The sequence below is a fragment of the Pseudomonas neustonica genome (genome assembly GCF_003797945.1).
Lineage (GTDB): Bacteria > Pseudomonadota > Gammaproteobacteria > Pseudomonadales > Pseudomonadaceae > Halopseudomonas > Halopseudomonas neustonica.
This window is the reverse complement of record NZ_RKKU01000009.1, coordinates 55981-113651: the sequence shown is the minus strand read 5'-3', so window position 1 is coordinate 113651 and position 57671 is coordinate 55981. Positions and strand designations below refer to the sequence as shown.

Below are 57671 nucleotides of genomic sequence, written 5' to 3'. Positions count from 1 at the left end.
TACCACTGGGTGATCTCTTGCAGCCCATTCATTGTCATGATGGCGCTGGATATTCTTTCCGTGCAGCGTTACAAGAGTGCAGCATTTCATACCCGCAGGACAATGGAGAAAAACAATATGATCAAGCTTCATGGCTTTGCCGTCAGTAACTATTTCAACATGGTTAAGCTGGCGCTACTGGAGAAGGGTGCTGATTTCGAGATGGTTCACGTGCACGGCAGCCAGGACGAAGCCTTCCTGGCCATCAGTCCACGTGGCAAGGTGCCGGTGCTGGAGACCGACAAGGGCTTTCTTAACGAAACCAATGTGATCCTGGAATACATTGAAGAAACCCAGGGCGGCAAGGCGCTGTTGCCAAGCGATCCCTACGAGCGTGGCTATGTACGGGCGCTGACGAAAGAGATCGAGCTGTATATCGAGCTGCCCGCGCGCAGTTGCTATATGGAAGTCTTCTTTGGTGGCAAGGTCGACCAGGCCGTCAAGGATAAAGCCAAAGCCGACTTGCTCGGTGGTATTGCCGCGCTCAAGCGTCACGCCAAGTTTGCGCCTTATATTGCCGGCAGTGAGATGACCATTGCCGACATTATGTTCCTGTTCAGCATTGATCTGGCCTCAGCGGTGGCGGGCAAGTTGTTTGGTGTTGACCTGTTGGCTGATCTGCCTGAGGCCAAAGCCTTGCTGGCCGAGCTGGCCAAGAACCCTAACGTGCAGAAGATCGAAGAGGCCAAGAACGCTGAAATGGCGGCGTTTATTGCTGCCGCCAAGGCGCGCAAGTAAAGCGTCAGGCCTTAACTCAGGGCGGCGCACTCTGCGGGTGTGCCGTCTAAGGTTATTTTGCGGATGGACTCATGGCGCGCTGTATCCTATCGTCTGCGCTATACAGACTAGATCAGGAATCAGCCGATGAGCTTTGCCGATAACGACTTTCTACGCCAACTACCCAAGGCCGAGTTGCACTTGCATCTTGAGGGTAGCCTGGAGCCCGAGCTGCTGTTTCAGCTGGCCGAGCGTAATGGTGTGCAACTGCCCTACGCCAACGTCGAGGCACTGCGCGCGGCTTACCAGTTCAGCAACCTGCAGGACTTTCTGGATATCTACTATCAGGGTGCGGGGGTACTACAGACCGAGCAGGATTTCTACGACCTGACCTGGGCCTATCTTGAGCGTTGCGCAGCCGATGGCGTGGTGCATGTCGAGCCCTTCTTTGATCCACAGACGCACACCGAGCGGGGTATTGCCATCGCGACCCAGCTCAAGGGGATTAGCCGGGCACTGGCTGACGGGCAGGCCCAGCTGGGCATCAGCTCGCGGCTTATTCTCAGTTTCTTGCGCCACCTGAGCGAGGATGAAGCCATCGCGACTCTGCAGGAAGCCTTGCCCCTGCGCGAACACTTTGTTGCCGTAGGGCTCGACAGTGCAGAGCACGGCAATCCGCCCGAGGGCTTTGTACGGGTATTCGATATGGCGCGCGAACAGGGTTTGCAGGCGGTGGCTCACGCTGGCGAGGAAGGCCCCGCAGATTACATCTGGCAGGCGCTGGATTTGCTGCGCGTCATCCGTATCGACCACGGCGTACGTTGCGTAGAAGATCCGGTACTGGTCGAGCGCTTGATTGCCGAACAGACGCCACTCACCGTCTGCCCGCTCTCCAACACCAAGCTGAAAGTCTTTGCGCAGATGCAGGACCACAACATTCTGCAACTGTTGGATCAGGGCGTGAAAGTCACCATCAACTCCGATGACCCGGCCTATTTTGGCGGTTACATGCTGGCCAACTTTGTCGCCGTGCGGGATGCGCTGGATATGACGCGCGAGCAGGCGATTGCGCTGGCGCGCAACAGCATTACCGCGAGTATGTTGCCGGAGGTTGAGCAGGCGGTCTGGTTGGCGAAGTTGGATGAGGCGGCTTGAGAGGGTGCTTGAGCACGCTGGCTTGATTGGCTCATCAGCAGAGTAAGTTGATGAGCCAGTTGGTCTTTTGCTTCTCGCGATCCGAGGTCAAAGCCTGTTTTGGAGAGGGTGGTTAGATATTTCTGTCGTTTTCACGCATGTTTTTCGCCAGCAAGGGCGTCCCCAGCCAAGCTGGCCTGCTGCTTCTGTGCGTTACTCGGTGTTTAGCGCGCCTGCGGAACTCGTCGCTATGCTCCTCAGGCTAGGCGCCCCCAAATTTCTCGGCTTAATCGCTCAACCGCTGCGTTACTCGAAAGCTTGGAAGGGGGTCGAAACGCCTGAGCTCGCAGTCCTGTCGGGAAAAAGGTCCTCGCGGTGTGTGAGGCGCGCAGCGCCGAGTTTGCGTGCGGCCGGCTAGGTGGCCCCCGGCAGCTTAAGCAACGCAGCGAACCCGCAGGGCCGCGCAGCTGGGTGCCCTAGGGGGTTGTTAGGGGGAGATGGGCAAGCATCTCCCCCTGACTCGCCTAAAGGCGAAAAGCTGAGTGAGTCCAAATCAAGATGTTCAATAAATGCGTGCCGCTCTATCAAGACAAGGTTGAGCTCATTGTGTGAGGCTGTGACCGATGTTGATAGGCGATACAAAAAAGCCCCAGCCAAAATGGCCAGGGCTCTGATAGCGCAAATACCAAGCCTCAGTCCAGCATATCCTTAAACCGCTCATCCTTACGAAAGCTCAATTTCTTACTGAATCCCGGAATACTGATATCCGTATCGCTGATCACAATCTCGTGCTCGTCGATCATGCCCTGACCAAAGTTATAGATGATATCGAGCTGGCCCTTGAGCGCACGCTGTTCGTAGGCAGCGGCATTGGCGCGGGTCTGTTCCCGACGGGCGCGGTAATCGGCAAACACAGCTTCACCATAGCGCTTGGCAAGCATGCGCTCTACCACGCTGGGCGCGAGTACCAGTGCGCTGGCGTTGTTGCCACCAAAACCTTTGGAGTTGATGAAGGCAACTTCCAGTGGCTTGCTCTGGCGATCGACATCCTGGGTGCTGATTTGCAGATGGGTTTGATGCACGTCGTCGGCAACCGCATCGATGGTCTTGATGCCGGGAATAATCTGATAGCGGAAGCTGCCCAGCGTGGCCATCAACTGGTCGGCACTGGCACTGGCCAGCGAGTGGCCGACATAGGCCTTGGCTGCGGCAACCGGCCAGTTATTGATGCCAAAGGCATCGGCGACGCGGTCGAGAATTTCTGACTCGGTGGTGCGGTTGGCCGGGGTGCTGGAGCCGTGTGCGTGCACAAAGCTGCGTTCCTTGACGGCGTCCGGACCGACGATCTGCATGGCGCTGTGCACGGCCTTGGCCATGGTCAGGTAGTTGCCCGGACCGGGGGCCGAGATGGACTTCTTGAAGCCGTCGGCATTGATGAAGACATCGGGCACGGCGCCGTGAATATCGGCGCCGAGTTCGATGGCCAACGCATCGTCCATCAGTACAAAGAATTGGCCGGACTCGGCCAGAGTGAACCCGCAGTTGGCACTAAACGGGCGGCTGGCGCGACGGAAGTCGACCTCTTCCTGACCGCCTACCTGGCGCAGACCGTCTTCGGTGGCTAATGCGCCCATGGCGCCGTAGCCCTCGATGCACTCCTGAGTAATAGGCGCCTCGCCATTGCCGACCAGCACCACGCGGGCGCGGCCGCTGGTGATCATGTCACTGCCTTTCTGCAGGTTATACAGGAAGCTGGCACAGGCGCCGGTAATCGCGCCCGTGGTACCGACGCTACCAAGGATATAAGCGTTGATGAAGTCGGCAGGCATGCTGTTGAGTCCCAGAGCCAGCTGCTTGGCACTGACGCGGTTGCCTTTGAGGCGCGACTGCATCAAGCCGCCAAAACTGTTTTCATCCAACTGGCTCATGGCGCTGCTGGCAAATACGGCGACTTGATCGGGCTCGACTGCATCAGCGATGGTTTGCCACTCAATGCCCACCGAGCGCAGGGCATCGGTAGCAGCGACTATGGTCAGCTGCAAACCGCGTGGATGGAAGCGCGAGGCATAGAGTTCACCCGGCTCCATGCCGCTGGGCAGTTGGCCGGCGGATTTGACCGGTAGTGAGCGATAGCTATCGACCTTGATGTCACAGCCGTCATAAACGGTGACCATGACGTCGGTATCGTTCAGTGCTTCTACCGCCCAGTCGCTTGGCAACGGCTCGGGGAGCTGCTTGCTCAAGGTGATAAAGGAGAAGGGCTTGCCTGCTTCGCCGGTAATGGTCAGGTTCTTTTGCCAGTGGGCGGCGTCTACATCCAGGTGGCGTTTTTCAATCCGGCGCACCAGGGTGCCATCGAGTATCTGCTGACCGAAGCGTTGTTCGATGTCGGCCTCGCTCAGAGGCTGATCGTCGGCATCCAGATACTGCTCGTTTTCAACCCGGACCAGCTTCATCAGAACGGCCAGGCCGACCAGTGTCTGCTGGCGCTCGGCGGCGGGCAGTGATTCGATCACCATCCGGCGGAAGCCGTGGTGGGATGAGCTTCGGCCGGCGGCGTTGTATCCGCCAAAGCCGACAATGACCGGTAAACGCGACATCACGCAAGACTCCTCACTGTGTCCCTGTGCCTCGGGTGGGCTGAACGGAATCGGAGCGGTCGCATCGGGCGGTGAGCACAGATGAACAGGCAGTCTCCGGCGTTCGGAACGGTATATTTGATTTTCTGATGTCAAATGATGACGAAAACTGTAACTGCTTGGTCACGTTCAGACCACAGTGTTTTTGTAATTGCCGATCCCGTGCGGGCTAGTTGGCGTATTGGGCGGCATCCAGTATGCGCCGCAGCTCGCCGCTCTCTCTGAGCCTCAGTAGGGCGTCGTCTAGTTGATCGCGCAGTGCTTCTGCCTGTGCTGTGGCCTTGGATACGAAGAGATAGACTTCGATCCGGGACAAGGGTTCTACCACGATTTGCCCTTGCGGGACGGTCCGCATCGGCAGGGTCATGGGGTCCGAATAGTTGATCAGGTATTCAGCCCGGCGGTGCAGCAGCATTTGCAGTGCGGACTGATGGGTTGCTGCTCGCGTCAGGGTTACCCCTAGCTGTGGGTCTTGCAGCGCTTGGCTGAGTGCGCCATAGGTATAGGCGCCGATCAGTATCACGCTATGGCCAGCCAGGTCGCGCAGGTTGCGGATCGGCGGAGCTTCCACGTGCCGATAGACGTTGAGTTTGAGGCTAAGCAAGGGGAGCTTGCCCTGCAAGGCGAATGCGCTGAACTCAGGGTGGTCTTTGGCAGCCATGGTGATCTGCGTATCGCCACTCTTGAGGCGGTTATACAGCCTAGCTGGTGGATAATCGCGCAGGTGGTAGCTTAGCCCTGCTTCGGCGAACAAAGCGTCGGCGAGGGTGCGAACCGCGCCTGCGGGCTCGCCTTGTTCATCGACATAGAAATAGGGCGGAAAGTCGGCCAAACCGAATTCCACTGGGGGTTCTACTGCCATCAGCTGCTGACTTTGTAGCGTCAGCAGCGCGGTCAGGCAAAGGCATAATAATGGGCGCATCAAGGATCCATCCCGCAGCGAGTCGCACCTTTCAAGCTAGAAGCTTGTAGCCTTCGCGTCAATTGCGGCCTATGGCCAGCGGCTATAGGCCGTTGCTGGTGGCTGGTTCAAAAATGACGTACACCTTGCGGGTCGGCGACACTGCCTCCCAGGTACCGGAAAAGCCGGCGGGTATCACGAAGCGATCACCGGTACGCACGGTGCGGCTACCGCCTTGATCGTCATGCAGGATGGATTCGCCGGCAAGGATTTCACAGTACTCGTGCTCGCTGTAACTGACCTGCCATTGCCCTGGTTCACATTCCCATACGCCCGCAGAAAACTGCTGGTCCGGGCTGCTGTAATGATTGCGCACATTCTGCGCGGGGTCGCCTTTGAGCACTTTGGCTGCATCTGGGCGGTAGTGTTCTGCCGGGGTGTCGGCGGTGGCGAAATCGATGATGCTGTTGATCGTCATTTATCGGGTTCCGGTCTGGCAATGAAAAGCCCCGGCGCTATGGCCGGGGCGTTTGACTTACTTCATGGTGGGCATGGCGAATTCGGCGTCTGCGCGAATGCCGGTTGGCCAGCGTGAGGTAATGGCTTTGCGCTTGGTGTAGAAGCGCACGCCATCTGGGCCGTGCATGTGCAGAGGACCAAACAGTGAGCGCTTCCAGCCGCCGAAGCTGTGGAAGGCCATAGGAACCGGGATCGGCACATTGACGCCGACCATGCCTACCTGAATTTCATTGCAGAACTGGCGAGCGCAGTCACCGTCACGGGTGAAGATGGCGGTGCCGTTGCCAAACTCGTGGTCGTTGATCAGTTTTACTGCACTGGCGTAATCGGGTACGCGGACAACGCACAGAACCGGGCCAAAAATCTCTTCCTGGTAGATCACCATGTCGGCGGTGACATTGTCGAACAGGCAGCCACCGATGAAGTAGCCCTGCTCGTGACCTGCGACCACTGCATCGCGACCATCAACCACCAATTTTGCGCCTTCGGCGACACCTTGGTCGACATAGCCCTTGACCTTGTCGCGGTGCGCGGCAGATACCAGCGGGCCCATTTCCATACCGGCATCCATACCGTTGCCGATTTTCAGCTCTCTGATCTTGGGCTCCAGCGCGGCAATCAGTTTGTCGCCGACATCACCGACCGCGACCGCGACGGAGATGGCCATGCACCGCTCGCCGGCGCTACCGTAGGCGGCACCCATGAGTGCGTTTACTGTCTGGTTGATGTCCGCATCGGGCATGACCACCATATGGTTCTTGGCGCCGCCCAGTGCTTGTACGCGCTTGCCATGGGCACAGCCAGTGGCATAAATGTATTCAGCGATTGGCGTGGAGCCAACGAAGCTGACGGCTTGTACGTCGGGGTGCGTCAGCAGTACGTCGACCGCTTCCTTGTCACCGTTGACCACGTTGAATACGCCGTTCGGCAGTCCCGCTTCGGTCAGTAGCTCGGCCAGACGCATAGGGACGCTCGGGTCTTTCTCGGACGGCTTCATGATGAAGGTGTTGCCGCAGGCGATGGCGATGGGGAACATCCACATGGGGACCATAGCCGGAAAGTTGAACGGCGCAATACCGGCAACCACACCGAGCGCCTGGTTCAGTGACCATGCATCGACGCCGCCGCCAACCTGTTCGCTGTGTTCACCTTTGAGCAGGTGCGGGATGCCACAGGCAAACTCGACCACTTCGATGCCGCGCGTGAGCTCGCCCTTGGCGTCATCGAATACCTTGCCGTGCTCGCGGGTGATCAGTTCGGCCAGCTCGTCGGCGTGGGCTTCGAGCAGAGCCTTGTATTTGAACAGTACGCGCGCGCGGTTCAGCGGGGTGGTGGCAGCCCAGGCGGGGAAGGCCGCCTTGGCATTGGCAATGGCGTGCTCTACTTCGCTGGCGCTGGCAAGCGAGACTTCGCCGCGTTGTTGCCCGGTAGCGGGGTCAAAGGTGGCCTGGGTGCGCGCGCTGGCAGCGCTGCGCTGGCCGTTGATGTAATGGGTCAATTGCAGTGTCATTGAAAGTCACCAGAAGTTGTAAGTGAATGCCCGGCCGTTAGCCGGGCGATTAAATAAGGGGAATAAGGGGTCAGGCGGTCTGCTTGATGACCTTGCTGACAATCTCGATCAGACGGTCCAGATCCTGCTTTTCTGCGATCAGCGGCGGTGACATGGCCAGAATGTCACCGGTGCAGCGAATCATTGCGCCGTGCCAGAAGCAGCTATCGAATACTTCATAACCACGCGCACCCGGCGCACCCTCGCGGCTTGACAAGTGGATGGCGCCGACCAGACCGGTATTACGAATATCGATCACGTTGGGCAGGTCTTTGAGGCCATGGAGCAATTCGGCCCAGTAGCTCTCCAGTTCGGCAGCGCGGGTCAACAGACCGTCACGGGCGTAGATGTCCAGCGTTGCCATTGCCGCCGCAGCGGCGACTGGGTGACCGGAGTAGGTGTAGCCGTGGAAAAACTCAATGGCACCCGGCGGGCCCTGCATGAAGGCGTCGTGAATGGCATTGCTGACAAAGACCGCACCCATGGGGATGGCGCCGTTGGTCAGACCCTTGGCAGTAGTCATGATGTCGGGCGTGACATCCCAGCGCTGCGCAGCAAAGGGTGCGCCGACACGGCCATAGCCGGTGATCACTTCGTCAAAAATCAGCAGGATGCCATGTTTGGTAGTGATCTCACGCAGCCGCTTCAGGTAGCCCTTGGGTGGCAATATCACCCCGGCAGAGCCTGACATCGGCTCGACGATTACCGCGGCGATATTTTCTGCGCCGTGCAAGGTAACCAGCGCTTCGAGTGCATCCGCGCGCTCCATGCCAAACTGCGGTAGCCCTTGGGTGAAGGCGTTGCGTTCCAGGTCCAGGGTGTGCGGCAGGTGATCGACACCGGGTATCAATGCGCCGAAAGCCTTGCGGTTATTGACCATGCCGCCGACTGAAATGCCGCCGAAGCCAACGCCGTGGTAGCCCAGCTCACGGCCGATCAGGCGGGTACGGGTGCCTTGGCCAATAGCGCGTTGGTAGGCGAGGGCAATTTTTAGCGCGGTATCGACCGACTCTGATCCGGAGTTGGTGTAGAACACCCGATCCAGGCCAGCAGGTGCCAGCTCGACCAGTCGTTCGGCCAGTTGGAATGGCAGCGGATGGCCCATCTGGAAAGTGGGAGCATAGTCCATGGTATGGATTTGTTTGCTCACCGCCTCAGCGATCTCGCGACGGCCATGGCCAGCGTTGCAGCACCAGAGGCCGGAGGTGCCATCGATGACCTGGCGACCTTCCACATCGGTATAGAACATGCCCTCGGCACTGGCCAGTAAGCGTGGACGCGCCTTGAACTGTCTATTGGCGGTAAAAGGCATCCAGAACGGATCGAGACTGAGATCCTGCTGGGCAGACGGGGGTTGTTGCATGCTGTTCATGTGACCTTCCTGGCGGGTGCCGTTGGACATGGTGGGTGCGGGCAGCCTTTGGTGGCGATGTAAGTCGTAACTTGGGCAAAGTCTATGTCAAAAATAACAAACGAAAAAGGGGGTATTAAAAGAAATTGGCCGGTATCTGATGGGTTTCGTGTCAAATATATTGAATTTTAAATCGTGCCTTATTACTGTGGCCGACATTGCCCGTCCATTTTTTCGGACACCCAGGTGTGGTGTTCTTCACAGAGGTCACTGTCATGTCAGCATCTTTAAGCCGTCAGGATTGGGAGCAGCGCGCTGCCGCCCTGCAGATTCAGGGGCAGGCGTTTGTTGCCGGCCAGTATCAAGGCGCCGCCAGCGGCGAGACGTTTGAGTGTGTATCGCCGATCGATGGCCGCGTGTTGGCGCAGGTTGCCAGTTGTGATCAGGTCGACGCCGATCAGGCTGTCGCCAACGCCCGTGCCGTGTTTGACAGCGGTGTCTGGTCGCGTCAGGCGCCAGCCAAGCGCAAGAGGGTGATGCAGCGTTTTGCCAATCTGCTCGACCAGCACTGTGAAGAGCTGGCGCTGCTGGAAACCCTCGATATGGGCAAGCCGATTGGTGACTCGACGACCGTGGACATTCCCGGCGCGGCTAACTCGATTCGTTGGTCCGCTGAGGCGATCGATAAGGTGTATGACGAAGTTGCACCCACTGCGCACGATGAGCTGGGCTTGATTACCCGCGAGCCGATCGGCGTGGTGGCGGCTATTGTGCCTTGGAATTTCCCGCTGCTGATGGCGAGCTGGAAACTCGGCCCGGCCTTGGCCACTGGCAACTCGGTGATACTCAAGCCCTCCGAGAAATCCCCGCTGACGGCCATCCGTATCGCCGCGCTGGCGCTCGAAGCCGGTATTCCGGCTGGGGTTCTTAACGTCTTGCCTGGATATGGCCATACCGTGGGTAAGGCGCTGGCGCTGCATATGGATGTTGATACCATCGTCTTTACCGGCTCAACACGCGTCGCCAAGCAGCTGATGATTTACGCCGGTGAATCCAACATGAAACGCGTTTGGCTGGAGGCCGGTGGCAAGAGCCCGAATGTGGTCTTCGCTGACGCGCCTGACCTGGATGCCGCAGCAGAGGCCGCTGCCAGCGCAATTGCCTTTAATCAGGGCGAAGTCTGTACCGCCGGTTCGCGTTTGCTGGTTGAGGCGTCGATCAAGGATGCCTTTGTCGAGAAGGTCGCTGCTGCGTTGAAAGCCAGCTGGGCACCGGGCCACCCGCTGGACCCCAATACCGCTGTTGGCGCCTTGGTGGACACGACCCAAATCGAGACCGTGCTGCGCTATATCGAAGCCGGTCGCGAGGACGGCGCCAAACTGGTTATGGGCGGCAACCGGGTGATGGAAGAAACCGGCGGTCTGTTTGTTGAGCCGACTATTTTTGCCGATGTAAAAAACAGTATGCGCATCGCCCGCGAAGAAATCTTTGGGCCGGTACTGTCGGTGATTAGCTTCAATGACTTTGATGAGGCGATGAGTATTGCCAACGACACCATCTATGGTCTGGCGGCGGCGGTCTGGACGGCTGATCTCTCCAAGGCGCATCGCGCTGCCCTGGCATTGCGCGCCGGCAGCGTATGGGTCAATCAGTATGATGGCGGCGACATGACCGCGCCCTTCGGTGGTTTCAAGCAGTCGGGTAACGGTCGCGACAAGTCGCTGCACGCCTTTGATAAGTACACCGAGCTGAAGTCGACCTGGATCAAGCTTTAAGTAGCGGCAAGCGGCAAGTCTCGAGCTACAAGCGACAAGTCGCAAGCTAGAAGCTAGAAGCTATGGCGGCGGTCAGTTTTTGCACTTGGGTGTGCGGCTGGCCGTCGTTTTTTTGTTTTTTTCGGACTCATTTATGAATTGGAAGGCCTACGGCATCGTAACGGCGGCAGTGGTAATTGTCGGGCTGGCGCTTGGCGTTACCTTGCCGCTGGTTTCCTTGCGTCTGCACGAATGGGGTTACAGCACCTTTGCCATTGGTGTTATGGCGGGTATGCCGGCAGTCGGTATTGTGTTGGGCGCGAAACTCACCGGACGGCTGGCGGGGCAACTCGGCTCGGAGAATGCCCTGCGCCTGGTTATGGCCTGCAGTGCGGTCTCTGTCGTGCTGCTGGCGGTTTGGCCGAGCTATGCGGTCTGGCTGTTGTTGCGTCTGGTGCTGGGTATCTCATTGACCGTCACCTTCGTGATCGGCGAAAGCTGGATCAATCAATTGGTAGTCGATCGTCTGCGTGGACGGCTGGTTGCGGTATACGGCAGCGCGTTCGCGCTTAGTCAATTTTGCGGTCCGCTGCTGCTTGGTTTTATCGGTACTGAAGGTGATGGCGGTTTCTGGCTGGCGACAGCGTTGCTGGTTGGCGGCGTCGGCCTGCTGTTCTGCGTATCTGGTGCCCCGGTGGTTGATGCCGCCGCTGGCGCCGGACGTGGCCTTCGTCAGTTTGTGCGCAGCATGCCAGCGATTGCCTGGGCCATGGTGTTGTTCGCTGGCTTTGAAACCATGACGCTAACGCTGCTGCCGGTCTATTTGATTCGCGAGGGATTCGCCCAGCAGCTGGCGCTGATAATGGTCAGTACTGTGGTCGTGGGTGATGCCATATTGCAGGTGCCGATTGGCTGGTTGGCTGATAAGTTCTCGCGCACGGCGCTGTTTAAATTCTGTGGTGTGATCTTGCTGCTGAGTAGCCTGGCAATGCCTTTTGTGCTGCATACGGTGTTGATCTGGCCGGTGCTGGTGCTCTTTGGGTCGAGCGCTGGTGGTCTGTATACCTTATCGATAATTCTGGTGGGTCAGCGCTTTCGTGACGATGCTCTGGTGCGCGCCAACGCCCATATCGCCATGCTCTGGGGGCTAGGCTGCCTGCTCGGGCCAGTCGCTACTGGCGCGGCCAGTCAGTGGCTCAATACCCATGCTTTGCCCATGATGATGGCGATTGCCGCCTTGGTGTTTGTGTTGCTCGCCTGGCGGCGCGGCGCATTTGCTGCGGTGGCGGTGGATCAGGCTGAGTGTGAGCAGGATAAGCTGCCCCGTCGGGCGGATTAGTCCCTTTTTTGTTGGCCGCTGACGCAAAGCAAATACACCCGGCCAACCAAGTCTGCAGCCAGGCGCCGCTCGATGTTGCGCGGTACCTGGCCGATTGCGGAGCCTTGATTGAAACAAGGGTCGGTATCGCGGGACGATCAGTCCCAGCGATACTGCAAACCAACGCCCACCAACCAGTTCCGCTCCGGTGCTGGCTCGTAGTAACGAGACCCTGCCCCGTTGACGATCAGTGAGCCTATGTACTGCTTGTCGGCCAGGTTGTCGATGCGCGCAAAAGGCTCCAGGGCCCAACTGCCCAGTTCCTGCCGGTAGCCGGCGCGCCAGTTGAAAACGGCATAGCCAGGCGCTTTGGACTGGTTGTCATCGGTGGCGTAACGCTGGCTTAGGCTTTGCGCTTCCAATGCGGTGCTAAAGCCGTTTGATGGTGCCCACTCCAGCTCGGCGTAAAGGCTGTGGCGCGGTACGCCGGGCAGGTAATTACCGGAATAATCTTGACCATCGCTATGGATATACTCGTCGAACTTAGCTTCCAGGTAGGTGTACGCTAAATAAGCATTAAAACCGTAGGCAAGGCGTTGTTCTAAGGCGAATTCCAAGCCTTGTCGGTTTGACTGTCCCGCGTTTGCATAAGTAGAGCGGCCTACGTTGTCTTGGAGCGCGCCAGTGACGATTTCATCTTCGACACGTGTATAAAATACCGCGGCATCTAATCGGGTATTGCCGTGGCGAAATTTTAAACCGGCCTCGGCATTGCGCGACTCGCTGGGCTGCAGGTCGAAATTCAAACCGCTTCCGCTAGGGCGGTAGGCGAGTTCCTGGAAGGTCGGCGTTTCAAAGCCTTGTCCGGCCGCAGCATATAAAGTGAGAGCTGGGCTCCATTGATAGCTGATGCCCAGCGCTGGTGTGGTTTGTTGGTAATCAACGCTACCGCTGTCATCACTCCCATCGCTGAGGAAATCGTCTTCAGACTCAAACTCTACCCGGCTGTGTCTAAAGCCAGCGGTTAGGCTCCATTGGTTGGTCAACGCCCAAGTGCTGATCAGATAGGCTTCTTTGCTGTCGACCCGGTTGAACTCGTCACGTTTAAGATCGCCCTTGTCGTCGCCGTTGTTGGCGAAGCCCTTGCGACCCTCTCCTTGGTAGCCGTAAGTCAGACCTGCGGCCAGCTCTACTGGCAGGTTGAACAATTCGGTCTGACGTTGCCACCCCAGCTCACCACCGCCGAACTTTCGGTCTAGTTCGATTACGCCACCTCCCTGCGACGACCCTCCGCCGGCGAACCCAAGGTACTGTTGTACATCCCTTTGGCCGCCGTAAATCATCACTGTAAGTTGGTCGTCATTGGTTAGGCGCCGCTGATAATTGAGGCCAATCTGCTCGTGCTGGACGGATTTTCGTGTATCGAACGCTACTGCGGCTCCTCCAGGCTGACGTCGATCTTCTTTCAAAGATTCTTCTGTAAGCCCTAACGGGTCCTGTGTCTCAGGCTGATCAAGACTATTGAGCAGCAGCGTCAGACTGGAGGCATCGTCGATGTCCCAGCCCAGACGCAAATTGGCCATGTCGCGCTGCGCTTTACTGTGATCGCGATAGCCATCGGTTTCCAGTCGGGACACGTTGGCGTTGATGCTGAGGTCGCCATGCTGGCCGCCGTACTTCAAGCGTGAACGCCAGAGGTTGTCGCTACCAATGGCGCTGCGGCTGTCGAGTGTTGGATGTAGCGGAGCTGCCTCGGTGAAGCCCTGAATGATTCCGCCTGACGCATTGCCATAAAGGGCGCTCAGCGGACCACGCAGCACATCGAAGTATTGCATGCCGTCGAGGTCAAAGAGCGCTGGCTGGCCTTGGCCGTCCGGCATGGTCAGCGGAATGCCATCCTGAATCAAGCGCACGCCACGCACGCCGAACTGGGCGCGCGCGCCGAAGCCGCGAGAGGATATCTGCACGTCTTGCGCGTAGTTCTGACGATTCAGCGCGAGTATGCCAGGCGAGCGTTGCAGCGACTCGGAGAGATTGGCACCCAGGCTGTAAGGGCTAATCTGATCGCTGTCGATATGACTGCTGGCGGACGGCAATCTGTCGTTGGCTGCCGCTGGATCTGTGCCAAGTATGGTCTGGGTGGGTAGCTTCAGGCTGCTCTCAGCAGCGCTGACGTGGCCGGCGAGCGTGGCCAGAATAGCGGCGACGGTGGCGGTGCGATGGGTCATGTGATTTCGCTTTTGGTTAAGGCGATTGTAGGAGCGAAGCGATGTTCTGTGGCTGCAGTCTAGCAGTGTGTTGCTTGTGTCAGTAGCGGGAAAGACCGCTCATACCGCATGGTTAATTCTTTAGAAAAATGCGCAACAACCAGTAAAGAATTTTCACTGGCAAGATAATTACTTTGAAGTAAAAATAAAATACGTGTAATAATCTACGATATTGCGATGCTTTTTTGTCTTTAATTGCGGCTAAAGCGGCGTGCAGCGGCTTTGCAGAAAATGCATCTAGTTACTACTGTAATATTTAGGCTTTGTGTCAAAATGCTGCCTGTTTTTACGGCGCTGGCCGGGAGTTTTTTATGCACATGATGCACGATTTATATCTGGCGCTGCGCCGTTTACAGCGAGCCAGTGAGATTCACGCCAAACGACTTGGTCGCCACAGCGGGCTAACACCTATTCAGCTGTTGATCCTGCACAGTATCAAGGCGATGGGTGAAAGTACTCTGGGTGACTTGGCTAAACAGGTCAGCGTGTCGCAAGCGACCTTGAGCACCATCATCGACCGGCTGGAAAATCGCGAGTTGCTGCAGCGTATTCGCAGTAAAAGTGACAAGCGCAAAGTCCACTTGGCACTCAGTGAAAAAGGCGTGGCTGTGATTCAGGCAGAGCCTGCACTGCTGCCGTCGCCTTTCCTTGATCGTTTTGGCAAGCTCGCTGATTGGGAGCAACTTATGTTGTTGGCCAGTTTGCAGCGTGTGGCAGGTCTGTTGGAGGACGGTCAAAGTACGCCTACCGAGCTCTTCGAGGGCGAAACGGCGGCCTGATCCTGGTGCTCCCGGCCTGCTTTCTTGCAGGCCGTTCACCTGATCGTATCCTTCAGTATTGCTTTATTCCCTTCTCGCTGTTTTTTCTCATCCGGGGTATTGCCTGATCGCAGCGCTGCGCATAGCATGTTTGAAATTTCAAACATCGATGTTTTAAATGCGTTACGCATGCTCGATTTTCGCTCTAGATGAGGACTTATTAAATGGAACTACACTGCCCCGAGCTTTTTCGCCAACAAGCCTTTGTTAATGGTAGCTGGTGCGAGGCCGACAGCGGTGCTCGAACCGAGATATTCAATCCGGCCAATGGCGAGCGTTTGGGCAGTGTGCCGAATATGGGGGCGGCGGAGACGCGACGCGCTATTGAAGCCGCGCAGCAGGCGCAACAGGCTTGGCGTGAGCGCACGGCCAAAGAACGCGCGCAGGTGCTGCGCAAATGGTTCGAGCTGATGCTGCAGCATCAAGAGGATCTGGCGCGCATCATGACCGCTGAGCAGGGCAAGCCGCTGACCGAAGCCCGAGGTGAAGTCGCCTATGCTGCCTCTTTTCTGGAGTGGTTTGGTGAAGAAGCCAAGCGCATCTATGGCGATGTCATCCCAGGCCATCAGGCGGACAAGCGCATTCTCGTGCAAAAAGAGCCGGTTGGTGTCACGGCTGCGATTACGCCCTGGAACTTCCCTGCTGCAATGATTACCCGTAAGGCTGGCCCGGCGCTGGCAGCCGGCTGCGCTATGGTACTGAAACCGGCACCGCAGACGCCTTTCTCTGCGCTGGTATTGGCTTTGCTGGCTGAACAGGCTGGCCTGCCTGCCGGCCTGTTCAGTGTCATTACCGCCGATGTAGACGCCTCACGCGACGTGGGCGGTGAGCTGTGCAGCAACCCTATTGTGCGCAAACTGTCGTTTACCGGCTCGACCGGCGTGGGCATCAAGCTGATGGAGCAGTGTGCACCAAGCCTGAAAAAACTCTCGCTGGAGTTGGGTGGTAACGCGCCCTTTATCGTCTTTGATGATGCTGACCTGGACGCCGCCGTTGAAGGCGCGATGATTTCAAAGTACCGCAATGCCGGTCAGACCTGCGTCTGTGCCAATCGCATCTATGTGCAGGATTCTGTCTACGATGCTTTTGCTGAGAAGCTGGCGGCTGCAGTTGCTCAGCTCAAAGTGGGTAATGGCAGCGAGGCTGGTGTGACCACCGGGCCCCTGATTGATAGCAATGCGGTAGACAAGGTGCAGCGGCATCTGGCCGACGCTATTGGCAAGGGCGCCGAGATCCTGGCCGGTGGTAAGCCGCATGCGCTGGGCGGCAACTTTTTTGAACCGACCATTATCACCAACGTCGACAGCAGCATGCTGGTTGCCCGTGAGGAAACCTTCGGCCCGCTGGCGCCGTTGTTCCGCTTCAGCGATGAAGCGGACGTGGTACGTCAGGCCAACGATACCGAGTTTGGCCTCGCTGCTTACTTCTATGCGCGCGATCTGAGCCGGGTATTCCGTGTGGCGGAGCGACTGGAGTACGGCATGGTGGGCATCAATACCGGGCTGATCTCTACCGAGGTAGCGCCCTTTGGCGGCATGAAGTCATCCGGTCTCGGCCGTGAGGGCTCCAAGTACGGCATCGAGGAATACGTTGAGATCAAGTATTTGTGTCTGGGCGGCATCTGAGCCGCTCTAGTTTCGACTTCACGGGAGCCTGACTCCCATTTATGAGTGCGAGGCAGTTATGAGCAAGACGAATGAGTCCTTGATGCAGAGACGCAATGCTGCAGTTGCCCGCGGAGTGAGCCAGATTCATCCGTTGGTTGTTCAACGGGCCGAAAACGCCACTGTGTGGGATGTGGAAGGCCGGCAGTATATCGATTTTGCCGGTGGCATAGCCGTGTTGAATACCGGGCACCGTCACCCCAAGATCATGGATGCGGTGAAGCGACAGATGGAGCAATTCACGCACACCTGCTTTCAGGTGCTGGCGTATGAGCCCTACATCGAACTGTGCGAGAAGCTTAACGAGCTGGTGCCCGGCGACTTCGTGAAGAAGACGCTATTGGTGACCACGGGATCGGAAGCGCTGGAAAATGCGGTGAAGATTGCCCGCGCGGCGACCGGTCGGGCGGGCGTGATTGCCTTCACCGGCGCCTACCACGGCCGCACCATGATGACGCTCTCGATGACCGGCAAGGTGGCGCCTTACTCGGCGGGGATGGGGTTGATGCCGGGCGGCGTTTATCGCGCGCTGTTTCCCTGCCCGCTGCATGGCGTTAGCGATGACGACGCGATTGCGAGCATTGAGCGTATTTTCAAGAACGATGCCCAGCCGCAGGATATCGCCGCGATCGTGATCGAGCCGGTCCAGGGCGAAGGTGGTTTCTATGTTGCCAGTCAGGCCTTCATGGCCAAGCTGCGTGCGCTATGCGATCTGCACGGTATCCTTTTGGTCGCCGATGAGGTGCAAACTGGCGCCGGACGTACCGGCAGCTTTTTTGCGATGGAGCAAATGGGTGTGGCGGCAGATCTGACTACCTTCGCCAAATCCATTGCTGGTGGCTTCCCGGTAGCGGGTGTCTGTGGTCGTGCCGAGGCAATGGATGCCATCGCACCGGGTGGCCTGGGCGGCACCTATGCGGGTAATCCGTTGGCCTGTGCCGCCGCACTGGCGGTACTCGAGGTCTTTGAAGAAGAGAATCTGCTGGCCCGCAGCCGTACCCTGGGCGAACTGATCAGTGGGCGTTTGCGAGATATCGCCGCGACCGACAAGCGCATTGGTGACGTACGCGGGCTGGGCGCCATGGTGGCCTGCGAACTCTTTACCAGTGATGGTGGCCCGCACGCCGAGCTAACCGCTCAGTTGGTGGTCAAGGCTCGCGAGAAGGGATTGATTCTTTTGTCCTGCGGACAGTACGGCAACGTTATCCGTATCCTGGTGCCACTGACCGCCACCGATGTGGAAGTGCAGGCGGGTATGGATATCATCGCTGACTGCTTTGCTGAGCTGAGCTAGCGTACGACTGATCAGCGGTCTGTCAGAAGGTAGACAGGCCGCTGGCTTCCATAAAGCGATAGAGCCCGTAACGCCAATAGCTATTATCAGCAAAGGCGCTGTAGGGCAGGCTGTGAATGCCGCCATCGCTGTTGCTCCAGGCCTTTTCAAAGCCCGCGCGCATGGCAACTATCTCCGGGTTATCAGCTTGGGTAGTAAGTCGTACGCTGGTTTCCAGATTCAGATCATGCAGGTTACGGCGAGTAAAGTTGGCCGACCCACTGATCACCTCGGTTATCCCCTGGCTGCGCTCCAGCCGAATCCATTTACGATGGCACTGCTCGCCAGTGGTTGCGCACCAGCGCACGGCGACGCCTTGCTCATGCAGATCCCAGGCAGCCTGCCGGTTTGGGATACCATTTTTCTCACGACCAAAGGCATCTCTGTTGGCATCGAGAATGGCACGCACCTGCACGCCGCGCGCTTGCGCGTCGATCAGCGCCTCAATGACCGGGCGTGAGGACAGATAGAACATCTCCATGTCCAGCTGGTCGCCTGATTGCGCTGACGCTACCAGCTCCAGCAGTGAGCGCTCAATGGCGCCTTCGGTCAGTATCTGAATGTGTGGCAGATCGGGGTTACCGGATGCATCGGGGGCGGTTGGCCAGTCTTGGGCTGCGGTGTACCCCGAGACCAGTGCGGCGGCGCGCTCTGTTTGCAACAAATCCAGCGCCGCCGCGCCGCTGAAGACAATGGCACTGTTGTGGTGGCGGCTACTCGCGTCGTGGGGGTTGGCCGAGGTCACCAGCGCGCGCCAGTCTTCGCCGTTGTCGACGATCAGGGTTTTGCGGTGGTTGGCGCGGAAGTTGGCCAGATGCAGATAACTGCGCAGGGTAATTTTGCCTGGACCGACCGGGTTAGGTAGCCAGCCACCCTCAGTGTTGTTGCCCAGATAGCTGCAGCACAATTGCCAGATACCGGTCCAGGCCGGGTTTGAAGCAGGCAGTCGGTCTATGTCGGTGAGCACAACATCGACGCCGGCAGCGCGCAGCTGTTCCAGCTCGGGTGCGCGCAGGCCGCCATAGAGAGTATTGAAGGGGTCGGTAATCATGACTACCGGCATATCAGGATGACGTTGCTTGGCGCTGATTAACGCCTTGGTCAGTTGTTCGGACAGCGGGCGGTAGCTGTCTTCACCCGCGAACGCGTTGAACAGGAACATATCGACAACCACCAATCTTCGCGCCTGAGCGATAAGACGAAACGCTTCATCGAATATTTCCTGGTCTACCAGGTCGGTGCCTTGCGCGTTCTGATAGGTCTGATCACGCAGTATTTCCAGTCGCTCGGCGGAGCGCACTGGGCCCGTGACAGACAAGCCTTCCGGCATGCTTTGGCAGGAACTGAGTATGGCGCTCAATGCGACGGCAAGAAGCAGTAACGCTGGGTAGCGGCGGCTGAACGGGCGAGACCTGAACATAATGGCAATAAGTTGTGGCTGAAGAGAAATATAGCCTGGGGCTTACAGCGGGGATACGCAAGGAAAACGGCAGCCGGACACTTAGTTTACGTGCCCGGCCTGAGACTTAGGAGGCTACGGGGCCTGCAGTCTCACCCTTGGGGTTAGGGCCATAGGCGTTTGCTTGTGGCTCGCCTTCAAAGCACATCAATACCAGGTAGATGATTGAGCCAACAAAGGGGATCAGCGCAATCAATACCCACCAACCACTACGACCCGTGTCGTGAAAGCGGCGCACGGCAACGGCCAAGGACGGAATCAGCGTAGCCAGAACGTAAATGCTGGACAGCAACGCTATTCCCAGCACACCGTCGATAACCGAGAGGACTACGATGGCAATGAAGTGAAACAGGGTGAAATACCAGAATTCGCTGCGGCGAGCGCGGCCTTGGAAGACAGCATAGTTCTTGAGAACATCTAGGTACCAGTTCATAGGACTCATGAAACTTTCTTTCCTTTGATTTAGTGTTCGGACTACAAAATACGCCTGAACGCCCGGAAATTGCTCTCCGTTTGACGTCCTGTCTGTAGTTCCTTTCTATACGGTTTATCGAGGCGCTCGACAGCCGGGAGGACGGATTATAGTTGGTACTGTCCTTGCCAGGTCAACCTTGGTGACGTTTTTGCATGTTAACCTGTGATCTGCTCCCGGTTATGAGACCTGCCATGCGCAAAACGCTCGGCGTGCTATTCGTTTTTCTGCTGTTATCCCTGTTGGCGCTGACGCTCGCTTGCTTTTGGGCGCAGCGCGCGCTGACCGATGCCGGCGTGCACGATCTGCGTTGGCAAGAGCTTGGCTGGCAGCGCGGCGGCGTGCAGTTTGGGCAAATTAGCTTTGCTATACCGACAGGACAGGTGGCAGTGGAACAGCTGCATCTGGTGCCAGGTTGGCGAGATGGTCCGCGGTTGCGCGCGGTGCAGGTGTCGAGCTTGCAACTCAGCCTGAAAGCGCGCGCTGACTCGTCCGCTGGCGCTAGCGCGGTGGGCACCGGCCTGGCGGCCCCAGAGCTGTGGCTGCAGTTGCTCAACTGGTTACCCGATCAGGTTGCTGTGGATGTGCTGCGCGTAGAACTGCCTTGCCAAGCGGGACTCTGTGAGCTGGGCGGGTCGTTGCAGGTGCAGCGCCGCGCGGTAGATTTGGCTAGCGGACAACCGGTGCAGGCCAGCGCCGAGCTTGTGCTGCAGGCAGGTGAGCAGTTATTTCTGTTAAAGCAGCAGGTGCAGGCTGATGGCGAACAGCTGCAGCTGCAGGGCGATCTGCTGATCAATCAGCAGGTGGTCGCGCAGATCGAGTCACACTGGCTAGGGCGTGACCAGTGGCGCGGTAGCCTGCAGGTACCTGACTGGCCAGAGACCACAGGCCTGTATGAGTATCTCGGCAATTGGATAACGCTCGGCAGTCTGCCCGTCAGCCAGTTCCCGCCGGGCGCACAGCTCGCACTGGATTGGGATATGCACGCCTTGCAAGCGCCAGTCGACTGGATCGATTGGCTGGCCGGTCGCGTTGCTTTGGACGCCCGGCTTGCTCTGCCAGAACCCTTGTCGCTGGCCGGCTGGGGTGATCTGAGCGGTGAGCTTGTGCTAACACTAAGCGCAGATCAGGGCCGCTGGCAGGTGTTGCAGAGTGATGCGCAACTGACGCTGGCACGATTACAGTTGACCGGTAACCTTGCGCTGCCCGGCGACCTGCAGCCAGAGCAACTGCAGTTGCAGGTGTCTCCTGCGTCCGGCATCGCGCTGGCGGCCGGGGAGAGGGTGCCATTTCACGGCGTATTGGGTCTGTCAGGTGCTAAGGGGCTGAATGCACAATTGGCCGGTGATATGGCCTTGTTGTTGCCATCGGCGCAGCAGCAGGATTGGCAGTTACAGCTGCTGGATAGTGTGCTTGATCTCCAGCTGGCCCGTTGGCAACAGCAGGATGTGCGGCTGCGTGATCTGCATCTGGCAGCACCTATTAGCGGCACCCTGGATCGCCAAGGGGTGCAGCTACAAGCAGCATCCGCTGCCACCTTGGCGTGGTCCGAGCTGCAGTTGAGCGCGGCTGATCTTGGGTTGCGCAAGGCGAGCATGCAACTGACAGAATTAAATTACGAGCAGCATTGGCAGGCGCCTGGCGGGCCCTCTGCGAGTAGCCAACTGAGCGGCAGTATCGGCCAACTGGACCAGGCTCAGTTAAAGCCTCAACCCTGGAGTATCAATGGGCGTTGGCGTTATGCCGACGGCGCTCTTGCATGGCAGGGTAGCGTGCGCAATGCGGCCGAATTCGCACTGGATACTGACTTTAAACTACCGGCGACAAAACCCTGGCAGGCCAAAGCCACGCTGCAGCCCATGTTCTTTCGAGCGGCTAACCCCTTGGCCGAGACGCTGGTAGCGTGGCCGCCGCTGCTGAGCCTGTCTAGTGGTCAGCTCAACGCATCGCTGAGTGCGTCCGGCAGTATTTCCGGGAGCAGCGTGCAGGGCGAAATCGGCTTGTCTGGCGTCAAGGGTATTTATGATCGCAGCGCCTTCAGTGGGTTGACCATGCCGATTGAGTTCAAGATGCAGGGCGGCGGCATGCTGCTAAGTACCTCGGCATTGACTCTTGAGAGTCTGAATCCAGGTCTGGAAATGGGGCCATTGGAGGCAGGTGGGCGCTACTCGGCGCGGGTCGACGATCCCTTGAATGGGCGCTTGCAGCTCAATAAATTGCAGTTGCAGCTGCTCAGTGGTCAAGTCAGCGCCGAACCCGGGGAGTTGGACTTCTCGGCGCCAGAGCAGCGGTTGGTATTTGATATCCAGGGACTTGAACTGGATACCCTGTTTGCAGTCTATCCCACAGAGGGTTTGAGCGGGCGCGGCACTCTGGATGGCCGTTTACCGGCGGTGTTGCGAGACGGCGAGCTGATGATTGATGCGGGTGCGGTAGCTGCGCGCAAGCCGGGTGGAGTTTTGCGTTATCAGTCCGACAAGCTGCAGCGCCTGGCGCAAAGCAATGCCGGTATGCGGCAGTTGGCGGGAGCGCTGGATAACTTTCACTATACTGTGCTTAGCAGCCAAGTGGATTATGCCGAGGACGGCACCCTGCAGTTAGGCTTGAGTCTGCAGGGCAGTAACCCGAATTTTCAGCAGGGGCGCCAGGTTAATCTCAACGTAAACCTGGAGGAAAATATTCCGGCTCTGCTGACCAGTCTGCAGCTCAGTAGTCAGGTTAGCGATATCATTCAGCAACGGGTACAGGAGCGTCTGCTCAAGCAGCGTCTGCAGCCCAACAAGGAGTAGCTATGCATTGGCGAGGGTTGTTGATTGGAGCTTCTGGTTTGCTATTGGTGGCCTGTGCAGGGCCTACGGTGCAGCTGGCCGCTCCTAGCGAGCCAATTAATATCAACCTGAACGTAAAGATTGAGCATGAGATTTACATCAAGGTAGATAAACAATTGGACGAAGTGTTCAACGAATCCAGCGGGCTGTTTTAGGCACGCATTGGTAGAGGGGCTATGACGATGGGCAAGAAAACGCTTTTTACATTGTGCATGCTATTTTTCTTGGGTAGCAGCGCAGCATGGGCCTTGAGCTTGAATGAAGCCATGACAGCTTTGCCGGCAGCCAAGCAGGCCGGTCAGCTTGGTGAGCAGCCCAATGGGTATCTGGGCGTAGTAAGCAGTGGTGGCAATGCCGCTGAAGTGGCGCGGCAGATCAATGCTGCGCGTAAGGAAGAGTACCAGCGCGTGGCCAAGAGCAATGGGATTTCGCTCAGCGATGTGGAAACCATCGCCGGGCAGAAGGCGATCGAGCGCACGCCGTCAGGTCAGTACATTCAGGTTAATGGCGGCTGGGTGCAGAAGTAGCGGGTAACCACTCAATGGCGCCGTACCAGCCGGTAACCGGCTGGCCGGCGTTATCGCAGTCGGTCATCAAGGCAATACCATCAACTTGCTGCAGGTCTTGGCCGTGCAGTCGCTTGAAGTCTTCGCGCACGTTACGCTGCTCAGACACCAGCTCCCCGGGATGCTCTGGCGCGCCACTGCGGACCGCCAGCATCTGCGCGTTTGCGGTAAACGCATTGGACCAGTGGCTGCCTTGCGGTTGGCTGCTGGACCACACGTAGTTCACGGCCAATGTGCGCCACGGCAGTAGCCCGCCATCTTTAACTACGTACACGCGAACCGGGTAGTCGTCCCCGGCTTTGCTGGTTTCATCCAGGCCTGAATACACGCCGCTCACCGCCCATGACCAGCTAAGAATCGGCGTTTCACGCAGGTCTACGGGGTGCTCGATAAACAGCGCGCTGGCTTCGCCGTTGCGGCAATCGGCCTGCAACCTTAGCGGGGAAGCGCTGGTGTCCAGCGCATAGTGCGTTGGTTTCGCAAAGGTTTTGGCTGACCAGCCGAGTATATCCTCTGGCGCGTAAGCGGGCTTGGCCTGAGTGCTCAATGGCAGTAGCACGCCCAGTAGCATCAGCCCGTATCTGGCGGTGTTAGTCATCTGCTTTCTTGTTGGGCTCTGCTTTGCTCTGTGCGGCTTTAGCTTTCTCTTCGGCCTGATAGCGTTCCCAGTCCTCCCAGTCGTGGGGCGTCCCGGCGTGCGGGCGACCGGGGTGTAACGCTCGCTCCAGGGCTTGACCTCGCAGACTGATATCCTTGTCTTCTTCCTGATCCAGACCGTGCTTTTTTAGAAACTCGTCGGCGCGCATGGCTGCCTCCTGGTTCGGGCGTATTGAGCTCTGAGTATGGCAGCTAACTTGCGCAGACTCTAACCTTTACCCTGGCCCGATAGGCGTAGCCGCTCGTTGGGCGCAAAGCCTTGCTGCAGCAGTGCTTCGATAGCGGCTTGCTTGTCCTGCTCTGCCAGGCCGGGTTGCTGCAGGATACTGGTGCGCTCGCGGTTGAAGCGTTCGACTCGTTGCTGCCAGTCGGCACGTTGCTGGTCCAGGGTCTCAAGCCGAGCGGTAGCCTCGGTGCCCACCAGGTTGAGCCTTAGTTCGCGCAGCGCTTGCGGGTCGGCATTGCGCTCGCTCAGTGCCTGGGTTTGGCGACGCAATTCCTGGTGCAGTTGCGGCACCAGGAGTTGCTGCATCTCGCTCGGCAGGTTTTCCCGCAGTGCCTCAATGTCGTCGGCGCGTTGCGATGGGGTGAGATCCGGGTTGCGATTTATCGCCAGCCGTTCAAGCGTGAAGCGGTTGTACACCTCTTCACTGGTAAAAAACGCCTGATGTACTTCGGCGCTGAACAGACTGGCGCGCAGACGCTGAACGGCTTCTTCGCGGGCCCAGAGTGCGTCGAGGTCATCGAGTACCGGGAAGTCCTGCTCCAGTGCTGCGACCGCCTGCAGATAGTCCAGATACTGTTGAAAGATAGCCAAAGCCTGGCCGCGCGCTGGCTCTTGCAGTTGCCCAGTCAGTTGCTGCCGCACGCGTTCTTGTGTCTGCTCGGGCCGTTCTTCGCCAGCGGCGCTTAAGTAGTAGTCAAACAGATGGCGCAGCTGGTCGCTGATGACCAGGTTGCCGTGTGCATCGACCTGTAATTGGCCGTCAACCTCGGTGCCGCGCAGGGAGCTGGGCATTGGCTGGGCTGCGCTCTTGTTGGACTCTGTTATCAAGCCTTGCGGCAGCGGCGCAGTGGTCGCTGTGGACGCCGCTGTTGTCAGTGTTTTGTCGCTGGCAATAAGGGGATCTTCGGCCAGCAACTGCCAACCGAGCAGCAGTGCGCCAGCCAGTAGTGGCAGATAAATGATCAATTTCATGGGTTAACTCTGTTACCTGGTCTGGTCGCCGCGCGATCACACCTTTAGTGATCGCGCGGACTGTCTCACAAACCGGCGTTTTTCAGCCGATTCGCCTGTTGTCGATAAACGGTGACCGGGTCGGTCTCGAACAGGCTGGTGAGGCCCAGAAACTGATTGACCTCATCCAGATGGTTCATTCGATAGTTATCACGGATAACCATGCCCATGTGCGAACTGCAGCGTCCAACCAAGCCGTCGTTGGCTTCGCCATTGAAGGTCAGCGAGGCTGCGCCGGTGATCAGGTCAGAGACGTCGAGCATATTGGTCAGCGGGCTGGTGCCTCCCCATGAGTAGTAGCGCACGCCATTGACCTTGTAGGCGCCTTCACCACAGGCGCTGGTGGGGATGCCAGCAGGGAAGCGTGCGTTGAAGTCTGCGGCGCCTGCGGAGTTGAGTGACTCCAGGGAGCCCAGCGCATTTTGCGGGGTCATGGAGCTGCTGCCGGAAAGCAGGTTGATAAAGCCACCCAGGGCATTGGTCAGCCCGGCCACTATCGCCTCACCGGTAGAGCCCTCTGGAATCTGGCGCAGGAAGTCAGCTGTGGCAGAGCCTTTGTGCGGTGCACCTACGCTGGTGACCGAGGCGACCAGGTCAGGACGTACTGCAGCGACGTAGCGCGCGGTGGGGCCGCCGTGGCTATGACCGACCAGGTTGACCTTCTGCTTGCCGCTGATGGCGACAATCTCTTCAACCTGCGCCAGCAGCTGCTCACCCCGGGCTTCGGAGGTGTCGAGCTGGCTGACCTCGGTGGTGTAGACAGTGGCGCCATCCTTGCGCAGCGCGGCGGGAATACCGTACCAGTAATCGACACCCAGCAGGCTGTCGAAGCCCAGCATGCCGTGGGCCAATACGATGGGGTACTTGGTCTTGGTGTATTGCGAAGAGCTGAACCAGAAAGCCTGAGCCTGGGTGCTGACACCCAATGCGGCTATCAGGCCGCAGGCGACACTCAGTCGGGTTTTATTCGACATGACGAAATCCCTTGTGTTTGTTTTTGTTTGTATCGTCTTGAGACACTCAGATCTTTGCCTGAGGTCTCTGAGAATAGTCAGCGCTGAGACGCTTATGAAGGTTTTTGGGCGGGCATTTATGCGGCGCTATGGTCGGCAGATTATGACTGTTCAGTCACTGGCTCTGCGCCGCTGTCATTCACCGGAGAAATCCGATGAACTGCAGTTCACTTTTTGTCGAAATTGGTGGCTGCAGTGAGCCGATCACCGGAAAGCCGGTTTTCCGGTGATCTCTTTCTTTAATTGGTTTCGCTAAGGTAATTTGCCTGGATTGAGCGCCATTCGTCCGACTCGGTTATACGCAGTATTTCTTCGCTAACGGACTCGCGCAACGGGCTGCCTGAGGGCAGCGCAAGCGCATAGAGTTGCTGCTCAAAAACGCCGGGTACCAGATCCAGCCGCTGATCGCCCAGTTGTTGATTGCGAAACTGCATCAGGGGTCGGTCATATACGACGGCGTCGGTATTGCCATCCACGACAGATTGCATGGCATCGGTGAGGTTGGTGTACTCGCGCCGCACCACGCGATTGTCTTCCAGGTAGCGCGCACTTGCAGTATCGGGAATGGTCGCTACGGTGCTGCCGGGCAGGTCTTGCGGGCCGCCAATCTGATACTGCAGGTTGCTGACCGTCAGCGAGGTTGTGATCGCGGCGGTAAAGCTGGCGACCATGATCAGTCCTGCGAACATCCATACCAGCGCCACCAGCCTACCCGCCAGAGTGACAGGCGCTTTGTCGCCATAGCCGACAGTGGTCATGGTCACTGCCGCCCACCAGAAGCTGGCGCCGATACCTTCGCTGGCCTTACCGCCAAACTGCTCAGGATTAGCTCGCCGCTCGCAGACCCAGAGAATGATGCCCACAGCAAACAGCAGCAGGCCGAGCGCGACTATGACACTGAGAAACTCCCAGCTGAAGAGTGCCTTGAGGCTTTGCAGAATGCCATGCTTTGGGGTGCGCGGTACGCCAATGGCCAACCCGGTCTGGTAGAACGGATGGCTGAAGTCAAACGCCGCTTCGCGGTCAGCGGTCATGGTTAGCGCACCCACCGCCACATCTATTTTGCCGCTTTCTACTTGGCTGAGTAGTTCGGAAAACGATAAAGGAACCCACTCATACTCAATGTTCTGCTCTCGTGCTACGGCGCGCCACAGGTCAATACTGATGCCTTCCCACTCGCCGCGTTCGGTCTGCATCACGAAGGGAGGTACTTCCGTAATACCCACTTGCAGTGTTTTGGCTGAAGTGAGGCTGGCGCTGAACGCTAATACGACGAAAAGAAATAACCGAATAAAGCACTGAGGCATGAGTAACTCCCTTTAGTTTGTGAACAGCTTAGCAAAGCTGATTCGCTGTAGCAGGACTGTCTGTTGCGGTGGTGACGCTGGCAGGGTATTTGCCAAGGCAATCTGGTACTCTCCATCAGGCCGCAGTACAGGAGGCCCTGCACACAGGGAAGGCTAATGTTGACTGTATATTTGACGAGTTACGCGTTCTGGTTGTTGCTGGGCCTGGCCCTGTTGCTGTCAGAATTTTTCATTCCCGCAATGGTGGCGGTGTTCTTTGGTATTGGCGCACTGGTAGTCGGACTACTCACGCTGTTCGGCGTGATTGATTCTCTGCCCTATCAGTTAGTGCTCTTTGCATTGATCAGCGTTGTCGCGCTTTGGTACCTGCGCCGGCATTTCAACCGCTGGTTGCGTGGTAGCGAGGTTGATCTGGCTGCGCGTGATCAGGATGACGCTGGATTGTTGGGCGTGCGTGTTGCCGTGCTGACCGATTTTATTGATGGCATCGGTCATGTGCAGCTTAACGGCGCCAAATGGGATGCAGAATCAAATGAGTCACTCAAGGCCGGAGACACGGCATGGGTATTGAACCATAGCGGTATCGTGTTGCAGGTCAGCGCTCAGCGACCTGAAAAATCTTAATCACCCCACGGAGCTTTAAAACATGGAAATGGCTACTATTCTCTCACTCGCGTTTCTTGTCCTGGTCATTGTTACCCTGGCCAAGACAGCGCGTATCGTACCGCAACGTTCTGCGTTTATCGTTGAGCGACTCGGTAAGTATGCAAAAACGCTGGAAGCGGGCTTTCACTTGCTGATTCCGTTCGTTGATCGTGTTTCCTACAAGCACACGCTGAAAGAAGAAGCGATTGATGTGCCTAGCCAGGCCTGTGTGACCCGCGACAATATTCAGGTCGTGGTTGATGGCGTACTGTATCTGCAGGTAGTTGACCCCAAGCTGGCCAGTTACGGTATCAACGATTACCGCTACGCCTCCATGCAGTTGGCGCAGACCACACTGCGTTCGGTCGTGGGTAAGATCGATCTGGACAAGACCTTTGAAGAGCGCGAAACCATCAACGTTCAGGTAGTTCAGGCGCTGGATGAAGCGGCCAAGCCGTGGGGCGTTAAAGTTCTGCGTTACGAGATTGCAGACATCGAACTGCCAGCAACCATCCTTGATGCGCTGGAAAAACAGATGCGTGCAGAGCGTGAACGTCGCGCGGTCGTGGCTCAGTCTGAAGGTGAACGCGAAGCCAAGATCAATGTATCTGAAGGTCAGAAGCAGGAAACCATCAACTTGTCTGAAGCTGACAAGCAGCGCCAGATTAACGAAGCTGAAGGTAAGGCCCGAGAGATCGAACTGATCGCCACGGCTACCGCCGAGGGCCTGCGCCGCGTTGCTGAAGCGATCAATACTGAGGGCGGCCAGGAGGCCGTATCGCTGCGCGTGGCTGAACAATACGTCAAGGAATTCGGTAAGCTGGCTCAGACCAACAACACCATGATCCTGCCGGCAGAGTTGAGCAATATTGGTTCAGCGGTAGCGGCGATCACCAAGACGCTGGAAGTGGCCAAGAAGTAAGCTTTCTGGCTACAAGCTACAAGCTACAAGCTACAAGCTACAAGCTACACAAGAACGGCTCCTGCGGGAGCCGTTCTTGTGTAAGCGAGCTGGCCATCTCGTCGTCTGACCAAATCGCGGCATCTGCAATTGACACGTTCGACGCCACTGCTTGATAGCCGCTTTCTTTTTAGCGCATCAGCCTGGCGCTTCTGCGCGGCGTTCGTTGCGTCTTTCCTTCCAGCCCTCCAACAATGACAACAAGGCTGGCACCACTATCAGCACCAGCAGGGTAGAGAACCCCAGGCCGAAGGCAATGGAGGTCGCCATCGGGATGAGGAATTGCGCCTGCAAGGACGTCTCGAACAACAGGGGTAACAGGCCGCCAATGGTGGTCAGCGAGGTTAGCAGGACGGCGCGCAAGCGTTGTACTACGGCTTCGTTCAGGGCCTCGTTCACCGCCAGCCCAAGGCGGCGTTGATCCTGATAGAAACTGACCAGGATAATCGAGTTATTCACCACGATGCCGGATAACCCGAACAGCCCGAATAGCGACAGTATGGTCAGATTCAGCCCCATCACCCAGTGGCCCAACACGGCACCTACCAGCGCGAGCGGAATAACGGACATGACGATCAGCGGGGTGCTCCAGGAAGAAAATACCCAAACTAGAACCGTGTACATCAGCAGCAGGCCGATAATCAGCCCGGTGCGCATATCGGCCAGCGTTTCCTGTTGGTCGACTGAGCGGCCCTCAAAGCTGTAACGCACGTTGTATTGGTTGGCCAGCTCGGGCAATTCGAGTGCGATACTTTTCAGCACCTGGCCTGCGGTGGTCTGGCTGGCATCAATATCGGCGGTTACGTCGGTCGCGAGCATGCCGTCGGCATGGCGTAGCGACTCGAACCCCTGGTTGTTGCCAAACTCGACCACTTGGCCCAGTGGCACGAAGCGCCCGTCGTCGAGACGAATGCTCAGCTCGCTCAGACTGGCCAGACTCTCGCGCTCGCTACGTGGCAGTTGCACTCGAACTTCGATCTCGTCCTGATCCTCCTGATAAATTTGCGCCAGGCGGCCATCGTAGGCGGCGCGCAGCTGGCGGCCCACGCTCTGGATACTCAAGCCCAGTGACTGGCCGTACGGTGTCAGACTGTAAACCAGTTGCTCACGGCCCCAGGCCATGTCGTCTTCAGTGCTGAGCACGCCTTCGATTGAGGCAATCATGACTGAGAGCGCCTCGGCGGCGGTTTTCAGCTGTTCCGGGTTGCTGCCGGTCAGGCGTACGTCCACATCCTTGCCGGGAGGGCCCCCTACCTGCTCGGTAATATTCAATTGATCTATGCCCGGCACCAGCCTGATACGCTCGCGCCAGGCGCGAATAAAGGCCTTGTTGCGCACATCACGGTGATCCGGTGATACCATTTCAATCAGCATGGCACCCAGGTTGTCACCCTGACGGGAACCGGCATTTTGGCTGATGACCTGGCCCTCTCGGGTGACCGCAGTCAGTATCAGGTCACCACCCATATCGGTCTCGGTTTCAGCCAGCGTCTGCTCTAGATGCCGCATAAAGCGGATCATGGTGTCCCGCGGAGTGCCGGCGACGAAGCTGACGTTGGCCTGGAGCATCTGTGGCTCGGGCGTAGGGAAGAAGCTGAAGCCGATGCGACCACTGCTCATCAAGCCGATAGTTATGATGACGGTCACCAGAGCGCAAGCCAGGGTGGCACCACGATAACGCAACGCCATGGCGGAAAATCGGCGAAACCGGCCGTCACGAAAGTCGTTGAAGCCCTTGTCGAAGCGGCCACGCACCGCGTCGACCTTGCCCATCAAAAGCGCGGTTCGCGACGTCCCCGTGTTTTTCTTGGTGGCGGGCTTGAAAGCGGAACGCAGGTGGTGTGGCAGCACCACAAAGCATTCCAGCAGAGAGGCGATAAGTACGCAGATCATGACGATGGGAATGTCGCCAAGGATGTTGCCAAAAATCCCGCCGACCATCAGCAATGGCATAAAAGCGGCGATAGTCGTTAATGATGAGGCCACTACGGGCCAGAACATCCGCTTGGCCGCGCCTTCCGAGGCCCGTTGTGACTGCTCGCCAGCACGAAAGTGCGCGTCGGCATCCTCGCCTACGACGATAGCATCATCAACAATAACCCCGAGTGCCATGATCAGGGCGAACAGTGAGATCATGTTGATTGATCCACCGATCAGCCAGAACACCGCCATAGCGGCAAGGAACGCGGTTGGGATGCCCACCGCTACCCAGAGTGCAACCCGGGCCGGTAGAAACAGGTACAACAGCACCATGACCAGTACCAGGCCGCTTAAGCCATTGTTCACCAATAAGCTGATACGGTCGTTGATCAATTGCCAGGACTGATCGTAGACATGCATGTTCAGTTCGGGTGGCAGGGTAGGTTTTACCCGCTCCAACCAAGTATTGAGTGCTTGCGCGGCCTCGAGTGAGTCGCCGTCCTCAGCGCGCTGCAATGACAGCTCCACGGCAGGCTGGCCGGCGTAGCGCAGCAGGACCTGATTGCGTCTGGGCTCCTGGCGAATCTCGGCAATGTCACCGAGACGCAAGTGACTGGTGCCGTTCGGCTGTAGCGGGATATTGGCGAACTGCTCGGCGTCGCGTCGTTGTTCAATGGCACGCAGTTCTCGAGCCGAGTCCTGCTCGCCCGCCTGCCCGGCGGGCAAGTCGCGGGACTCGGCATTGACCCGGTCGGCCACTTGATCCAGTGACAGGCCAAGTTGCTGCAAGGTGGTGTTGGGGATCTCGATACTGATTTGTTGCTCGGGCAAGCCGGCTTTTTCAATACGATCGATGCCGCTGGTCAGCAGGTCGTCTTCCAGCCGGTTGGCGATGGTGCGCAACTCGTGCGGCGTATAGGGGCCGTACAACAGCAATTTGGCGATAGGGTCATAGCGCGCGACCCGCACCACCTCGGGTTTTTCTGCGTCTGCAGGCAGGTTGCGGAATTCGTCGACCTGCTGTCTTGCGTCATCCAGAGCGATAACCGGATCGGTACCCTCTCGAAACTCCAGGGTAATACTCGACACGCCCTGCGCAGAGGTGGACGTCATGTTCTTGAGGTTCTGGATGCTGCGCAGGCGCTGCTCCAGCGGGATGGTGATGGCCTGTTCGATGTCTTCCGCAGCGGCGCCGTTCCAGATCACGCGCACGGTGACAAAGTCGAGCGCGAAGGTCGGGAAGAACTGGATGTTCATGCGACTCAAGCCGAGCAGGCCGCCGGCGAGCATAACCAGCATCAACAGGTTTGCGGCGACCTTGTGACGAACAAAAAACGCCAGCGGGCTGCTGCCACTCATGGCTGTTGCCCCGTGGCATCTTTCGTGGCTGGCGCCGAGGCCTCAACTTTCAAACCCTGGACTGCATTGGGCAGGTGAGTCGTCACCACTTCCATACCCGCCTTAAGCTCGGTCGAGCGCACCAGTACCCGGCGCTCGCCCTGTTCATTCATGGTCTCACCGACGCGCTGTACCTGGATACGTTGTAGCCGTCCATCGAGCACCTGATACAAAGTGTCGTTGCCGTAAAGCGCGCTGTAGGGTAGCGCAACGCTGTCGTTGCGCACCGGCCGCGCGACGCTAATCGCCAGCAGGTTGCCCAGCCTTAGCCCCGGCTGCGGTTGGTCAACGCTGAACAGCGCTTCCACGCCGCGCGCGTCGGCCTGGCCGGCGATACGCTTAAGGGTCAGGTGGATCGGTGGCTCAACATCCAGGCTTCGTGCTTTCAGCTGCTGACCATTCTGTAGTGCCTGGCTAAAGCTCTGACTATGAACCTGCGGTACCACGGCGCGTAACTCCATACCTTGTAAAGGGTAGAAGTCGAGTAGCGCGGCATTGACGTTGACCTGATCGCCAACGGCGGCCTGTACGTTGCCCACGACACCGTCAAAGGGGGCCAGGAAACGGCTACGCTCAGCGTCACGCAGTGTGCTGTCAAAGGTTGCCTGGGCACGCGCAACACGTGCTTCAAGGGCCTGCAACCGTGATGCAAAACTGTTGATGCTGCGTTGACGAATGGCGACAGTGAGGGCGGAGCGGTCAAGCGCGTCCTTGCTGTTTTCAAGCTCGGCCGTTGGCAGTACACCGCGCTCTATCAGTTGTTCGGTGCGCTCCAGATTCTTTTGCGCGTTAGCCTGAATGCGTTGTTCCAGGCGCAGCGCCTGCAGATCGTTCTGATGCGCTATTTTTTCGCTCTGCAACTGTGCTTTGGCATCTTCCAGATCGGCCTTGGCCTGCTCGACCCGAGGTTGGATGTCTGCTTCATCCAGCGCCATAAGCAGCTCCCCCTGCTTTATCTGTTCGCCATCCTTTGCCGGTAACGAGGCGATGCGGCCGGCCATAGGTGCAACCACAGTAAACAGCAAGGGCGATTCCAGCTGGCCATAGAGTGTCAAGCGAGGTGCGAAGGCATCAGGCTGAATAACTTCTGTCGCAACGCGCCAGCTGCGCTCCTGTGAGTTGACGGGGGCTGGATCGTCGCCGGTGAGGCGCAGCAGAATAAAGATGGCGATCCCCGTGGCTACTATCAGGATCGGTACAAGGCGTTTACGCATGGGGGTTCCGAATGGCAGAATTTTTTTATAGCCCTGTATAGCCTGTTGCCAGTGCATCGGGCAATAGCCCTGCGTGCCGTTATCAGTGCGTTTTTCATTGTCGTCCCGGCGACAGGCAGATGTGCTGCCTATGAGTCGACATATCTGCTATGGATATGAGTTCTCCAAAGCCGCTTGTGGGTCTAACGTGAGACAAAATAAAACGACCCACGCCGCGCGCCGGTGATAGGGCTGAATCACCTACTTTGTTGGAGGCAACGTCTGTGGCTACCGCACCGCGCTGGATACCGTCTTACCCTGAAAATGTTCGTTGGGACCTGCCGTTTGAGGCGCAACCGATTCCTGCGTTGCTCGATGCAGCAGTTGCCGAATTCCCGGAGAACTCGGCGATCGACTTTTTCGGCAGCAAGATGAATTACCGTGAGTTGAGCCACAAGGTGGCGCAAGCAGCTCGTGGGTTTCAGCGCTTGGGTGTCAAGCCTGGGGTGCATGTAGGCCTTTACCTGCCCAACTGCCCGCATTACTTCATCAGCTTCCTTGGCGTTCTGCGCGCTGGCGGCACTGTCGTCAATTATTCCCCGCTGGATGCCGAGCGCACGCTGGCGCACAAGATAGAGGATAGCGAGACCGATATCATGGTCACCCTGGGGCTGCAGGCCTTCTATCCGCGCATGGCGACGCTGATGCAGACGACTCGCCTGCGCCATCTGGTGGTGGGCGAGTTGACTGAGTTCTGCACACAGGCCAGCGATGAGCAGCGCAACCTCCTGGGGCCACAAGCGGCGCCGGTTCTAGGCGATGACTGCAGCAGTTTTGCGCAGCTGTTGGATAACCAGGGCGACTATCAGCAGCATGCTATTGACGATCCCGATAACTGTTTGGCGGTCCTGCAATATACCGGCGGTACCACGGGCGTACCCAAGGGCGCTATGCTGACCCACGGCAATGTTACGGCTTCTTGCGCGCAACTGCGGGAGGTGCTGAGTGCGGCAGTAGAGCCGGGCCAGGAGCGTGTGCTGGCGGTGTTGCCGCCATTCCATATTTACGCGCTGATGGTGAACATGATTTTCGGTCTGCGCGCTGCGGCCGAACTTTATCTGCACCCGCGCTTTGACGTGCCCACGGTACTCAAGGAAATCAGTGAAAGTCGAATCACTACCTTTCCGGGCGTGCCGACTATGTTTATTGGTCTGCTGAGTCACCCGCTGACGGCCAACTATGATCTGTCCTCGCTGAAAATGTCCAACTCCGGTGGTGCGCCCTTGCCGGTCGAAGTGCAGCAGCAGTACTTCAATCGTTCCGGTTGCACCTTGCGCGAAGGCTGGGGGATGACTGAAACCACCACAACCGGCACCTTTACGCCGAAAGATGCCACGCCAAGACCGGGCTCCTGCGGTATCCCGGTGCCAGGTTCACATATCCGTATTCTGCAGCTCGATGGCGGCGAAACCGAGATGCCGGTGGGTGAAAAGGGAGAGGTGTGCATCAAGGGGCCGAACATTACTGCTGGTTACTGGCGCCGGCCGGACGCGACGGCTGAAGCCATGACCAGCGAAGGTTTCCTGCGTACTGGTGACATTGGCTACATGGATGCTGATGGCTTTGTGTATATCGTCGATCGCACCAAAGACATGATTCTGTGCAGCGGCTATAACGTATACCCCCGTACCATTGAAGAGGCTATCTACGAGTTCCCCGGCGTAGAGGAAGTGTCGGTGATCGGTGTAACAGATGCCTATCGCGGGCAGGCGCCCAAAGCATTCATTAAGCTCAAAACCGGCGCTGAAGCATTCAGTTTTGAGACCTTGCAGGACTTTCTTGCCAGCCGCCTGGGTAAGCATGAGCGCTTGCAGAGCATGGAAATTCGACCTGAGTTGCCAAAGACCCCGGTTGGCAAGCTATCGAAGAAAGAACTCTATGAGGAAGAGCGCCAGAAGCAGGCCGCTGCGGCCAGCGCCTGAAGCGTAAAGCGGGTGGCTTAGGCCACCCGCTTTATTTTGGTTAACACGCTTACGCCGAGAGTCGCTGGGTAAGTGTGCTGAGCTCGCTGGACAGTCCGTGCAAGGTTTGGCTCGCGCGGGCAGTGTTATCGACTTCGGCCTGGTTGGCGCTGGCGATATCGGTTATTTCGGTAATGTTGCGTGAAATATCCTCCGCCACGCTGGTTTGTTCATCCGCCGCAGTCGATATCTGGCGGTTCATATCACGGATCGATTCGATGGCCTGGGTGATTTGCCCCAGGCGGTCACCCGCCAGCGTCACATGCTCCATGCTGGCTTCGCTGCGTGATTGCCCGTTTTCAATGGCTTGTACCGCTTCCAATGCACCGCTTTGCACATTATTGATGATCTGCTGGATTTCCGATGTAGACGCGGCCGTGCGCTGGGCGAGGGTACGTACCTCATCGGCCACTACCGCGAATCCTCGGCCAGCCTCGCCGGCACGGGCCGCCTCGATGGCGGCGTTCAGCGCTAGCAGGTTGGTCTGCTCGGCAATCCCCTGAATCACCTCCAGTACCTTGCCGATACGATTACTGTCGCCTTCCAGCCTGCGGATCACATCGGTGGTATGCGTAATTTGCTGCAGCATCTCTTGCATCGCTTGAATAGTCTGCTGCATGACCTGGCCACCGTGCTGGGCATTGGTATCTGCTTCGTCTGCAGCACGGGCAGCCTCGCCGGCATGCTGCGCAACTTCGGCGGCGGAGGCTGACATTTCCTGCATGGCGGTAGCGACCTGGTCGGTGCGAGAGAACTGGTCTCGGCTACCTTGGGCCATGCGTGTGGCGATGGTATTCAGCTCGCCACTGGCGCGGTCCAGCTCGCCGGTACTGCGCTGCAGTTGAGCAAAGGTATCGCTCAAGAAGCTGCGTAGCTGATTGGCGGCGCGCGCCAGAGTGCCCAGTTCGTCCTGCCGATCGGTGGTAATGGGGTCGCCCATACGGCCTTGGCTAAGCTGATCAATTTGATTGATCAGACGGGTGATGGGGCTAACCAAGCGTCGGTTAACCAGCATCATACTGGCGGCGCCAATGATCAACGCCGCAATGCAGAGCCCAATCAGGCCGTACCATAGTGTGCGTGTGGCGGTCTGGTTGATAGCGCTGCTGCTACTCAGTGCGCCGCTATTGATGTTGTCAGACAGTGCCTGCATTTGCTCGCTGACGTCACGGTCGATACCGCGCGCGCTGCGGTCGCCGGCGGTCGGGTCCATTCCCGTTGCAATATAGGCATCCAGACTGGTGCGATACTTGGTCGCCAGAAGTTGGTGTGCGTTGCTGAGTTTGTCTATCTCTGTCAGCGTAGCGGCACTGACGTCGAGCTGTTTGATCTCTTGCAAGGTCGCTTCAACTGACTGCTCTGCCGCTTCAAACTGTTTCCAGTACTTTTGTTGGTCGTCCGGATCGCCGCCGCGCAGAAGAACGTTTTTCCATTCCTGAACCTGGTTCTTAAATTCCAGATTGGCGCGATTGATCAGATTGGCGGCAGTCACCGGATTCTCCAGTAGGCTGCGATAGGAGCGAACATCACCGGCGAGTGAGCTGACGGTGACCAGCGCGACCAGCAACATTAGCAACAGACTCCCGCCCATGAGCAGGAGGGTTTGTTGGCGTAAGGAACGGTTTAGCGACATTGTCTTACCTTTAGCTTTTCGGCCGTTCCTGGGCCTGATTAAGTGTCCTGTTTCACAGTCTAGTCAAAGAGCTTGTGTGTGCAGCCTTTTATCGGGACGGTCGGCGGCGACACTCTGTTATCGGCCGCCACGAAAGATAGCTGAATTCTTTTGTAAAATCTGCAGCCTCTCGCCCCTGTTACCTGGGCGACCTTTCACTGATAATGGCGCCTTTAACACGATACAGGTATGCGATGATGTGGTTGGCTCTGGCGGCGGTAGTGGCGGGTCTTGCTCTATTGGTATGGAGCGCGGATCGCTTTGTGGATGGTGCTTCGGCAACGGCGAATCATGCCGGTATGCCACCCTTGCTGATTGGTATGCTGATCATCGGTTTTGGTACCTCGGCACCGGAGATGGTGGTCTCGGCGCTGGCCGCGGGACAGGGTAATCCGGGCTTGGCGCTGGGCAACGCCTTTGGCTCCAATATTACCAATATCGCCTTGATTATCGGTCTGGTTGCAGTCATCAGTCCCATCAAGGTGCACTCTCAAGTGGTGCGTAAGGAACTGCCTATCCTGCTGGGCATTACTCTGCTGGTGGGCTATCAGCTTATTGACGGTTTCTTGTCCCGCACGGACGCCTGGATACTACTCGGCGCGTTTTTCCTGATCATGGGGTGGTCTATTTTTCAGGGACTGCGGGGGCGTGGTGACAGCTTGTCACAAGACTTTGAAGAGGAGGTTGCCACTCATGCTATGCCCTTGGGCAAGGCGATCTTCTGGCTTTTGCTGGGTCTGGTGCTGCTGATTGTTAGTTCGCGCATCCTGGTCTGGGGCGCTGTGTATATCGCAGAAAGCATGGGCGTTAGTGATCTGATCATCGGTTTGACCGTTGTTGCTATCGGTACTTCACTGCCGGAGCTGGCGTCGTCCCTGGCTGCCATTCGCCGTAATGAGCATGACTTGGCGCTGGGTAATGTGATCGGCTCAGGCCTGTTCAACACCCTGGCGGTAGTGGGTATTGCCGCCGGTATTTCTCCACTCGCGGTTGACCCGCTCGTGCTGCAGCGTGATTGGGTGGTGATGTTTGCCTTGACTCTGTTGTTGCTGATTATGGGCTTTGGTAGCCGTGGCAAGGGCGGCGAGGTCACACGAGTCAACGGTGTGTTGCTATTGCTGGCCTACATAGGCTACACCGGCTATCTGGTCTCCACCATACTCACCTGACACTCCAAACAACTGGTCGGTCGGCGCTGGGAGCGCTGCGCCGGCCGGTGTATGATCCCTGCATTCCTTCCGGTAGAGGCTTCAATCCCCGCCATGACTGACGCAAAATCTGCAACGCCGCAACACAAACCCCGCCCGATGGTTGATCTGTTGGTTAGTATCCTGCTGCCATCAATCATCCTGATGAAATTCAGTGGTGAAGCTGATCTGGGTGCCAGCAAGGCGCTGATTCTGGCGCTGGCACTGCCCTTGTGCTGGGGGCTTTTTGAGCTTATCCAGTACCGGAAATTTAACTTTATCGCCTTGCTCGGGGTCGTCAGTGTCTTGCTGACCGGTGGCATTGGCTTGCTCAAGCTGGATCCGCAGTGGTTGGCGGTGAAAGAGGCTGCTGTGCCTGGAGTGATTGGCATTGCTGTGCTGGTGTCTACCCGCACGCGTTACCCCTTGATTCGTACCCTGTTGTACAACGAGAAAGTAATCAACGTGGCGCGGGTGCAAGAAAGACTTCAGGCGCGTGGGCAGGTCGAGATATTCAACCAGCGTCTGCTACGTGCGACCTACTTCCTGGCGGGTACGTTCTTCTTCTCCTCGGTGATGAACTACATCGTTGCGAAATGGATCGTTATCAGCCCGGCCGGCACTGAAGCCTTCAATGAAGAGTTGGGGCAGATGACGCTGGTCAGCTACCCGATGATCGCCATCCCGTCCATGATCATGATGATGGCAATCCTGTTCTATCTTTGGCGCACTATTCATGGTCTTACGGGGCTGAAGATGGAAGAGATTATGGCGGCGCAGCCCAAGGGGTGAGCGCAGCTGTACGCTTGAAGCTGAAAGCTTGAAGTAGTCCGCAGCGAGTACGGTTTTTGGGTTGTTCTGCGACGTGGAGCTTGAACGATTGAACGTAGTCGCCACCCTGATCACTTCCAGCTTCCAGCTTCCAGCTTCCAGCTTCCAGCTTCCAGCTTCCAGCACAAAAAGCAAACCCGGTATAAGGCCGGGTTCGCTTGCCGCTGAGCTAGCTCAGAGCTCGTCCAATGCCTTGCGCAGGGTTAGTACGGTACGGTCAATGTTGTGCAGTTTGTCCAGGCCGAACAGGCCGATGCGGAACGTTTTGAAGCCCTCTGGTTCGTCGCACATCAAAGGGACGCCAGCGGCGGTCTGCAGACCGAGTTGGCCGAAAGCCTTGCCGCTTTGCAGGCCATCGTCGGTGGTGTAGCTGACGACCACACCGGGTGCGCCGAACCCTTCAGCGGCAACGCTCTTGAAACCTTTGTCATGCATCAGCTCGCGCACCGCACGGCCTAGCTCCAGCTGTTCCTGTTTGACCTTGTCAAAACCGTAGTCACGGGTTTCCAGCATGGTGTCACGGAAGGCCAGCAGGGCGTCGGTCGGCATGGTTGCGTGGTAGGCGTGACCGCCGTTCTCGTATGCCTGCATGATCTGCCGCCATTTTTTCAGGTCGGCAGCAAAGCTGCTGCTGGTGGTGGTTTCCAGTGCTGCTTCGGCGTGCGCGCTGAGCATGACCAGCGCGCTACAAGGTGACGCGCTCCAGCCTTTCTGCGGTGCGCTGATCAGTACGTCAATACCGCAGGCCTGCATATCAACCCAGACGGTGCCAGAGGCGATGCAGTCGAGTACGAACAGGCCGCCGACTTCGTGCACTGCATCAGCTACTGCACGCAGGTAACCGTCAGGCAGAATAATGCCGGCAGAGGTTTCAACGTGCGGTGCAAAGACGACGTCCGGTTTGTTGCTGCGAATCTCTGCGACCACATCTTCAATTGCTGCCGGGGCAAATTCCGGCTGAGTACTGGCGTCCGACTTGCTGGCTTTGAGTACAGTTTCGCTGGCCGGGATGCGGCCCATCTCAAAAATTTGGCTCCAGCGATAGCTGAACCAGCCATTGCGCAGTACCAGACATTTCTTGTCGTGAGCGAACTGGCGTGCAACGGCTTCCATGCCATAGGTGCCACCACCGGGAACCACGGCCACGCCTTGTGCGTTGTAGACGTTCTTCAGGGTGCTGGAAATGTCGCGCATGACCTGCTGGAAGGTCTGAGACATGTGGTTTAGTGAGCGATCGGTAAAGACCACAGAATATTCAAGCAGGCCGTCGGGGTCGATGGCGGGGACCAGTTTGGACACGGGGCTCTCCAGTCAGGGGCAAAAAAAACGCCGGTGTGAACCGACGTTGGCGATGCCATATCCTAACCCTATTTGCGCCTTGGCGCAGCGTTGGCTATTTGTCGCGGGTCAGGTGGAAGAAGAAATCCAAGGGTTTGCCCTTTATATCGCCCAGGCCGATCACAACGTTGTCGTTCACCTTGCGGAAGTAGTCGATGATGGGTTGTTGATCATAGATCAGCGCCGCGGAAACCTGGCCGGCAAATACCATCTCGCGGATTTGTGCACGGCCCAGTTTTTCGTAATTTTGCAGCTCACCGTCCGGCCCGGGATAGAGAATGGGCTCCACATCGTTAATGCTGTTGAAGCGCTTGCCATACCAGTTCAGGGGGTCGGGCTCGACGCCGCCGTCGAACTTGCCGCCATGCCAGGTGCCGAGCATGAAATCCAGGTTGACTGGTTCCAGTTGCTCGAACAATGGCATTAATGTCTCGGCTGAATAGGCATCGCCACTTTCAATCATTTGCATGAATTTGTCTTCTACTTCGCCAGCCATAACACCTCCGCTAAGTGCTGCAGCCAAGCCCAGCGTGCTGATGGATTTTGCAACCTTGTTCATTGTGTCTGCCTATATTGTTTGCCAGGCAGCAAGGTATGGATCAGCCCGTACACATCGTCCAGCACGCTGCAAAAGCGGCATCTATGTCGCTTTGTTGCAGTATCAGGTGACCGTCGCGCTCAGCCCTGATCAGGTTCACAAAGGCGCCCCATACCAGGCTCATCAGCACTTCCGGACGTACGTCGCTACGAAATTGTCCCTGTTGCTGCAACTGCCGGTATTGGGTAACGATTGGCCGGAGAATTTTTTTCTCAAGCGCACGGCTCTTCTCATCGAGATAGGGCCGGTGATCCTGCAGTTCCATAAACATGTAAGCGTCAGGGTCGCTGCGACTGAAATCCGCCATGCGTTGCCAGACCGCTGCAAACAGCTGTTTTGCCGGCAGCGTCAGATCCAATCCGCCGTAAAGCCTTATGCTGTTTGCCCGTTTCTGCTCGCGAAATAGCTCGTTGACCAGGGCTTCCTTGCTGCTGAAATAGCGATAGATAGTACCGGTGCCGACCTGCGCCTGTTCAGCTAGGGCGGGCATGGGAACGCCGTTAACTCCGCCTGCGGCAAAGACTTTCAAAGCTGCGTCCAGGATGGCCTGGCGCTTATCCTTGATCCGTGGGCGAGGTTTTTTTTCGGGGGTTGAATGAGTGTTCATTTACGCATTCTAACCACTATCGCTGGTTTGTACAGTGCGTTACCGGGCACTGCAACCGTATTGAATGAATGTTCATTCAATACGGTTAGATTAGATCTCTTTTGCGTAAATGCCAACCGTTTTCTGTGGCTAAGGAGGGGCTGGTAACCGGAGTGGGTTTGATTGCGCACGTGAGTCCGGTCGGAAGGACAGACCTTCGGCAGGGCAATAGGCCTGGCCGAAGGTCTTGGTCTTGCTATCAGAACGGGTTAGTTGCGACGGCTTTCTATCACCGCCTGCCAACTGACCGCTTCGTCGTCTTCTGGTGGCTTGCCACGGCGTTTTTCGGCGCCGCGGGCAATCAGCCAGGCGATCAGAGTGAAGATCGACACCGTCAGGAGAATCACGCTGGCAATGGCGTTGATCTCGGGTTTGACACCCAGGCGCACTGACGAGAAAACTTCCATCGGCAGGGTTGTCGAGCCGGGGCCCGATACGAAGCTGGCCAGTACCAGGTCATCCAGCGACAGAGTGAAGGACAGTAGCCAGCCTGCAGCGATCGACGGCGCGATCATCGGTACTGTGATCAGCAGGAAGGTCTTCCAGGGGCGTGCGCCAAGGTCCATGGCGGCTTCTTCGATAGACTGATCCAGTTCGCTCAGGCGGCCGCTGACCACTACCGCTACATAGGACGTGCAGAAGGTGACGTGGGCGATCCAGATGGTCACCATGCCACGTTCTGCAGGCCAGCCGACCATCTGCGCCATAGCCACGAACAGCAGTAGCAACGACAGACCTGTGATCACCTCTGGCATAACCAGCGGCGCGGTGACCAGACCGGAAAACATGGTACGGCCGCGGAAGCGCTTGATCCGGGTCATGACAAATGCTGCCAGGGTTCCCAGGCAGACAGCTGCGCAGGCGGTGAAGAAGGCGATTTCCAGGCTGCGCTTAACCGCGTTCATTAGCTGGGTGTTGTCCAGCAGGCCGACATACCAGTGCACCGACCAGCCGCCCCACACGGTAACCAGACGTGAGGCGTTGAAGGAGTAGATCACCAGAATAACCATGGGGATGTAGATAAATGCCAGCCCCAGCCAAAGCATGACGGTGGAGAAACCGGGACGCTTGCTCATGATTTCTTCTCCATTTCCTTGGCTTGGTTATAGTGGAACAGGATCAGGGGAACGATCAGGATCAACAGCATCACTATCGCCAACGCGGATGCCACCGGCCAGTCACGGTTGTTGAAGAACTCCTGCCACAGCACCTTGCCGATCATCAAGGTTTCCGGGCCGCCCAGCAGCTCGGGAATGACGAACTCACCGACCACCGGAATGAAGACCAGCATCGAGCCGGCGATGATGCCGCTTTTGGACAGCGGAATGGTGATGGTCCAGAACGCCTTGATCTTGCCTGCCCCCAAGTCCATTGCGGCTTCCAGCAGAGTGTTGTCGTGTTTGACCAGGTTGGCATACAGCGGCAATACCATGAAGGGTAGGTAGGCATAGACCACGCCGATATAGACGGCGATATTGGTGTTTAGAATTTGCAGCGGCTCATTGATCACGCCTATGTACATCAGCGCGGTATTCAGCAGGCCGTTGTTACTGAGAATGCCCATCCAGGCGTATACGCGGATCAGGATGGCGGTCCAGGTTGGCATCATCACCAATAACAGGTACACCAGCTGCTTTTCTTTCGGTGCCCGAGCGATGGCATAGGCCATCGGGTAGCCGAGTAGCAGGCAAATGACGGTCGAGAAGAAGGCAATCTGCAGCGAGCCGAGATAGGCTGCCAGATAGAGGCCGTCCTGCGAGAGGAAAATATAGTTGCCGAAATTGAGCACTACGTTGAGCGTTTGCTCTATGTACTGAAAAATCGGATCGTAGGGCGGGATAGCAATGGCCGCCTGCGAGAAGCTGATCTTCAGTACGATGGCGAACGGCAGCAGGAAGAACAGCAGCAACCATAGATAGGGCACGCTGATGACCCACAGGCGCCCGCTCGGCAATAGTCGTGAGAGCGATGGCGTTTTCATGAGTGCAAAATAACCCCGCTGTCGTCTTCCCAGCTGATGTAAACCTCGTCTTCCCAGGTCGGCCGCGGCAAGCGGCGCTCGGAGTTAGCCATGAAGGCCTGCACAATCAAGCCACTATCGAGCTTGATGTAATACACCGAGTGGCCGCCAAGATAGGCGATATCGTGTACTTCACCGTGTGACCAGTTGTACTCGGTATCTGGTCTTTCGGTGGAAACCCAGACTTTTTCCGGCCGCAGCGCGTAGATGATATTTTTATCCTGGGCACGGGTAGAGATACCGTGTCCAACATAGATCGGGTGGTCGAGCACCGGACACTGGATGATCGCGTGATCCTCCACGTCGACACTGATTTCACCTTCAAAGATATTCACGCTGCCGATGAACTCGGCGACATGACGGCTTAGTGGACTCTCGTAAATATCCATTGGCGTGCCGACCTGCGCGATCCAGCCTTGGTGCATGATCGCAATGCGCTGGGCCATGGTCATGGCTTCTTCCTGGTCGTGGGTCACCATGATGCACGTCACGCCGACACGCTCGATGATTTCCACCAGCTCGAGCTGCATTTGTGAACGCAGTTTCTTGTCCAGTGCGCCCATTGGCTCGTCCAGTAGCAGAACTTTTGGGCGTTTGGCCAGTGAGCGTGCCAGCGCAACGCGCTGACGCTGCCCGCCAGACAGTTGATCAGGCTTGCGCCGGGCATACTCGGTCATGTGCACCAGCTTAAGCATCTCCTGCACACGATCGTTGATCTCGGTGCGGCTCATCTTGTCCTGCTTGAGACCAAAGGCGATGTTTTGCTCAACGGTCATATGCGGGAAGAGCGCATAGGACTGGAACATCATGTTGATGGGGCGTTCATACGGCGGTAGGTCGGTAATATCCTGGCCGTCGAGTAGTACCCGACCTTCAGTTGGCCGCTCAAAGCCAGCAAGAATGCGTAGCAGGGTAGATTTACCTGAGCCAGAGCCACCCAAAAGCGCGAAGATCTCGCCTCGATTGATGGTGAGACTGACGTCATCGACTGCCAGCGAATCATCGAAACGCTTACTGATGCGCTCAATTTTAACGTACTCATCGGGCTCGGCTTTGGCCATGGCCTGTTTCATGGCCCCTGCTGCACCAACCATAATTTTCTCCGCGTATCTTTCCACCGGCTTCTGCGCTATCGGGAAGGCAGAATGCACTTGTTATTACCGACCCGGCCTTTGCGCCGCGTCGAGCTTATATTCTGTGGCACATCCAATAAGGGCTGCCCATGGGCAGCCCTTATCCAGGTTACTGTTAGCGGCCTGACTTGATGCGGCTCCAGGCCCGAGTCATCAAGCGCTGACCAGCCATAGAACGAGGTACGTTGACGTACAGTCGGCTCATGATCTCGTCAGACGGATAGATGGCCGGATCGTTGCGGATTTCCGGATCAACCAGATCGCTCGATGCCTTGTTGGGGTTGGCGTAAGCGACATAGTCGGTAATCGGCGCGATCACGTCAGGACGCAGCACATAATTGATAAAAGCGTGAGCTGAGTCGGGGTTTGAGGAATCCTTGGGAATTGCCAGCATGTCAAACCACAAAGTGGCGCCTTCCTTGGGGATTATGTAGTTGATCTCAATACCATTCTCGGCCTCTTCGGCACGTGCAGCAGCCTGGAAGATATCGCCGGAGAATCCTGCAGCGACACAGATGTCACCGTTGGCGAGGTCAGAGATATAGCGTGAAGAGTGGAAGTAGGTGATGTCTTTGCGCACACCGAGCAGCAGCTCTTCCGCTTTTTTGATGTCGTCAGCGTTATTGGTATTCGGATCCAGGCCCAGGTAAGCCAGTGCGTTTGGCAGCATCTCGTCCGCCGAATCAAGCATGGCAATACCGCAGCTGGTCAGCTTGCTGGTGTATTGGGGGTCGAAAATCAGTGCCCAGGAGTCCAGTGGTGCATCGTCACCGAGTGCCGCTTTCACTTTCTCGATGTTATAGCCAATACCGTTGGTGCCCCACAAATAGGGAATGGAGTGTGCGCTGCCCGGATCGATACTTTCCATCTTCTCCATCAATTCGGGGTTCAGGTTGCTCATGTTCGGCAACTTGCTATGGTCCAGCTCCATGTACACGCCGGCGGCGATCTGCTTGGTCAGATAATTGTTGGACGGTACGACAATATCGAAACCCGAGCGACCGGTCAGCAATTTAGCGTCCAGTACGTCATTGGAGTCATACACATCGTAGGTCACCTGAATGCCGGTTTCTTTCTCGAAATTGGCAATGGTGTCTTCTGCGATGTAGTCCGACCAGTTGTAAATATTCAGCTTGCCGTCAGCCTGAGCCGTCGCCACGCCACCTATGAGGGCGGCAGTGGTCAAGGCCATTAATGTTTTCTGCATGGGACGCTTCATGGTCTCTCCTATTCAGACTCCAGCTTTATACCTGGTCTGATTTCTTGGGTTCGGCCGGGGCGGAACGCCACCGGCCATCGCTAATGGGGTCTTGTGAGTTACTGGCCTGACTTGATACGGGTCCAGACGCGAGTGCGGACACGTTCAATGTTGGGTGGTAGCTCAGCCAAGGTAAACAGTTTGTCTAGCGTCTCGTCACTAGGATAAACGCCAGGATCGTTCAGTACGCTGTCATCTATCATGGGCTTGGATGCCTTGTTGCCATTGGCATAAGCCACATAGTTGGAAATCTCAGCGATCACCTCTGGGCGGAGAATATAATTCAAAAAGGTGTAAGCGTTATCGACATTTTTTGCGTCGCGCGGCATGACCATCATGTCAAACCACATGGCGGCGCCTTCTTTCGGAATGACGTACTTGACCTCTTCGCCATTGCCGGCTTCCTCGGCCCGCGCGGCAGCCTGCAGAATGTCGCCCGACCAGCCTACAGCGACACAGATATCGCCGTTTGCCAGATCAGTAATGAATTTGGACGAGTGGAAGTAGGTAATGTACGGACGAACCGACATCATCAGTTCCTGCGCCTTTTCATAGTCCGCGGCATTGGTGCTGTTAGGATCCAGGCCTTGATAGAACAGGGCAGACGGGATGACCTCCGCGGGGGCATCAAGGAAGGCTACGCCACAGGACGCCAGTTTCTCCATGTTCTCTGGTTTGAATACCAGATCCCAGGAGTTAATCGGCGCGTCTTCGCCCAGCACTTCCTTAACCTTGGCTTCGTTGTAGCCAATGCCGGTAGTGCCCCATAGATAAGGAAAGGCGTATTGGTTGCCGGGGTCGTTGGTCTGGAGTGCCCGCAGAAGCGTTGGATCCAGGTTTTCCCAGTTTGGCAGCCTGCTGCGATCCATCGGAATAAAGGCCCCCGCCTTGATTTGCTTGCCGAGGAACTGGTTGGACGGTACGACGATGTCGAATCCCGAACTACCGGACAGCAGCTTGGCTTCCAGTACTTCGTTGCTGTCGAATACGTCATACACAACGCGGATCCCGGTTTCCTCCTGGAAGTTGGCCAGCGTATCTTCCGCGATGTAGTCCGACCAGTTGTATACGTTCACCACGCCTTCTGCCTGAGCCGCTACGCTGAAGGATACAGCGGTAGCGGTTGCGAGCAGTGTCTTGCCCAGATGCTTGATCATCTTTCAGCTCTCCATCCATTGTTTGGAAATGCAGTGTCGGGATGCTTTGGCGCCCCTTGGGTAAAACGTTCCTTGGCAAGCATAGTCAGTTGCAGGGCTGGGCGCTTAAACGCCCAGCTTTTCCGCCGTCTGGTCCAGCACAGTCCAGATCTTGCCAACCATCTCGTCGATTTCGGCTTTGCTGATTACCAGTGGCGGCGACATGATCATGGTATCGCCAACCGCACGCATCACCAGGCCGTTACTGACACAGAAATCGCGGCATAGAGATCCGGTTGATCCCTTGTCCGGGAAACGTTCCCGAGTCGCCTTGTCTTTTACCAGTTCGATTGCGCCGAGCAATCCAACACCGCGTACTTCGCCAACCAGACGGTGCTCCGCCAGCTCGGCAATCTTTTCTTGCAAGTACGGTGCCGCTTCTTGCTTGACGTAGTCGATCAGCTTCTCATCGTGCATGATCCGCAAATTTTCCAGGCCGACTGCCGCCGCTACCGGATGTCCGGAGTAGGTATAGCCGTGGAAGAACTCGCCGCCGTGCTCGATCATCGTGTCCGCTACGCGGTCACTGACGATCACGCCGCCCATGGGCAGATAGCCAGATGTCATACCCTTGGCAATCGGCATAAAGTCAGGCTTGAGATCATAGTATTGGCTACCGAACCATTCGCCGGTGCGACCAAAGCCGCAGATAACTTCGTCAGCAATCAGCAGAATGTCGTACTTGGCCAGGATGCGTTTGATTTCTGGCCAGTAGGTGTCTGGTGGAATGATGACGCCGCCAGCGCCCTGAATAGGTTCTGCAATGAAGGCGCCGACCTGGTCGATACCCAGTTCCTGAATCTTGGCTTCCAGCTGTTGTGCCGCCCAGATACCGAATTCGTCGGGGCTCATGTCGCCGCCTTCGCCGTACCAGTAAGGCTGCGGGATATGCACGATACCCGGGATCGGCAGGTCCCCCTGCTCATGCATGACCGACATGCCGCCCAGGCTGGCGCCGGCGACTGTCGAGCCGTGGTAGCCGTTGATACGGCTGATGATGGTCTTCTTGCTGCTTTTACCTTTCAGATCCCAATAACGGCGCACCATGCGCAGTACGGTATCGTTGGATTCTGAGCCTGAACCGGTAAAAAATACGTGGTTCATGTGCTCTGGGGCGATGTCGGCGATAGCCTTGGCCAGCTTGACTGCAGGCGGATTGGCGCACTGGAAGAAGCTATTGTAGTAGGGCAGCTGCAGCATCTGCTTGTAGGCGGCTTCAGCTAGCTCTTTGCGGCCATAGCCGATGCTCACGCACCACAGGCCAGCCATGCCGTCGAGTATCTTATTGCCCTCGCTATCCCACAGGTATACCCCTTCGGCACGCTCGATGATGCGCGTGCCGCGCTCGCCAAGCTCCTTGTGGTCGGTAAAGGGATGCAGGTAATGCGCTGTGTCCATGGCCTGTAGCTCGGCCGTACTTAGTTTGTGCTCACTGTTCATTCGGTACTCCTTATCTCCGTGCTGCCAAGCGGGCTGGCGCTTGGCAGACTCTGTAATGAAGCGGGTTAAACGCTCAGTAGCAGGAACTCACGTTCCCAAGAGCTGATGACCCGTTTGTAGTTTTCGTGTTCGGCGCGTTTGACGGCGACGTAACCTCGGCAGAACTTGCTGCCCAGGACGGCTTCCACATCCTTGCATTGCTCCATCCGCTCCAGCGCTGCCTCGAGGGTAAATGGCAGGCGCAGGTTGCGGCGCTCGTAGGCGCGGCCTTTAACCGGGGCTGATGGCGACATTTTGCCAACCATGCCGAGGTAGCCGCACAAGAGGCTGGCGGCAATGGCGATATAGGGGTTGGCGTCCGCACCGGGTAGACGGTTCTCTACACGGCGGTTTTGCGGGTTGGAATCCGGCACGCGTAACCCGGCGGTACGGTTCTCTTCACCCCATTCGACGTTAACCGGTGCCGAAGTATCGGGCAGGAAGCGACGGAACGAATTCACGTTGGGGGCGAACAGCGGCAGTATCTCGGGGATATAGCGCTGCAGGCCGCCGATATGATGCAGAAATAGCTCGCTCATGCTGCCGTCTTCGTTGGAAAAGACATTCTTGCCGGTCTTGCGGTCAATGATGCTCTGGTGCAAGTGCATGGCACTGCCGGGCTCATTGGTAATGGGCTTGGCCATAAAGGTGGCTGTGATGTCGTGCTTGAGTGCGGCTTCGCGCATGGTGCGCTTGAAAACCAGTACCTGGTCGGCCAAATGCAGCGGGTCACCATGACGGAAGTTGATTTCCATCTGGGCGGTGCCTTCCTCGTGGATCAGCGTATCCAGGTCCAGGCCTTGGGCCTCGCACCAGTCATACATATCCTCGAACAGCGGATCGAACTCGTTGGCTGCATCTATGGAGAATGACTGACGTCCGGTCTCCTGACGGCCAGAGCGACCCACCGGTGCCTGCAAGGGCAAATCAGGATCTTCGTTACGCTTGGTCAGATAGAACTCCATCTCTGGCGCTACTATTGGCTGCCAACCCTTTTCTTCATATAGCTTGAGTACGGTCTTGAGCACGTTGCGTGGCGACATCTCGATAGGGTTGCCCATCTTGTCGAAGCATTCGTGAATGATCTGTGCCGTAGGCTCAAGCGCCCACGGTACCAGGTAGATGGCGTTTTCATCCGGCTTACAGATTATGTCGATGTCGGCCGGATCCAGCAGGTCGTAATAGATGTCGTCTTCGACGTAATCACCGGTTACTGATTGCAGCAGAATGCTTTCGGGTAGGCGCATGCCTTTTTCCGAAATGAACTTCATCGTCGGGGCAATTTTCCCACGGGCGATGCCGGTCAGGTCGCTGACCATACACTCTACTTCAGTAATTTTGTGTTCTTTCAACCACGCTTCAATCTTGTTCATAATTGCCTCAGGAGTGCCGCGACGCACGGGCTCTGCAGGCGTCACCAAACGCCTGGAAAATGGATAGGTAAAAGGAGTTGTTCTTTACCTGCCATTCGGGATGCCACTGTACGCCGAGGGCGAAATTGGGTGCCTGGCGGACCGAGAATGCCTCGATCAGCCCATCGCTTGCTCTGGCTTCAGGCTGCAGCTCGGGCGCGAGTTTGTCTACACCCTGCGTATGCAGAGAGTTGACCTGCGCTGAGCTACAGCCTGCTATATCGTAGAGCAATCCTCCCGGTTCGACCTGAACCTCGTGGGATAAGCCATACTGAATGTCGACCGGCTGGTCTTTGGGCTCGCGGTGTTCGATATAGCCACCGACCTCATGCAGCCGTTGGTGCAGGCTGCCACCGAAGGCGACGTTCATTTCCTGAAAGCCGCGGCAAATCCCGAGTACCGGTACGCCGCGTGCTATTGCCGCCTTGATCAACGGCAGTGTGGTCGCGTCGCGCTTGGGGTCGTGTTTGGTGCCCTCTGCGCTGGCAGCGCCGTTATAGTGGTGCGGCTCGACGTTGGAGGGCGAGCCGGTGAACATGATGCCATCGAGCAATTCCAGCAGTTGCTCGGTATCCAGGGCGCTCCCTAAAGCCGGAATCAGCAGCGGCAGGCCATTGGCGCCATCGACGACGCCGAGGATGTATTTTTCACCAACAATGTTAAAAGGATGCAGGCCGATTTGCTCGGTGCAACAGGTAATGCCAATTAGTGGTTTGCGTTCGACGGACATAGCTGGAAGGGGTCCAAGGTCTGTGGTGAATAACTTACGCGAAATCATTGTTGTTCGATTTTTCATACAATAGCAATAAAAAATATTTAACACAAAACGCCAAAATCGAAGAACGAATCGCGCTGAGATGGAGCTCATAAATGGCTCTTGCGGCCTTATTTGGTGCAGTGTGCACCTATTATGTGCAGCTTTTGCTCTATTGACTCCATGCAGCCTTTCAGATTAACTCTGTCCTTGCGACTTTCGTGATTGATATATTTTACAAATATAGGTGACAACCCATGCAACCCCAAGCCGGAGCGGATGCTGTGACAGCGAACGAGCCCGTCAGCATCCAGGAAGCTGAGGCCTTTTTAGCCGAGCATCCGGAAATACACTTTATAGACCTGCTTATTGCAGACATGAATGGCATTGTGCGCGGTAAGCGAATTGATCGCTCTGCGCTGTTGAAGGCCTTTGAGAAAGGCATCGCTCTGCCAGCGTCGGTTTTTGCCTTGAATATTCAGGGCACGACAGTAGAAGAAACAGGACTGGGTCTGGAAATCGGTGACGCCGACCGGATCTGTTTGCCTATTCCGGGTACTCTTAATATAGAGCCCTGGCAGAAGCGGCCAACGGGTCAGTTGTTAATGACCATGTATGAGTTTGACCGCAAGACTCCCTTCTTCGCTGATCCCCGCTATGTATTGCAACGCATCGTCGAACGCTTTAAAGACCTCAAGTTGACCCCCGTATCTGCCTTCGAGCTGGAGTTCTACCTGATTGACCAGGAGAACCTCACCGGCCGGCCGCAGCCACCGCGCTCACCGATGTCTGGCAAGCGTCCCAACTCGGTTCAGGTCTATTCGATGGATGACCTTGACGAGTATGCAGAATTTCTTGAGGACGTCATCGAAGCTGCCCACGAGCAGGGCATCCCCGCTGACGCCATCGTGGCCGAATCGGCACCGGGGCAGTTTGAGGTGAATCTGCATCACGTGGATGATCCGGTTATCGCGTGCGATTACAACGTGCTGCTTAAACGGGTTATCAAGAACGTAGCTTACGACCATGAAATGGACACGACTTTCATGGCCAAGCCTTATTATGATCAGGCCGGTAACGGTATGCATGTGCATATCAGTCTGCTTGATGAGTTGGGGCATAATATCTTTTCGCCTAACCCCGACGGCACGCTCAGCGACAACCTGCGCTGGGCAGTAGGCGGCCTGTTGCAGACCTTGCCTGAGTACATGGCTTTCCTCTGTCCCAACGTCAACTCTTACCGTCGCTTTAGCCCGAGCTTCTTCGTGCCATGCGCGCCGACCTGGGGTATCGATAACCGCACCGTTGCTGTTCGGGTGCCGGGTGGCGAGCCTGAGGCCATGCGCATCGAGCACCGTCTGGCCGGGGCTGACGCCAACCCTTACTTGCTGATGGCAGCATTGCTTTCGGCAATTCATTACGGCATCAGTAATAAGGTTGAACCGCCGGAAATGACTGAGGGTAATGCTTATGATCAGCATGAAGCCTCATTGCCGACCAACCTGCGCGATGCCTTGCGCGCGCTGGAAACGTCGGAAGTGATGAAAGAGTACATCGGTGAGGAATACCTCGATGTGTTCGTGCTCTGCAAAGAGAGTGAGATGGAAGAGTTCGAGAAGACCATCTCCGATCTGGAATACATGTGGTATCTGCACACGGTTTAAGCAGTCGCTTAAAGCGGGTGACATTAGTAAAGACAATCCCGCCGCTTGGCGGGATTTTCTTATGGGCTGGGGAATGGCATGTCGATGAATGATTCCTGGTATCGCGCCAGTGTTGGCGATGTGACGCAGCGTGATGCCTTGCAGGGCGATATCACTACCGATGTTTGTATTGTAGGCGCAGGGTTTACTGGGCTCTCTGCCGCACTGGAGTTGGCCGAAGCCGGTGTGCGGGTCACGGTGTTGGAGGCTGAACAGGTTGGTTGGGGTTGTTCAGGCCGTAATGGGGGGCAGATTAACCCTGGGCTGGGCTGTGATCACGGCCGTGTCGTCGCCGAGCTTGGCGCGGACGATGCGCGTAAAGTCTGGCAGCTCACCCTCGATGGCGTTGAACTGCTGCGTAGTCGAGTGAAACGCCACAATATCGACTGCGACCTCAAGGCCGGCATTTTGCTGGTCGCAAACAAGGCGAGGCACGTTCCCGAATTGCAGAGCTGGCAGCATGAACTGGAAGCCTTAGGTTACGACCAGTTGGCGTTTTATGACCGCGATGCATTGCAGTCTCTGCTCAAGGCAGATTATCAGGCCGGTGTAATGGACTGGGGTGGTGGTGACTTGCACCCGCTGAAATATGCTCTTGGGCTGGCAAGCGCCGCCGAGGCTGCCGGCGCACAGATACTCGAACGTTCGGCGGTGCTCGGCTACGAAGAAGATGGCCGTACTGTAACCATTCGCACTGCTGCTGGTCAGGTGCATGCGCAGCATCTGCTTCTGGCTGGCAATGCCTATCTTGGCAAATTACTGCCCTGGTATCGCAAAGGCTTTATGCCGATTGGTAGTTACGTGGGTGCAACCAGGCCCCTGGGCGAGCTGGCCACGCAGTTGATACCGTCCCGTGCTGCCGTCTGCGATATGAATACGCTGATTGATTACTACCGCCTTAGTGCTGATAACCGGCTGCTATTTGGTGGTCGCGCCAGTGCGCGTGATGCTCAGCCGAACGCGTTGCGCGCAACCATGCGTGAGCGCATGGCGCTGGTTTTTCCGGCGCTGGCTGAAGAGGATTTTGAGTACTTGTGGGGTGGTCAGGTCGCGATGACGATGAGCAAGGCACCGGTTTTTGGTCGTCTGGGTCGGCGTACGCTTTTTGCGCAAGGGTACTCGGGGCAGGGCGTGGCGCTGGCGGGGATGGCTGGAAAGTTGATGGCGCAAACGGTGCAGGGCGACGCTGCTGGTTTTGATCTGATGGCGCGTGCGAAGCATTGGCCGGTGCCGCCGGGTGCCCCGTTACAGACTGCCATCAGAGCCTTGGCGCTGCTGTGGTATCGTCTGCAGGATAGCCGCTGAACGAGATTTTAATGAGCCGATCTGTCCCCAAACGCCGCGCCAGTAGTCAGGAGCGTATTGAGCGAATACTCCATGCCGCGCGGGAGTTGCTTGATCGGCAGGGCCTTGCTGACCTGTCGATCTATGCTATTGCCGAGCAGGCCGAGATTCCGCCTTCCTCTGTGTACCACTTCTTTCCGCAAACCGGTGATGTGCTCGTCGCTCTGGCGCAGCAGGTATTTGTCGAGCTGGATGCGCTTCTGCTGCAGCCGCTAGCGCCTGCGCCCGCGAACTGGATGGTCTTGGTCGCGGAGTTGGAACGGCGTTTTCAGGGCTACTACCAAAGCAACGCAGCGGCGCGCGAATTGTTATTGGGGGCACATGAACTCAGTGCCGTGCGCCAGGCTGATCGGCTGCATGATCGTCAGTTGGGTCGGCGCTTCCAGGACTGTCTTGAAGCGTTCTTCTCGCTGCCGGTGCTCCCTGCCGAGGTTGATATATTCACCTTGGCGATGCAGGCAGCAGACAAGCTGCTGGCGGTTGATTACCAGCAGCACGGCGAGTTGACACCGGCGATTTGTCAGGAAGCGACGCGCATGATGACGGCTTATCTGGGCCTGTACCTACCAGCCCTGTTGCCGCCAGCAAGCGAGGAGATGTCATGAGTTTGTTCAAACGTTTTGCCGAATGGCGTGAAGATCGCCAGTTGGCGGAGATGAATATCAGCCCTGAGTTGTGGCAGCAGGCTTTGGGCGACTGGGCAGTTTATCAAGGTCTAAGCGACGCGCGGCGTGCCAAGCTACAAGATCTGGCTCTGCGGCTACTACTGCGCAAGGATCTGCACGCGGCGGGGGATGCCGAGGCCAGTGATGAGCTCTGTTTGCGTATCGCCGGTATGGCGGTGGTGCCGGTACTGGAGCTTGGGCTGGACTGGTATGACCGTTGGCATACGCTGATTCTCTATGACGGCCCTTTTCGGGCCGAGCACAGCTGGCGAGATGAAGCGGGCGTGGTGCATGAGGGCGAACGTGCGCTGAGCGGTCAGGCCTGGCTGCGCGGCCCGGTGGTGCTGTCGCTGGCTGATGTTCAGTTGTCCGGTCAGCGTGATGGCTATAACGTGGTTATTCATGAGCTGGCGCATACTCTGGACATGCGGCATGACGGCGCCAATGGAGCTCCGCCTTTACACCACGGCATGAGTCCGGCGGCCTGGAAGCGCGATATGACTGCCGCCTGGGATGATCTGGGTCACCGCGCTGCGGCTGGTCAGCCACTGCCGATCGACGCCTACGCGCTGGAGGCGCCTGCGGAGTTTTTTGCGGTACTGTCCGAGACCTTTTTTGAGCGCCCGGCGCTGCTGCGCCATACTTGGCCAGAGGTTTACCAGCATCTGGCCGATTTTTATCGACAAGATCCGCTCGATAATGGCCGCCAAGCTTGATGGTTCTTGTGCATTCGTCTGCCGGGCTATTCGTTTCGCCTTGATGTAGCTGTTGTGGCAGATAAAAATCGATATATAAGTGTTGTTTTATTCATATTTGTTTTTTGGTTGATTGATTTGCCGATATTTATCGAATATAAAGAGTGAGATTTATTTACTCAATCAGGAGTGAGACATGCCCCGTACCGTCACTGTTGCTGCAACCCAGATGAGCTGTTCCTGGGATCGTGAGGCCAATATTGCTCAAGCTGAAAAGCTGGTGCGTGATGCTGCTGCGCAAGGCGCGCAGATCATCCTGATTCAAGAGCTGTTTGAAACCCCCTATTTTTGTCAAAAGCCCAACGCGGACTATTTACAGCTGGCGACAGCCGTCGACAACAATCCCGCCATCGCTCACTTCCAGGCCTTGGCGAAGGAACTGAGCGTGGTGTTACCAATCAGCTTCTTTGAGTTGGCGGGGCGTGCGCGCTATAACAGCATCGCCATTATTGATGCCGACGGCAGTAACCTGGGTGTTTACCGCAAGAGCCATATTCCGGACGGCCCGGGCTACCATGAAAAATACTACTTCAATCCCGGTGACACCGGTTTCAAGGTGTGGCAAACCCGCTACGCGAAGATTGGCGTGGGTATCTGCTGGGATCAGTGGTTCCCGGAATGCGCCCGCAGCATGGCGCTGATGGGAGCCGAGGTGCTGTTCTATCCGACCGCAATCGGCAGCGAGCCGCACGACCCCGGCATCAGTTCGCGTGATCACTGGCAGCGTGTGCAACAGGGGCATGCAGGCGCAAACCTGATGCCGCTGGTGGCCAGCAATCGCATTGGCAAGGAGGTGCAGGGCGACTACGACATCACCTTCTACGGTTCCTCGTTCATCGCTAACCAATTTGGTGAGAAGGTGCAGGAACTGAATGAAACCGACACCGGTGTGCTGGTGCAGGAGTTCGATCTGGATGCACTGGAACACATTCGCAGCGCTTGGGGCGTATTCCGTGATCGCCGGCCCAACCTGTATGGCCCGATTAAAACGTTAGACGGTTCACTGGAGTCCTGAACGCCCATGTATACCCTGCATAGCACACCTCGTCAGGATGGTTACTCCATGCCCGCTGAATGGGCACCGCATAGCCAGACCTGGATGATCTGGCCCGAGCGACCGGATAACTGGCGTGAGCAGGCTGCGCCGGCGCAGACGGCTTTTGCCGAGGTGGCCAAGGCGATTGCCGGCTTCGAACCCGTGACTGTTTGCGCCAGTGCGCAGCAGTATGCCGCTGCCGCGGCAGTGCTCGATCATCCAGGCATTCGGGTCATAGAGTTGAGCAGCAATGATGCCTGGGTGCGCGATACTGGCCCGAGTTTCGTGGTCAATGGTCAGGGTGGCCTGCGCGGCGTTGACTGGACCTTCAACGCTTGGGGCGGTGACAACGGCGGGCTTTATGCAGATTGGGCGCTGGATGATCAGGTGGCAGACAAGATTCTGGCGCTTGAGCGTTGCCCGCGTTATCGCACCGAGGGTTTTGTGCTCGAGGGTGGCTCTTTTCACGTTGACGGCGAGGGGACGCTGTTAACCACGGAGGAGTGCCTGCTTAACGCCAACCGTAATCCGCACTTACAGCGTGAAGAGATTGAACTCTTGTTGGCGGATCACTTGGGTGTGAGCAAGGTTATTTGGCTCCCATCCGGCCTCTACAATGATGAGACCGATGGGCACGTCGACAACTTTTGCTGCTTCGTCAGGCCCGGTGAGGTGTTGCTAGCCTGGACCGATGACGAGTCCAACCCCAATTACGATCGTTGCCAGGCTGCTGCCAGGGTGCTTGAAACTGAGCGTGATGCTCAGGGGCGGGAGTTGCTGGTTCATCGTATACCTATCCCGGGCCCCCTCTTTGCGACGCAGCAAGAGTGTGCCGGTGTGGCTGTTGTACCCGGCAGTCAGCCGCGTGACCCCGCAATTCAGCTGGCCGGCTCCTACGTCAACTTCCTTATCGTCAATGATGGCGTCGTTGCTCCTGCTTTTGACGATCCGCAGGATGAGGTGG

48 protein-coding genes and 1 pseudogene (1 of these 49 running past the window's edge) are annotated in these 57671 nt (G+C 57.2%); 21 read left to right on the top strand and 28 right to left on the bottom strand.

What is annotated here, in order from left to right:
• Nucleotides 1–117: 117 nt before the first annotated feature.
• Entirely contained in the window at nucleotides 118–777 is a 660-nt protein-coding gene (locus EF096_RS09675; RefSeq protein ID WP_123889419.1) for a glutathione S-transferase family protein, read from the top strand.
• Nucleotides 778–903: 126 nt separating this feature from the next.
• A complete protein-coding gene (locus EF096_RS09670) occupies nucleotides 904–1911 on the top strand; it encodes an adenosine deaminase (RefSeq protein WP_123889418.1) in 1008 nt (335 codons plus the stop codon).
• A 671-nt stretch (nucleotides 1912–2582) separates the two neighbouring features.
• Here the strand turns inward: EF096_RS09670 and EF096_RS09665 are convergent.
• The 5 genes from EF096_RS09665 to EF096_RS09645 all read right to left on the bottom strand — a co-directional run bounded on the left by EF096_RS09665 (nucleotide 2583) and on the right by EF096_RS09645 (nucleotide 8861).
• The gene (locus EF096_RS09665) at nucleotides 2583–4490 is read right to left on the bottom strand and encodes a beta-ketoacyl synthase (RefSeq protein WP_123889417.1); all 1908 of its coding nucleotides are present in this window, start codon (nucleotides 4488–4490) and stop codon (nucleotides 2583–2585) included.
• Nucleotides 4491–4698: 208 nt separating this feature from the next.
• Nucleotides 4699–5451, bottom strand: coding sequence for a substrate-binding periplasmic protein (locus EF096_RS09660; protein ID WP_123889416.1), 753 nt, complete (start codon nucleotides 5449–5451; stop codon nucleotides 4699–4701).
• An 82-nt stretch (nucleotides 5452–5533) separates the two neighbouring features.
• Entirely contained in the window at nucleotides 5534–5908 is a 375-nt protein-coding gene (locus EF096_RS09655) for a cupin domain-containing protein (protein ID WP_123889415.1), read from the bottom strand.
• Nucleotides 5909–5965: 57 nt separating this feature from the next.
• A complete protein-coding gene (locus tag EF096_RS09650; protein ID WP_123889414.1) occupies nucleotides 5966–7459 on the bottom strand; it encodes a CoA-acylating methylmalonate-semialdehyde dehydrogenase in 1494 nt (497 codons plus the stop codon).
• Nucleotides 7460–7529: 70 nt separating this feature from the next.
• Nucleotides 7530–8861 (bottom strand): aspartate aminotransferase family protein, encoded by a 1332-nt coding sequence (locus tag EF096_RS09645; protein WP_177412329.1) that lies wholly within the window; start codon nucleotides 8859–8861, stop codon nucleotides 7530–7532.
• Nucleotides 8862–9124: 263 nt separating this feature from the next.
• Here EF096_RS09645 and EF096_RS09640 point away from each other — a divergent pair, with 263 nt between their 5' ends.
• Nucleotides 9125–10624: an aldehyde dehydrogenase gene (locus tag EF096_RS09640; RefSeq protein WP_123889412.1), complete on the top strand. Its 1500-nt coding sequence runs from the start codon at nucleotides 9125–9127 to the stop codon at nucleotides 10622–10624.
• A 133-nt stretch (nucleotides 10625–10757) separates the two neighbouring features.
• A complete protein-coding gene (locus tag EF096_RS09635; protein ID WP_123889411.1) occupies nucleotides 10758–11942 on the top strand; it encodes an MFS transporter in 1185 nt (394 codons plus the stop codon).
• A gap of 137 nt (nucleotides 11943–12079) precedes the next feature.
• On the opposite strand, the gene EF096_RS09630 is transcribed toward EF096_RS09635, so the two are convergent.
• Complete coding sequence (locus EF096_RS09630) at nucleotides 12080–14149, bottom strand: TonB-dependent receptor family protein (protein WP_123889410.1); 2070 nt, start codon at nucleotides 14147–14149, stop codon at nucleotides 12080–12082.
• Between the two features lie 350 nt (nucleotides 14150–14499).
• On the opposite strand from EF096_RS09630, the gene EF096_RS09625 reads away from it, so the two are divergent.
• The 3 genes from EF096_RS09625 (at nucleotide 14500) to gabT (ending at nucleotide 17964) form a co-directional block, all read left to right on the top strand.
• Nucleotides 14500–14967, top strand: a complete 468-nt coding sequence (locus tag EF096_RS09625; RefSeq protein ID WP_218565749.1) for a MarR family winged helix-turn-helix transcriptional regulator — start codon at nucleotides 14500–14502, stop codon at nucleotides 14965–14967.
• A gap of 203 nt (nucleotides 14968–15170) precedes the next feature.
• Nucleotides 15171–16631, top strand: coding sequence for an NADP-dependent succinate-semialdehyde dehydrogenase (gene gabD, locus EF096_RS09620; RefSeq protein ID WP_123889409.1), 1461 nt, complete (start codon nucleotides 15171–15173; stop codon nucleotides 16629–16631).
• A 58-nt stretch (nucleotides 16632–16689) separates the two neighbouring features.
• Nucleotides 16690–17964 (top strand): 4-aminobutyrate--2-oxoglutarate transaminase, encoded by a 1275-nt coding sequence (gene gabT / locus EF096_RS09615; protein WP_123889408.1) that lies wholly within the window; start codon nucleotides 16690–16692, stop codon nucleotides 17962–17964.
• Between the two features lie 22 nt (nucleotides 17965–17986).
• Here gabT and EF096_RS09610 read toward each other — a convergent pair whose 3' ends face one another.
• Both EF096_RS09610 and EF096_RS09605 read right to left on the bottom strand, forming a co-directional pair.
• A complete protein-coding gene (locus EF096_RS09610) occupies nucleotides 17987–19423 on the bottom strand; it encodes a phospholipase D-like domain-containing protein (RefSeq protein WP_123889407.1) in 1437 nt (478 codons plus the stop codon).
• Between the two features lie 106 nt (nucleotides 19424–19529).
• Complete coding sequence (locus EF096_RS09605) at nucleotides 19530–19904, bottom strand: DUF805 domain-containing protein (RefSeq protein WP_235869691.1); 375 nt, start codon at nucleotides 19902–19904, stop codon at nucleotides 19530–19532.
• Between the two features lie 224 nt (nucleotides 19905–20128).
• Here EF096_RS09605 and EF096_RS09600 point away from each other — a divergent pair, with 224 nt between their 5' ends.
• Genes EF096_RS09600 through EF096_RS09590 form a run of 3 tightly spaced genes read left to right on the top strand, consistent with a single transcriptional unit; the run spans nucleotide 20129 to nucleotide 23289 of the window.
• Nucleotides 20129–22723: an intermembrane phospholipid transport protein YdbH family protein gene (locus EF096_RS09600; RefSeq protein ID WP_158611258.1), complete on the top strand. Its 2595-nt coding sequence runs from the start codon at nucleotides 20129–20131 to the stop codon at nucleotides 22721–22723.
• A gap of 2 nt (nucleotides 22724–22725) precedes the next feature.
• Nucleotides 22726–22917: a YnbE family lipoprotein gene (locus EF096_RS09595; protein WP_123889405.1), complete on the top strand. Its 192-nt coding sequence runs from the start codon at nucleotides 22726–22728 to the stop codon at nucleotides 22915–22917.
• Nucleotides 22918–22974: 57 nt separating this feature from the next.
• Entirely contained in the window at nucleotides 22975–23289 is a 315-nt protein-coding gene (locus EF096_RS09590; RefSeq protein ID WP_235869692.1) for a YdbL family protein, read from the top strand.
• On the opposite strand, the gene EF096_RS09585 is transcribed toward EF096_RS09590, so the two are convergent.
• From EF096_RS09585 to EF096_RS09565, 5 genes are all read right to left on the bottom strand, one after another.
• The gene (locus EF096_RS09585) at nucleotides 23264–23926 is read right to left on the bottom strand and encodes a DUF3047 domain-containing protein (protein WP_123889403.1); all 663 of its coding nucleotides are present in this window, start codon (nucleotides 23924–23926) and stop codon (nucleotides 23264–23266) included. The genes EF096_RS09590 and EF096_RS09585 overlap by 26 nt on opposite strands.
• Entirely contained in the window at nucleotides 23919–24134 is a 216-nt protein-coding gene (locus EF096_RS09580) for a hypothetical protein (RefSeq protein ID WP_123889402.1), read from the bottom strand. The genes EF096_RS09585 and EF096_RS09580 overlap by 8 nt, the downstream gene beginning before the upstream one ends.
• A 59-nt stretch (nucleotides 24135–24193) precedes the next feature.
• Nucleotides 24194–25183, bottom strand: coding sequence for a lipase secretion chaperone (locus tag EF096_RS09575; RefSeq protein WP_123889401.1), 990 nt, complete (start codon nucleotides 25181–25183; stop codon nucleotides 24194–24196).
• A 65-nt stretch (nucleotides 25184–25248) separates the two neighbouring features.
• Nucleotides 25249–26196, bottom strand: coding sequence for a triacylglycerol lipase (locus EF096_RS09570; protein WP_123889400.1), 948 nt, complete (start codon nucleotides 26194–26196; stop codon nucleotides 25249–25251).
• 278 nt (nucleotides 26197–26474) lie between these two features.
• Nucleotides 26475–27542, bottom strand: a complete 1068-nt coding sequence (locus EF096_RS09565; protein WP_123889399.1) for a transporter substrate-binding domain-containing protein — start codon at nucleotides 27540–27542, stop codon at nucleotides 26475–26477.
• A gap of 156 nt (nucleotides 27543–27698) precedes the next feature.
• Between EF096_RS09565 and EF096_RS09560 the strand changes: the two genes are divergently transcribed.
• Complete coding sequence (locus tag EF096_RS09560; RefSeq protein WP_123889398.1) at nucleotides 27699–28166, top strand: NfeD family protein; 468 nt, start codon at nucleotides 27699–27701, stop codon at nucleotides 28164–28166.
• A 22-nt stretch (nucleotides 28167–28188) separates the two neighbouring features.
• Nucleotides 28189–29109, top strand: a complete 921-nt coding sequence (locus tag EF096_RS09555; protein WP_123889397.1) for an SPFH domain-containing protein — start codon at nucleotides 28189–28191, stop codon at nucleotides 29107–29109.
• Nucleotides 29110–29286: 177 nt separating this feature from the next.
• Here EF096_RS09555 and EF096_RS09550 read toward each other — a convergent pair whose 3' ends face one another.
• Together EF096_RS09550 and EF096_RS09545 are read right to left on the bottom strand one after the other, a co-directional pair.
• Nucleotides 29287–32427, bottom strand: coding sequence for an efflux RND transporter permease subunit (locus tag EF096_RS09550; protein WP_123889396.1), 3141 nt, complete (start codon nucleotides 32425–32427; stop codon nucleotides 29287–29289).
• Complete coding sequence (locus EF096_RS09545; RefSeq protein ID WP_158611257.1) at nucleotides 32424–33680, bottom strand: efflux RND transporter periplasmic adaptor subunit; 1257 nt, start codon at nucleotides 33678–33680, stop codon at nucleotides 32424–32426. The genes EF096_RS09550 and EF096_RS09545 overlap by 4 nt, the downstream gene beginning before the upstream one ends.
• 263 nt (nucleotides 33681–33943) lie before the next feature.
• Between EF096_RS09545 and EF096_RS09540 the strand changes: the two genes are divergently transcribed.
• Nucleotides 33944–35641, top strand: a complete 1698-nt coding sequence (locus tag EF096_RS09540; protein WP_218565750.1) for an AMP-binding protein — start codon at nucleotides 33944–33946, stop codon at nucleotides 35639–35641.
• A gap of 49 nt (nucleotides 35642–35690) precedes the next feature.
• Here EF096_RS09540 and EF096_RS20935 read toward each other — a convergent pair whose 3' ends face one another.
• Complete coding sequence (locus tag EF096_RS20935; RefSeq protein ID WP_408003379.1) at nucleotides 35691–36404, bottom strand: methyl-accepting chemotaxis protein; 714 nt, start codon at nucleotides 36402–36404, stop codon at nucleotides 35691–35693.
• Nucleotides 36405–36566: 162 nt separating this feature from the next.
• A pseudogene (locus EF096_RS20930) lies at nucleotides 36567–36695 on the bottom strand (HAMP domain-containing protein); the annotation flags it as partial.
• Between the two features lie 854 nt (nucleotides 36696–37549).
• Between EF096_RS20930 and EF096_RS09530 the strand changes: the two are divergent.
• Both EF096_RS09530 and EF096_RS09525 read left to right on the top strand, forming a co-directional pair.
• Nucleotides 37550–38521: a calcium/sodium antiporter gene (locus EF096_RS09530; RefSeq protein ID WP_123889437.1), complete on the top strand. Its 972-nt coding sequence runs from the start codon at nucleotides 37550–37552 to the stop codon at nucleotides 38519–38521.
• Between the two features lie 93 nt (nucleotides 38522–38614).
• Nucleotides 38615–39331, top strand: coding sequence for a VC0807 family protein (locus tag EF096_RS09525; protein WP_235869690.1), 717 nt, complete (start codon nucleotides 38615–38617; stop codon nucleotides 39329–39331).
• A 213-nt stretch (nucleotides 39332–39544) separates the two neighbouring features.
• Here EF096_RS09525 and EF096_RS09520 read toward each other — a convergent pair whose 3' ends face one another.
• The 11 genes from EF096_RS09520 to EF096_RS09470 form a co-directional block, all read right to left on the bottom strand.
• Complete coding sequence (locus EF096_RS09520) at nucleotides 39545–40669, bottom strand: aminotransferase class V-fold PLP-dependent enzyme (protein ID WP_123889392.1); 1125 nt, start codon at nucleotides 40667–40669, stop codon at nucleotides 39545–39547.
• A gap of 94 nt (nucleotides 40670–40763) precedes the next feature.
• Complete coding sequence (locus EF096_RS09515; RefSeq protein WP_218565751.1) at nucleotides 40764–41267, bottom strand: DUF4334 domain-containing protein; 504 nt, start codon at nucleotides 41265–41267, stop codon at nucleotides 40764–40766.
• A gap of 40 nt (nucleotides 41268–41307) precedes the next feature.
• The gene (locus tag EF096_RS09510) at nucleotides 41308–41913 is read right to left on the bottom strand and encodes a TetR/AcrR family transcriptional regulator (RefSeq protein WP_123889391.1); all 606 of its coding nucleotides are present in this window, start codon (nucleotides 41911–41913) and stop codon (nucleotides 41308–41310) included.
• 248 nt (nucleotides 41914–42161) lie between these two features.
• Nucleotides 42162–43028, bottom strand: a complete 867-nt coding sequence (locus EF096_RS09505; RefSeq protein ID WP_123889390.1) for an ABC transporter permease subunit — start codon at nucleotides 43026–43028, stop codon at nucleotides 42162–42164.
• A complete protein-coding gene (locus EF096_RS09500; protein ID WP_177412328.1) occupies nucleotides 43025–43906 on the bottom strand; it encodes an ABC transporter permease subunit in 882 nt (293 codons plus the stop codon). Before EF096_RS09500 ends, EF096_RS09505 begins: the two co-directional genes overlap by 4 nt.
• A 23-nt stretch (nucleotides 43907–43929) precedes the next feature.
• The gene (potA, locus tag EF096_RS09495) at nucleotides 43930–45066 is read right to left on the bottom strand and encodes a polyamine ABC transporter ATP-binding protein (RefSeq protein ID WP_123889388.1); all 1137 of its coding nucleotides are present in this window, start codon (nucleotides 45064–45066) and stop codon (nucleotides 43930–43932) included.
• Between the two features lie 154 nt (nucleotides 45067–45220).
• Nucleotides 45221–46312, bottom strand: a complete 1092-nt coding sequence (locus EF096_RS09490) for a polyamine ABC transporter substrate-binding protein (RefSeq protein ID WP_305955056.1) — start codon at nucleotides 46310–46312, stop codon at nucleotides 45221–45223.
• A gap of 110 nt (nucleotides 46313–46422) precedes the next feature.
• Nucleotides 46423–47517 (bottom strand): extracellular solute-binding protein, encoded by a 1095-nt coding sequence (locus tag EF096_RS09485; protein ID WP_372237882.1) that lies wholly within the window; start codon nucleotides 47515–47517, stop codon nucleotides 46423–46425.
• Between the two features lie 108 nt (nucleotides 47518–47625).
• Nucleotides 47626–48999, bottom strand: a complete 1374-nt coding sequence (locus EF096_RS09480; RefSeq protein ID WP_123889385.1) for an aspartate aminotransferase family protein — start codon at nucleotides 48997–48999, stop codon at nucleotides 47626–47628.
• Nucleotides 49000–49064: 65 nt separating this feature from the next.
• A complete protein-coding gene (locus tag EF096_RS09475) occupies nucleotides 49065–50411 on the bottom strand; it encodes a glutamine synthetase family protein (protein ID WP_123889384.1) in 1347 nt (448 codons plus the stop codon).
• A 7-nt stretch (nucleotides 50412–50418) separates the two neighbouring features.
• On the bottom strand, nucleotides 50419–51180 hold the full coding sequence (locus EF096_RS09470; RefSeq protein ID WP_123889383.1) for a gamma-glutamyl-gamma-aminobutyrate hydrolase family protein: 762 nt from the start codon (nucleotides 51178–51180) through the stop codon (nucleotides 50419–50421).
• Between the two features lie 281 nt (nucleotides 51181–51461).
• On the opposite strand from EF096_RS09470, the gene EF096_RS09465 reads away from it, so the two are divergent.
• From EF096_RS09465 to aguA, 6 genes are all read left to right on the top strand, one after another.
• Entirely contained in the window at nucleotides 51462–52868 is a 1407-nt protein-coding gene (locus EF096_RS09465; protein ID WP_123889382.1) for a glutamine synthetase family protein, read from the top strand.
• Between the two features lie 78 nt (nucleotides 52869–52946).
• Nucleotides 52947–54212 (top strand): NAD(P)/FAD-dependent oxidoreductase, encoded by a 1266-nt coding sequence (locus EF096_RS09460; protein ID WP_123889381.1) that lies wholly within the window; start codon nucleotides 52947–52949, stop codon nucleotides 54210–54212.
• Nucleotides 54213–54223: 11 nt separating this feature from the next.
• Nucleotides 54224–54856, top strand: coding sequence for a TetR/AcrR family transcriptional regulator (locus EF096_RS09455; protein WP_123889380.1), 633 nt, complete (start codon nucleotides 54224–54226; stop codon nucleotides 54854–54856).
• Nucleotides 54853–55632, top strand: a complete 780-nt coding sequence (locus EF096_RS09450; RefSeq protein ID WP_123889379.1) for a M90 family metallopeptidase — start codon at nucleotides 54853–54855, stop codon at nucleotides 55630–55632. The genes EF096_RS09455 and EF096_RS09450 overlap by 4 nt, the downstream gene beginning before the upstream one ends.
• Before the next feature lie 175 nt (nucleotides 55633–55807).
• Nucleotides 55808–56686 (top strand): N-carbamoylputrescine amidase, encoded by an 879-nt coding sequence (aguB, locus tag EF096_RS09445; protein ID WP_123889378.1) that lies wholly within the window; start codon nucleotides 55808–55810, stop codon nucleotides 56684–56686.
• Between the two features lie 6 nt (nucleotides 56687–56692).
• On the top strand, nucleotides 56693–57671 hold the 5' portion of the coding sequence (gene aguA, locus EF096_RS09440) for an agmatine deiminase (protein ID WP_123889377.1). It continues 122 nt past the right edge of the window; only the first 979 of its 1101 coding nucleotides appear in the window; its start codon is at nucleotides 56693–56695; the stop codon falls past the right edge of the window.

Coding starts and splice junctions, on each gene's coding strand:
- EF096_RS09675 (WP_123889419.1), top strand. CDS start 118: ATGATCAAGCTTCATGGCTTTGCCGTCAGTAACTATTTCAACATGGTT.
- EF096_RS09670 (WP_123889418.1), top strand. CDS start 904: ATGAGCTTTGCCGATAACGACTTTCTACGCCAACTACCCAAGGCCGAG.
- EF096_RS09665 (WP_123889417.1), bottom strand. CDS start 4,490: ATGTCGCGTTTACCGGTCATTGTCGGCTTTGGCGGATACAACGCCGCC.
- EF096_RS09660 (WP_123889416.1), bottom strand. CDS start 5,451: ATGCGCCCATTATTATGCCTTTGCCTGACCGCGCTGCTGACGCTACAA.
- EF096_RS09655 (WP_123889415.1), bottom strand. CDS start 5,908: ATGACGATCAACAGCATCATCGATTTCGCCACCGCCGACACCCCGGCA.
- EF096_RS09650 (WP_123889414.1), bottom strand. CDS start 7,459: ATGACACTGCAATTGACCCATTACATCAACGGCCAGCGCAGCGCTGCC.
- EF096_RS09645 (WP_177412329.1), bottom strand. CDS start 8,861: ATGCAACAACCCCCGTCTGCCCAGCAGGATCTCAGTCTCGATCCGTTC.
- EF096_RS09640 (WP_123889412.1), top strand. CDS start 9,125: ATGTCAGCATCTTTAAGCCGTCAGGATTGGGAGCAGCGCGCTGCCGCC.
- EF096_RS09635 (WP_123889411.1), top strand. CDS start 10,758: ATGAATTGGAAGGCCTACGGCATCGTAACGGCGGCAGTGGTAATTGTC.
- EF096_RS09630 (WP_123889410.1), bottom strand. CDS start 14,149: ATGACCCATCGCACCGCCACCGTCGCCGCTATTCTGGCCACGCTCGCC.
- EF096_RS09625 (WP_218565749.1), top strand. CDS start 14,500: ATGCACATGATGCACGATTTATATCTGGCGCTGCGCCGTTTACAGCGA.
- gabD (WP_123889409.1), top strand. CDS start 15,171: ATGGAACTACACTGCCCCGAGCTTTTTCGCCAACAAGCCTTTGTTAAT.
- gabT (WP_123889408.1), top strand. CDS start 16,690: ATGAGCAAGACGAATGAGTCCTTGATGCAGAGACGCAATGCTGCAGTT.
- EF096_RS09610 (WP_123889407.1), bottom strand. CDS start 19,423: ATGTTCAGGTCTCGCCCGTTCAGCCGCCGCTACCCAGCGTTACTGCTT.
- EF096_RS09605 (WP_235869691.1), bottom strand. CDS start 19,904: ATGAGTCCTATGAACTGGTACCTAGATGTTCTCAAGAACTATGCTGTC.
- EF096_RS09600 (WP_158611258.1), top strand. CDS start 20,129: ATGCGCAAAACGCTCGGCGTGCTATTCGTTTTTCTGCTGTTATCCCTG.
- EF096_RS09595 (WP_123889405.1), top strand. CDS start 22,726: ATGCATTGGCGAGGGTTGTTGATTGGAGCTTCTGGTTTGCTATTGGTG.
- EF096_RS09590 (WP_235869692.1), top strand. CDS start 22,975: ATGCTATTTTTCTTGGGTAGCAGCGCAGCATGGGCCTTGAGCTTGAAT.
- EF096_RS09585 (WP_123889403.1), bottom strand. CDS start 23,926: ATGACTAACACCGCCAGATACGGGCTGATGCTACTGGGCGTGCTACTG.
- EF096_RS09580 (WP_123889402.1), bottom strand. CDS start 24,134: ATGCGCGCCGACGAGTTTCTAAAAAAGCACGGTCTGGATCAGGAAGAA.
- EF096_RS09575 (WP_123889401.1), bottom strand. CDS start 25,183: ATGAAATTGATCATTTATCTGCCACTACTGGCTGGCGCACTGCTGCTC.
- EF096_RS09570 (WP_123889400.1), bottom strand. CDS start 26,196: ATGTCGAATAAAACCCGACTGAGTGTCGCCTGCGGCCTGATAGCCGCA.
- EF096_RS09565 (WP_123889399.1), bottom strand. CDS start 27,542: ATGCCTCAGTGCTTTATTCGGTTATTTCTTTTCGTCGTATTAGCGTTC.
- EF096_RS09560 (WP_123889398.1), top strand. CDS start 27,699: ATGTTGACTGTATATTTGACGAGTTACGCGTTCTGGTTGTTGCTGGGC.
- EF096_RS09555 (WP_123889397.1), top strand. CDS start 28,189: ATGGAAATGGCTACTATTCTCTCACTCGCGTTTCTTGTCCTGGTCATT.
- EF096_RS09550 (WP_123889396.1), bottom strand. CDS start 32,427: ATGAGTGGCAGCAGCCCGCTGGCGTTTTTTGTTCGTCACAAGGTCGCC.
- EF096_RS09545 (WP_158611257.1), bottom strand. CDS start 33,680: ATGCGTAAACGCCTTGTACCGATCCTGATAGTAGCCACGGGGATCGCC.
- EF096_RS20935 (WP_408003379.1), bottom strand. CDS start 36,404: ATGCAGGAAATGTCAGCCTCCGCCGCCGAAGTTGCGCAGCATGCCGGC.
- EF096_RS09530 (WP_123889437.1), top strand. CDS start 37,550: ATGTGGTTGGCTCTGGCGGCGGTAGTGGCGGGTCTTGCTCTATTGGTA.
- EF096_RS09525 (WP_235869690.1), top strand. CDS start 38,615: ATGACTGACGCAAAATCTGCAACGCCGCAACACAAACCCCGCCCGATG.
- EF096_RS09515 (WP_218565751.1), bottom strand. CDS start 41,267: ATGAACAAGGTTGCAAAATCCATCAGCACGCTGGGCTTGGCTGCAGCA.
- EF096_RS09510 (WP_123889391.1), bottom strand. CDS start 41,913: ATGAACACTCATTCAACCCCCGAAAAAAAACCTCGCCCACGGATCAAG.
- EF096_RS09505 (WP_123889390.1), bottom strand. CDS start 43,028: ATGAGCAAGCGTCCCGGTTTCTCCACCGTCATGCTTTGGCTGGGGCTG.
- potA (WP_123889388.1), bottom strand. CDS start 45,066: ATGGTTGGTGCAGCAGGGGCCATGAAACAGGCCATGGCCAAAGCCGAG.
- EF096_RS09490 (WP_305955056.1), bottom strand. CDS start 46,312: ATGCAGAAAACATTAATGGCCTTGACCACTGCCGCCCTCATAGGTGGC.
- EF096_RS09480 (WP_123889385.1), bottom strand. CDS start 48,999: ATGAACAGTGAGCACAAACTAAGTACGGCCGAGCTACAGGCCATGGAC.
- EF096_RS09475 (WP_123889384.1), bottom strand. CDS start 50,411: ATGAACAAGATTGAAGCGTGGTTGAAAGAACACAAAATTACTGAAGTA.
- EF096_RS09470 (WP_123889383.1), bottom strand. CDS start 51,180: ATGTCCGTCGAACGCAAACCACTAATTGGCATTACCTGTTGCACCGAG.
- EF096_RS09465 (WP_123889382.1), top strand. CDS start 51,462: ATGCAACCCCAAGCCGGAGCGGATGCTGTGACAGCGAACGAGCCCGTC.
- EF096_RS09460 (WP_123889381.1), top strand. CDS start 52,947: ATGTCGATGAATGATTCCTGGTATCGCGCCAGTGTTGGCGATGTGACG.
- EF096_RS09455 (WP_123889380.1), top strand. CDS start 54,224: ATGAGCCGATCTGTCCCCAAACGCCGCGCCAGTAGTCAGGAGCGTATT.
- EF096_RS09450 (WP_123889379.1), top strand. CDS start 54,853: ATGAGTTTGTTCAAACGTTTTGCCGAATGGCGTGAAGATCGCCAGTTG.
- aguB (WP_123889378.1), top strand. CDS start 55,808: ATGCCCCGTACCGTCACTGTTGCTGCAACCCAGATGAGCTGTTCCTGG.